This window comes from Corynebacterium sp. HMSC069E04 (assembly GCF_001813175.1).
Classification (GTDB): Bacteria; Actinomycetota; Actinomycetes; order Mycobacteriales; family Mycobacteriaceae; genus Corynebacterium; species Corynebacterium aurimucosum.
The window spans coordinates 23,426-80,521 of sequence record NZ_KV811671.1 but is presented as its reverse complement, the minus strand read 5'-3'; the positions used below and the strand labels follow the sequence as shown (position 1 = coordinate 80,521).

Sequence of the window (57,096 nt, the reverse complement as noted above, 5' to 3'; positions counted from 1 at the left end):
GGGACGTAGAGCTCGAAGAAAAAGAGGCCTCCGGCGTCGTCTCTTCCTGTGGAGACGAGCCGAAGACCTCTTCCTACTTTGCCGCGCGCCGCGTCTTGCGACGCGGCACGTAGGATAAGGACGCGGCGCATAAGATACGAACGCGGCGCTTAGAGTACGGGCGTGGCACTCTAAACCGCGCCGAGCCATGCGCAGGCGCGACGCGGCTAGCGGCGCATAATCTTGGCCGAGAGCCAGTTGCCGAAGAACTGAGCTGCCTGGACCAGCACAATGATGATGAGGGTGGCCACCACGGTGACCTCCCACTCGAAGGCGCGGTAGCCGTAGACAATGGCGAAGTCACCCAAGCCACCGCCGCCGACGTAGCCCGCCATCGCAGACATATCGACGATGCCGATGAACAGGAAGGTGTAGCCCAGCACCAGCGGGCCGAGTGCTTCCGGAATGATGACCGTGGTGATGATCTTCCACGGCGAAGCACCCATCGCGCGGGCTGCTTCAATCACGCCCGGATCCAGCGCCACGAGGTTCTGCTCGACGATGCGCGCCACCGCGAAGGTAGCCGCGATAACCATGACGAACGTGGCCGGTTCGCGGCCGATGGAGCTGCCCAGCACCGCCACCGTCAGCGGCTGCACAAAGGCCAGCAAGATAATGAACGGAATCGGGCGAATAAAGTTCACCAGGATATTGATGACGAAGTGGATAGGCTTGTTCTGCAGGATGCCGCCTGGGCGCGTGGTGTAGAGCAGGATGCCCAGCACGAGACCGATGATGCCGGCGACCACCAGGGTGGTGGCGACCATGATGAGGGTGTCCTTGATGGCGTCGACAAGCGTGCCGCCCAGTCGATCCCAATTGGCCTGCGCGAGGTAGGTGACGTTCATCGTTGGATCTCCTCAATATCGGTGGTGCGTTGCATGTGTGCGTAGAAATCTTCAATGGCCGCTTCCGGCCCGTTGAGGCGCACGGTGATCTTGCCAAAGGAGTGCTTCTGCAAGGTGGTGATGCCACCGTGGACCACGGCAATAGACACGTCCTTGTCCGCGAGCTTGCCGGCGGCGTCGAAGAAGCCCGACTTTTCCGTCAGGTTGATGGTGAACAGGCGGCCCTCGTGGGCCAGCAGGTCATCGGCCTCAACGACGTCCGGGGTATTGCGCAGCGAGGTGGCCACGAACTTCTCCGCCACCTTGGTCTGCGGATTGGAAAAGACCTCATAGACGCTGCCGGCCTCGATGACGTGGCCGTTTTCCATGACGGCTACCTTGTCGGCGATGGAGCGCACGACGTCCATCTCGTGGGTGATGACCACGATGGTGATGCCGAGGTCGCGGTTGACCTTGCGCAGCAGGTCGAGCACCTCGTGGGTGGTGGTGGGGTCGAGCGCCGAGGTGGCTTCATCCGCCAGCAGCAGGGAAGGGTTATTAGCCAGGGCACGGGCGATGCCGACGCGCTGCTTCTGGCCACCGGAGAGCTGCTCTGGGTAGTTATCGCCCTTGTCCGCCAGGCCGACGAATTCTAGCAGCTCCTGGACGCGCTGTTGACGCTCCTGCTTGTCGACGCCCTGCAGCTTCAGCGGGTACTCAATATTGCCCGCCGCGGTGCGCGAGGACATGAGGTTGAACTGCTGGAAGATCATGCCGATGTTGCGGCGAATGCCCCGCAACTTGGATTCGGGCAGGGGGACGACATCGGTGCCGTCGAGAAGCAGCTGCCCCGAGGTTGGCTTATCCAGACCGTTGATCATGCGCACCAGCGTGGACTTGCCGGCACCGGAGAAGCCGATGATGCCGATGATCTCACCGGGCTCGACGGTCAAAGAGACATCATCAAGCGCTTTCGTGGTGGTTTTCTTGTTCTTAAAGACTTTGGTGATGTTGCGGAATTCAATCCGGGTGCCCCGGTGGGCGCCTTGGTGTTCAGTCACGTGGTTTTCCTTTGTACGTGTCCGTGTAGTGAGCGAGGAGGGAGTAACGGGCAAAATCCCCCGGGTCACGCAACTAAGCGTGAGCGCGGGGGAGGGGGAGATTTGCTTAGCTAGAGGAGGCTTCTTCTTCCAGCCGCTCCAGAATCTCCTGAAGCTCTGCCTGCGGTTTATCCACAAAGATAGTGGTGCCACCCGTGGTGTCTTGCACTGCGGCCTTCACCTCGTCGGAGAGGTAGAGCTCGGCCAGCTTCTTGACCTTCTCGTTGTCCTTGTCCTTTTCCTGCACAGCCCACACGTTGACGTAGGGGTCGAACAGGATCTTCGGGTCGGCGTTGGGGTTTTCCGGGTCGTCGTAAAGCACGGCGTCGGCCGGGTTGATACCCGCACGCTTGAAGAAGGAGTTGGTGATGATGGCGGGCTTGCCTTCGCCGAAGGCGGACGGGGTCTGGGAAGCATCGACCGGGGTGACGCTCACCTTGGATGCGGCCTCGTCGATGTCGGCGGGGTCCGGGGTGAGCTTGCCCTCTTCCTTGAGCACCAGCAAACCGTTGGCGGCCAGCAGGTTGATGGCGCGGCCCTGGTTGGTAGCGTCATTGGGAATGGCGATGTCCTGGCCCTCGATGCCGTCGATGCTGTCGTGGCCCTTCCAGAACAGCGGCATGGGGTAGACCTGCGTGGAGGCCACCGGAACGAGGTTCGTGCCGTTGCCCACGTTGTACTCAGCGAGGAACTTTAAGTGCTGAAACTTGTTGGTATCCGTGCTGCCCTCTGCCAGGGACTGGTTGGGGGTGGCGTAGTCGGTGAAGCTCTTCATCTCGATTTCGATGCCTTCCTCGGCAGCGAGTTCCTTGAGCACGCCCCACTCCGGAAGTTCGGCGTCGGTGGTGCCGACGATGATGGGATCTTCGGCGGTGCCGGCGGCGAAATCGGAGCTTGCAGACGAGCAGGCGACCAAGCTGGTAGCAGCAAGCAGGCTAGCGGCGGCTGCTACGAGACGGCGGATGCGCATGATTCGTCCTTTACTAGTCGGTGGTGGGTTTGTTTAGACCTGCTCTTCGAGGCGGTCCAGGATCTCCTGGAGCTCCTCCTGGGAGCGGTCGACGGCCACGGCGGTGTCGCCGGAGGACTTCAGAACGGCGTCGGTGACCTTCTGGTCCTTCCACAGCTCAGCCAGTTCGTGGAGGGTTTCGTTATCGGCGTCGTCGGCGCGCACGGCCCAGACGTTGATGTAAGGCTCAGCCTCGGTGGAGTCCGGGTCATCCTGAGCGACGGCAGACTGCGGGTCAATGCCAGCGCGCTCGAGGAAGGAGTTGTTGATGACAGCCGGCTTGCCCTCGCCATACGCGGCCGGGGTCTGGGCGGCATCCACCGGGGTGACCTTGACCTTGGACTTCTTTTCATCGATGTCCAGCGGGGTGGGGGTCAGCGGGCTGTTCTCCTTGAGGGTGACCAGGCCTTCCTGAACCAGCAGGCCGATGGCGCGGCCCTGGTTGGTGGAGTCGTTCGGAATGGCGACTTCCTGGCCCTCGATGTCAGCGAGGTCCTTGTGGTCCTTCCAGTAGATGGCCAGCGGGTAGATCTCGGTGGCGGCCAGCGGGACCAGGTCGGTGCCGTTGCCCTTGTTGTACTCAGCCAGGAACTTCAGGTGCTGGAACTTGTTCGTCGTCAGCTTGCCCTGGTCCAGAGCCTGGTTCGGGGTGTTGTAGTCGGCGAAGTTCTCCAACTTGACGTCGAAACCGGCTTCTTTGGCCAGGTTTTGGAATACGGCCCACTCTTCCATGTTGGCGTCAGTGGTGCCGATGGTGATGGTGGAGTCCTTGGTAATGGCCTCGCCGGAATCCTTGGACTCAGCGGAGTCCGAGGAATCGGAGGAGCAAGCAACCAGGCCGGTTGCAGCGATGACGGCTGCCGAGGTGGCGGCAAGTACGCGACGGATGCTCATGGTGGGTTCTAGTGTCCCTTCTTGGTTTGTGCGGCAAGTCGTGTCACCGCAGGAGTTTGCACTGCAGGAAAAACTAGCAACGATTGAACCGCTTTGTCTATTCAGGGAATTGTTCAACGACAACCTTGACGGGAACCTGTGTTCGAATCTACTGTGTGAGGCTATGAGGTTTAATGGGGGTAAGACGCTGCCGTGGTCCCGGGTGGAGAGGATCCTCTCTGGTCGCCCGGGCCCCGTCCCGGTCTCGGTGGATCATCTGCCGCAGGCCACGGACGTGCCGAAAGTAGGGCATTCTTCCGTGCCTTTCGCGGAGCTGCACGCGGTAAGTTCCTATAGCTTTCTGCATGGCGCCTCCGAGCCGGAGGGGCTCGTGGCGCGCGCCGTCGAGCTGGGCTTGCGGGGGATTGCGCTGGTAGATCGGGATGGATTCTATGGCCTTATGAAGTTTGCGGAGGCTGCCGCCAAGGTGGGTCTGCCCGCGGTCTTTGGTGCGGAGCTTAGCCTCGACCCGGCCCCGCTGACTGTCCTGGCGCGCACACCGGAGGGGTATCGGCGTCTATCCCGGCTCATTGCCCGCGCCCGCATGGAGGCGGGGGAGAAGGGGGTCGTGTCCTATCCTTCACTGCCGGAGATTGGTGCGCTGCTGCAGGATGAGTGCCTCTTTCTGGTGGGCTGGGAGTGGTCGGAGCATTTCGATCATCTGGTCGATGGAATAAAAATAGACAGCATGGTTTTGGAGTACGCATGTACCCAGCTCCCAGAGGACGCGGACCACCACCTACTGCTGGATTCCTTGCCGGTTCCACGCGCCATCGCTACTGCCCACCCGGCTGCCGCCACGCGGGATCGCGCGCGCTTGGCCGGGGCCAAACAAGCCCTGTCTAGACGCCTCGCGCTTGCCGACGCCTCCCCCAACTCCCACCCCATGGGCTCGTCCTGGCTGCGCTCCGGGGAACAGATGGCGTGCCTGCTGCCTGAGCGCCCCGAGCTGATTGCGGAAACCGTTCGCGTCCTCGAAGAATGCAGTTTTACCTGGGAGGCGCTGGCCCCGAACCTGCCTGACTTCGACGTGCCGGAAGGGCATACCGAGATGTCCTGGCTGGAGCACCTCACCTTCGAGCGCGCGGCAGTTCGCTATGCCACGCGCCCTGAGGAGATTCGGCGCAGGGCGTGGGAGCAGATGCGCTATGAGCTGGGTGTGGTCAAGCAGCTGGGATTTCCCGGCTACTTCCTCATCGTGTGTGATCTGGTGGACTTTTGTAAACGGGAAAACATCCTGTGTCAGGGGCGCGGGTCGGCAGCGAATTCGGCGGTGTGTTTCGCGCTGGGGATTACGAATGCGGAGCCGATTTCCGCAGGCCTGCTCTTTGAGCGTTTCCTTTCCCCGGACCGCGATGGTCCGCCGGATATTGACATTGATATTGAATCCGGGCGGCGCGAGGAGGTTATCCAGTACGTCTATGCCAAGCACGGCCGCGAGAGGGCGGCGCAGGTGGCGAACGTGATTACCTATCGCCGCAAGGGCGCGTTGCGGGATGCCGCCCGGGCGTTGGGCTACCCGCAAGGCTCGGCCGATGCGTGGTCGAAGGGCGTGGCGCCCGCGCCTTCGGATGTTGAATCCCTGGCTGAGCAATTTCTGGGCCAGCCGCGCCACCTGGGGATTCACTCCGGCGGCATGGTGTTGTGCGACCGGCCGATTGCGGATGTCGTGCCCGTGGAATGGGCGCGCATGGAAAACCGCTCGGTGCTGCAATGGGATAAGGATGATTGCGCCGCAGCTGGGCTGGTGAAGTTCGACCTGCTGGGCCTGGGCATGCTCGAAGCTCTGCACCACATGATGGACTTGGTGGAGGAGAGTACTGGCCGGGTGGTCAACCTGTGGGAGTTGGATCTGGCTGACGTGGAAGTCTATGACATGCTCTGCCGCGCGGATGCGGTGGGCGTGTTCCAGGTGGAATCGCGAGCGCAGCTGAGCACGCTGCCGAGGCTCAAGCCGCGGGTCTTCTTCGACCTTGTAGTGGAGGTCGCGCTCATTCGGCCGGGCCCCATCCAGGGCGGGTCGGTGCACCCTTATCTGCGCCGCCGCGATGGTAAGGAGCCGGTCACCTATGACCACCCGGTGCTAGAGAAGTCCCTGGGCAAGACACTGGGAATTCCGCTCTTTCAGGAACAGCTCATGCAGATTGCAGTCGATGCCGCCGGGTTCAGCGGTGCGGAGGCGGATGACCTGCGGCGCGCGATGGGCTCGAAACGCTCGCCGGCCAAGATGGCAGCGCTCAAGCAGCGCTTCTATGAGGGCTTGGAGGAAACCAACGGGATTACCGGGGAAATCGCGGACAAGCTGTGGGCCAAGATCGTGGCCTTCGCCGCCTATGGCTTCCCGGAGTCTCACTCGCAGTCTTTTGCCTCCTTGGTGTACTTTTCGGCGTGGTTTAAGCGCTATTATCCGGCGCAGTTTTGTGTGGGCCTGTTGCGCGCGCAGCCAATGGGTTTCTACTCGCCGCAGTCCCTCATTCAGGATGCGCGCCGCCACGGCGTGGAGGTGCTGCCGGTCAGCGTCAACGAGTCGGGCCGGGAGGCGCGCGTGGTGGTGGGCGCGAACGGCCAGGCGCGCATTCGGCTGGGTCTGAACCTCATCAAAGGCTTGGGTAATAAAGCCGCTGAGCGTATTGAGGCGGCCGCGCCGTTTGCCGACGTCCCCGATCTCTCCCGCCGCGCCGATCTCACCGTCGATCACGTGGAGGCCCTCGCGGTGGCGGGGGCCTTGGATGTCTTTGGGGTGGATCGCCGCCAAGCGCTGTGGCAGGCCGGTGTTGCCGCGACGGAGCGGGCGGGGATGCTGCCGGGGCTGTCTGCTATCGAGGCGCCGTCTTTGCCGGGGATGAGTGCCTTTGAGCTCATGGCGGCGGACGTGGCAAGCACCGGCGTGACCCACAACCAGCAGCCGATGGAGCAGATCCGCGGGCAATTGCAGGCCCGTGGAATTCTGTCGGCGGCGGATCTATCGGCCGTGGAGGATGGCACCCGCGTGCGCATCGCCGGGGTGGTCACGCACCGCCAGCGCCCGCAGACTGCAGGCGGTGTGGTCTTCTTTGGTTTGGAGGATGAGACCGGGTTGATGAACGTCATGGTCTCGCCCGGCCTGTGGGCCCGGGATAAGGTGACGGCTCGGACGGCGCCCGCGCTCATCGTGCGCGGCATCGTGCAGAATGCCTCCGGGGCGGTCACCGTTGCCGCGGACCAGCTGGAGCCGCTGGCCTTCGGCGAGGCCCTTTCGCGCGGCTCGCGGGATTTCCGCTAAGAGGTTTATTCTTTTGAGATGAGCTCGTCGCGGTTCATCTTTCCCGCCAGGGAACGGGCCACCGAGAACGGCACCCACACCATGAGCAGCAGGATGATCTTGAGGTAGAGCTGGGACACGAACACGCCGTCCATGATGGGCATGGTTCGGGCACCCCAGGCGATAAGGCCAGTCACTGGCAGCAAGATGACGAGTGCTGCGAGGGAGAACTTGAGGCCGTCGTCGCGGGCTTCGACGTGCTGCTGCATTTGGTACTCATCGAGCTCCGTCGTGGGCAGGTCTGCGGCACCTATCGCTCCGCGCAGGCGGGCGGTCAGCAGCGCGGTGAGCAGCGTTCCGAGGCAGGCCACCATGAGTGAGGTAAAGGAGTCCCAGAACTGCAGGGGGAGGGACAGGATGATGAGGCAGGAGGAGAGATCGGCCAGGGTGATGTAGCGCTTGCGGGTCTTAACGGAATCGGGAATGGTGACGGCGGACATGAGCGAGTTAGTCCTTTCGGTAGATTTCGGAGGACATAGGAGTGAATTCGGTCCGGGAGAACACGGCTTCCACGGGTAAGTCGAAGACCTCGCAGATGTTGAAAGCAAGATCCAGGCTGGGGGAGTGGTCACCGCGCTCGAGGGCGCCAATGGTTTGGGGGTTGACCCCGATGGCGTCGGCAAGCTGTGCACGCGTCATGTCCCGTTCAACGCGCAGCACGCGTACCCGGTTAAACAGTGGGCGAGTGGGCTTTTTCTTTGGGGACATACACCGCAGTGTTGTATAAACCCAACGACTTGTCAAGGGTTCGTGTTAAAGTTGCGGCATGAATTCCGTATCCCCGTCACTCACTAAAGCCCGCTACATTTCGCGTTTGAGTTGGGACGTCATTCTTGCTGCCCTGGCGGCCGGGGCGGCGTATTTCTGGTGGGATTGGCTCTATTGGGTCGCCGGCGCGCTCATCGTGTGGGCGCTCTACGAACTCTGGCTCATCCCCGCGCAAGTCAGGAACTTAGGCTGGCAGGAAACCGCCGACGAACTCTTGGTTACGCGCGGCAAAATCTGGCACACCTTCACCGTCGTGCCCTATGGCCGCATCCAATTCGTCGACGTCACCGCCGGCCCTATCGAGCGCGCGATGGGGCTGAAGAAGGTGCAGTTGCACACGGCGTCGCCCAGCAGCGACGCCACCATTCCCGGCCTCCTTGCCGCAGACGCCGACGCCCTGCGCGAGCGCCTCGCCGTCAAGGCCCGCGAGAGGATGAGTGGGCTGTGAAGGACCGCGCGCTTATCGACGCCGACGGCTACACCCGCGTCCACCGCTTTACCCCGCTGTTGCGTTTTTGGTCGCTGATTCTGGCGCTGCTCGCCATTTTTGCGGTGAACATCAACGCCTCCATGATTTCTGATGTTCTGTCTTACCTGCAGAGCGGGCACTTGGGCGAGATCGGCCGCGGCACTCTGCTGGGTGCCGGCGGCTTCGTGCTCGTGTGCGCGGTGATTTGGCTGATGTCAGGAATCTGGTGGCGCAAGCTGGGCTACAAGCTCACCGAGGATGAAATCGCTCTGCGCCATGGGGTCATCTCTACGTCTTTCCGCTCTGCGCGCTACGAGCGCATTCAAGCGGTAGACGTTGTGGAATCCGTCATCGCGCGCCTGTTGGGGCTGGCAGCAGTGCGCGTGGAGACCGCGGGTGGCACCTCTTCCGTCATCAAAATTGAGTACTTGTCCAAGGCGAAGGCGGAAGAATTACGCGCGGAGTTGCTGCGGCGCACGAATAAAGGTCCTACCAGTGAGCCAGCACCAGAAGCGGAGGAAGCCACCGCCCTGATCCCGGAAATTCCCATTCTGCGCACGATTGCTGCCGAGGCGCTGCGTCTGCCCACGCTCCTCGCGGCCCTCGTTATTGGCGGTTTGCTCTTCATTCCGGGCATGTGGACCGCGCTGTTGCCCATCATCGTGGGTTACGTGGGAAGTGTGTGGGGTTTGGTGGATTCTTCCTGGAAATTCACCGCGCTTCACGACGCCCCCACCAACGCCCTCAACGTCTCCTACGGCCTTGCCGACCGCCGCCGCCAAACTATCCGCATCAGCCGCATCCACGGCGTGCGGGTGAGCCAGCCTTTCCTGTGGCGGCGTTTGGGCTGGTACGAAGTGAATGTGTCGGTGGCCGGCTACGGCGCGAAGGGCAGCGGCAAGCAATCTGGTTCTACGCGCATCCTGCCGGTGGGCACCCGCGAGCAGGCGCTGGAGCTTTTAGAGCTCATCTCCGATCTGGACCGCGCGCAGATTGAGGGTTACGCACGCCCCGAGGGCCACACCCAGCCCACCTATACCTCCCCCCGCCGGGCTACCTGGATTAGCCCCATCGACCGCAAACAGCAGTCGGTGACACTGGTGGATTCCCCGCTTCCCGTGACCATCGTGCACCGCGGCCGCATCAACCGCCGCGTCATGGTGATTGGAACTCCGCACATCCAGGAGCTCACTCTCAAGGTGGGGCCGCTGGGTCACCTTGCAGGCGTGCGCACCGTGCGCTTCGACCTTGTGGCGGGCCCAGTCAAGATGGCTGGCCAGGACCTCACGCCTGCCGACGCCTCCGAGCTCCTCGCCCGCCTGCGCTCCCGCCCCTTGCCATCCCTGGACGCCGTGCTGGAGCAGATCAATGAACCGAACGGCAAACTGCAGAGAGGGCTCCACCAAGACCTACGCAACAAACCGCGTAACAACTCTCGCGACGGTGCGAGCCGTGGGTCGCAGGAGCTTAAGGCCGGCGACGAAGCTTAAGCAGTACCGGACCGCGGGTGCTGCTAGGGCCGGCACACGCCGAGGCCGCCGAACAGGACCCGCATCCGCCTGCGGGACAGGAGTCGAGCGGCTCCATATCGAGGACCCCGCTGGCGGTGAGGTGATCCAGGATGACATCGACCGTCCCGGGCTCCAGCCCTGTCTTCGCCACGAGGCCCACGCGCGAGCGAACTCCGTCCTCGATCGCTTTCTGCACCGCCTGGATGGGGGAGGCAGGCATTAGATAAACACCTTCAACACCTGGAAGGCCGCCACGGCCAGCACCCACGCGGTGGCCAGCTGGACGCCGAAGCCGAAGAGCGTCCAGCGCCAGCCAATCTCGCGCCGCTGCGCGGCAATCGTGGCCACGCAGGGAGTATAGGCCAGCAGGAAGAGCATGTAGGCCCACACCGCGGCGAGCGGGTGACCGCCGGAAGCTTGCTCGAAGTCAGCCCGCACGTGATCGCTGAGCGCGCTGTGCGATTGCTCCTCGGCGGAGGCGTCGGTAACGTCCTCGACTGCGTAAGTCTGCGCCCAGGTGGAAATCAGCGCCTCCTTGGCTACGAAACCTGTCACCAGCGGGCCTGCCAGTGACCAAGAATCGAAGCCGGCCGGTGCAAAGGCCGGGGCGATAGCGTGCGCGACCGCGCCATAGGCTGAATCCTCCGGGGCTGGTGGTTCACCCCACGAAGAATCCTGCGCCGCAGCGCCAACCGGGATGGCCATGAGCAGCCACACCACAACCACGGTACTCACGATGATGCCGCCAGCCGTCTGCAAGAAGCCCTTCAGGCGCGTCCACATCACGCTGAGCGCCAAGCGCACCGTGGGTAGCTGATACGTCGGCAGGTCAATAACGAGTGCTTCTTCCGGAACCGCGCGCCACAGAGTCCTGCGCAGGGCTAGCCCCACCAGCACGAGCAGCGCGATGGAAATGACGTACATAATGAACACCACGCTGCCGGCATGCTCCGGGAAGAACGTAGCCGAGAGCATGACGAAGACCACCAAACGCGCCGAACACGAGGTAAACGGGATGAGCAGCGCGGTCATGATGCGATGCCGCGGGCTGCCCAGCACACGGGTGGCCGAAATCGCTGGCACGTTGCAGCCGAAGCCCACAACAATGGGGATGAACGCCTTGCCCGGCAGGCCGATGGCCCGCATAAGGCGATCCGTGACCACCGCCGCACGCGCCATATAGCCGGAATCCTCCAACACCGCCAAACACAAGAACATTAGCGCCATGAGTGGGGCGAAGGTGAGGACCATGCCGACGCCGCCGATGAGGCCGTCGACAAGCAGGCCCATCACGAGGGGGTGGCCTAAGCCGATGGTTTCTAGCCCCGCCCGCGCCCAGTCGCTCAACGGGCCGGAGACCAGCGCCTCCAAGCCATCCTGCAGGGGAGCGGCCACGGTGGTGGTGATCTGGAAGACCGCCCACATCACGGCCAAGAACAGCAACGGCCCGGCTACCGGGTGAAGGGCTACCGCATCGAGGCGGTGGGAGAGGGGCGTGGCGTGCTCGACCTCGCTCACCGAGGCCTTTGCGGCGGCGTCGAGCTCGGCGAAGCGGTCCTCCAAACCAGCATTCTCGCGCAGCTGCACGGGCTCAGTTGCCAAAGATTCCATTACAACCTCGCGCAGCTTCTCGACGCCCTCCCTCCTGCGCCCATCAACCTCCACCACCGGGATGGAGGTGGCCTCGGCCAAAGCAGAGGCGTCGACGACCTGTCCCTGGTTGAGCGCCACGTCGGTCTTCGTCAGCGCGATGATGAGGCGGTAGGGCTGCTCCGCCAACTGGAGGGCGACGTTGAGGCCGCGCGCGACGGCGCTGGCATCGACGACCACGACGACGGCGTCGGGGCGCTCATCTGCGGGGCAATCGATGAGCATGGCGCGGGTGAGCGCCTCATCGGGGCTGAGCGGGTCGAGCGAGTAGGTGCCGGGGAAGTCGATGAGATCGGCGGTGGATTCACCCAGCTTCCAGGCGCCGCGGCTGACCTCAACCGTAGTTCCCGGCCAATTGCCGGTCTGCGCCTTCGCACCGGTCAGGGCATTAAAGAGCGTGGACTTGCCGGAATTCGGGGAGCCGACGAGTGCGATGATGGGTGCTCCGGCAGGGGCGACCGCGCCGCCCGGATTGCCGTGACAGCTGGGTTTCGTGGTGGCCATGGTTTAGACCTCGATGGCTTGCAGTGTTGCCTTGTCGATGGCGTAGCGGCAGCTGCCCACCGACACCACCCGCGCGCCGCCGGCGACGCGCGGGCCCATGGTCAACGTGGCGCCGGGGCGGATTCCCAGCTCGCCGAGGCGCACCGCTAGCGCGGCGTCACAGGTGCAGGAAATGCACTCTTTCCCCAAGGTGATGGTGCATCCCATGGGGATAGCGTCGGCGGTTTGTCGTGGACATTCAGGCAACGTCACGGTGGGCTCTCTTTCTCGATCAGCACTACCGATATAGGTTACCCTTAGTAAAGATAGGTGTGTCTAGTTTTCGGCGACTTGTCTTAGGTGATCCTCACCACGCGGCGCATTAAGCGTTTGGAGTGGACCAGCTGCTCACCTGGCGTAGTCGCTGGCGATTCTTCAGTCGTGATTGGCCCAGCTTGCGGGACATGCGGTCCAGAATCTGGATGGCCTCCGTGATGTGCGGGCCCTTGTTGAGCATGACGCACTCCGCGCGCAGCGCATAGCCAGCGTCCGTGATTTCCGCGCGGGAGGGAAGCCCGGTCTTGGCCAGGGTCTCCAGAACTTGGGTGGCCATGATGACTGGGATGTGGGCCGCCTCCGCGACCTTCATGATGCGCCCCGGCACCTGGACCATCTGCTCAAATCCCAGCTCCACAGCCAAGTCGCCACGCGCAATCATGATGCCGAACTTGGCATGCCGCATGCCCTCCAGCAGCACGCTTCCCAGCTGCTCATAGGCGGGAACCGTCTCAATCTTGAGCACGATGCCCAGGTCACGCACACGCTGTGCCATCTCTTCCGAGTCCTGCTCAGCGGCAATCGCCTCGAGTGTGTCGTAGAGGAAGGACACATCAGAGGGCGTGCGGATGAAGGAGACCGCTGCGATATCGCAGTGCGTGGCCACAAAACGCAGCGCCTCGATGTCCTCCTCGGTGAGGCTGGGCAGCGGGACGTCAGTATCCGGCACATTGATTCCCTTATATGCCGCCAGGTTGGTGCCGGTAGGCCCGGCATGCTCCACGGTGATGACGGCCTCGCGCGCCGCACCATTCACCCGCACTTCGCGGACACGACCGGAGATGGCGCCGTCATCGAAAATCACCCGGTCGCCCACCTCGAGCGCACCGACCACCCCCGGCAGCGTACACCCAATAGTGGTCACCTCACCCTCCGCGATGCGCGCCGGCTCCTGCGAAGTGCTGAGCACCAACTCCTCGCCGCGGTGCAGGCGAATCTTTTGCTCGAGGGGCGGAACCCCATGCACCCGGGTGATCTCCCCGCCGTGGTTGAGCACCGTCCCTTCGGCGAGGTAGCAGTTGCGCTCCCCGTGCAGAACGGCCACGCCTGCCTCTACGCTCTCCACGGTGAACACACGCGAGCGCCCGCGCGCTTCGGTGAAGCGGACCTCGCTGCCGGGCTGAAGCCCTGCTAGCCACTTACCTTCTACCTCTAGCGCTACCGCTGGGCGTGCCGCGCTTGGCGACGCCTCCCCCGCCACCCCGTGGGCGCGGGCGGTGGAGGGGGCGTCGTGAAGCACGAGCGTTGCCGGACTCAGCAGTTCGCCTGCTGCGGTGCGCTCGCCGCGCACGCGGATGACCTGCGGGCCCGGCTCGATGGTGCCGGTGCGGACCTTGGGGCCAGCAATATCGCAGGAAATCAGAATCTCGCGCCCCACCTCTTGAGCGGCGCGGTGGACGTGCTCCACCATCTTCTCCCACGCCGCCTGGTCATCGTGGGCGCAGTTGATGCGGGCTAATTCCATACCCGCGCGGGCGAAACCGAGGACCAGCTCATAATCCTCCGCAGCCTCGGTGGGAAGAGTCACCATGATGCGCGCGTGCGTGTCCTCCTGGGTAGGACCGAGGAGGGCCTCGGTGTTGGCGTCGAGGATATCGTCGGCGTCTGCATACGCCGAGGCGATGGGCTGCACGGGGTAGGTCGGCGCCTGGCCGTCGAAGGCATCAATCACATTGCGAGCGGCGTGGAGGCGCTCTAGCACCGCGGGCTCCGGGTGGCTCAGGCTCGTAGCACCCAAGGCCGTGAGGCCTTCCTGCAGTTCGACGGCGTCCTGGGAACGCAATTCCATATAACGCACGAGGTTGACCGCGCCGGGGCGGTGGACGGGATCCACGCGCGCTATCTGCGCGGCGTGGGCGGCAGACGAAGCTTCGACGCGGGTAATGAGGGAATCAAGCAGTGGGCGCAGGCTAGGCACGGTGTCTCCTTCGATGTGAAAGTCCACCCATATTGTGCCGCGACTTGTTAGACCGCGCCACGGAAGCCGAGCTGGCGCCAAGCCTCATACACGGCAGTTGAGGCCGCGTTGGAGAGATTCATCGAACGTCGTGCCGGCATCATTGGGATCCGCACGCGCTCCGTTACCCGGGGGTGGAAGGCATGCTCCTCCGGCAGGCCGGTCGGCTCGGTGCCGAAGAGGAGGACATCGCCTTCTTGGTACTCCACGTCGGTAAACCACTTATCAGTGTGGGTGGTGAACGCGAAAACGCGCGCGCCGGGCAGGGCCTCCATGCAGGCATCGAAATCTTTGTGGATCTTGAGGTCTGCCAGGTCGTGGTAGTCCAAGCCTGCGCGCTTGAGGTGCTTGTCCTCGAAGTTGAAGCCGAGCGGCTCGATGAGGTGCAGGCTCGCGCCCGTGACGGCGGCGGTGCGGATAGCGTTGCCGGTGTTGGTGGGGATCACGGGGTTGTCGAAGACAATGTGCAAGCTGCTCATAGGCATCAGTCTAGGATGGTGTGCATGAGCGCTACCAAACTAGATGGCAACCTGTACCGCGACGAGATTTTCGAGGACCTAGCCCAGCGCGTGGCCGCCCTCAAGGAGAAGGGGATTACCCCGGGCCTAGCCACAGTCCTGGTGGGCGATGATCCGGGTTCGCATTCCTACGTGAAGATGAAGCACCGCGACTGCGAGAAGCTCGGGATCAACTCGATTCGCAAGGATCTGCCTGGCGACGTCTCCCAGGAGGAGCTGGAGCGCGTCATCTCAGAGCTCAACAATGATGACGCCTGCACCGGCTACATCGTGCAGCTGCCCTTGCCGAAGCACCTGGATGAAAACCGCGTGCTGGAGCTCATCGACCCAGCCAAGGATGCCGATGGTCTGCACCCGATCAACCTGGGCAAGCTGGTGCTCAACGAGGAAGCGCCGCTGCCGTGCACGCCGAATGGCTGCATCCACCTGCTGCGCCGCTTTGGGGTAGAGCTCGATGGCGCGAAGGTCGTGGTCATTGGCCGCGGTGTGACCGTGGGCCGCCCGATCGGCCTGATGCTCACCCGCCGCACCGAGAACTCCACGGTGACGCTGTGTCATACCGGCACCAAGGACCTCGCCGCAGAAACCCGTGAGGCCGATGTCATTATCGCGGCCGCAGGCAAGGCGCACATGCTCACCGCCGATATGGTCAAGGAAGGCGCTGCGGTTCTCGACGTCGGCGTATCCCGCGTCGACGGCAAACTCGCCGGCGATGTGGCTGAGGACGTCTGGGAGAAGGCTGGCTACGTCTCCCCGAACCCGGGTGGCGTGGGTCCGCTGACCCGTGCGTTCCTGGTCAGCAATATCGTCGAGCGCGCCGAAAAGCTCGCCGCTGAATAACGTTCACTATAAGAACGTGCACTGTAAACACACGTCTAACTTGAGCATGTGAGTAGCAAGAATGACGGATCAACCTGCACAGTCACAGGCGACCCCGCAGCGCCAAGCGCGACGAGTTCCCCGGCCCTCGGCTCAGGGGCGAGCCCATGCGCAGGCTGAAGGCCAAGCCCCCAGCCGCGTGCGCAACCGTGGAGCCAACCAGGCCCGCGGGAAAGCTGTGCCGCCGGTATCCCTGTCCAATCCCCACGACGCGCACCTGAAACCTTCGGCGCTGCCGCCGGCGGTGCAGTGGGTGGCCATTGGACTGTTCGTGGTGGCGGTCGCGGTCTCGGGTTTTTATGCCGTGTTTGAGCACTGGCGCCGCGCCACGCTGCTGTTGGGCGGGGCGCTGGTGTGGCTTACGGTGGTGCGCCTGACGTGTGATTCCTCGCGAGTCGGCGTGCTTGCGGTACGCTCCCGGCGCTTCGATGCCTGGTTTACCGGCATCTTGGGCGCGGCGATGGCGTTCTTGGCTTTTTCCATTGACGCGCTGGGATCGTGACGCGCTGGGATCGTGATGCGTGTGGCTCCTGAAAAGAGCCACACGGCTCTTTAGATATAGTATTCGTCGCCGACGTAGGCAGGGCCCACATCGAGGCCATTCGGCGCGGAGAGCAACAAGAAGTTGCGCAGGATGCGATTCATCTGCCGAGTCTCCGTTAAGAAGGCGTCGTGCCCTACGGGCGAGACAATCTTGGCCATCGCCAGCAGGTGGTTAACGTTGCGGGAGATGTGCTCCTGCTGGTGATAGGGGTAGAGGATATCGGTGTCCACGCCCACGACCATCGTCGGCACTTGCGATGCCGCCAGTGCTTTGATGAGCCCACCGCGTCCGCGGCCGACGTCGTGCCGGTTCAACGCCTCCGTGAGCACCACATAGGAACCTGCATCGAAGCGCTCGGTGAGTTTCGCCCCCTGGTAATCCAGGTAGGAGTTCACCGCGAAACGCTGGTTGAGCTCTCGGTGCGGGCCCAAAGGGTTTTCGCCCTGCTGTGGCTGGGCACCAAAGCGTTCATCGATCTCCTGCTCGCCGCGATACGTCAGGTGCGCAATGCGGCGCGCCGCCGCCAGACCATCCCGCGGCGACTTATCGGTGAGGTAGTAATTTCCGCCGTGCCAGAACGGGTCGCGCTCAATGGCGGAAATCTGCGCCGATTGGATACCAATCTGCCACCCCGAAGCCCGAGCCGATACCGCAATCACGCACACCGCCGACACGCTTTCTGGGTGCAACAAGCTCCACTCCAGCGTGCGCGCACCGCCCATCGAGCCGCCGAGTACCGCGTGCACACGCGAAATACCCAACTGCTTCAGGCAGTCGTGCTCAGCCTCCACCAAGTCCCGAATCGACAGCGCCGGGAAGCGCCCGCCCCACGGCTTGCCATCCGGGTGCAACGATTTCGGCCCCGTCGATCGGTTGCAGCCGCCGAGCGCATTGGTGGCGATAACGCACCAGCGCGTCGTATCTAGGGCCTTGCCGGGGCCGACCAGGTCGGACCACCAATCCACCACGTTGGAATCACCGGTCAGCGCGTGCTCAACCACCAAGACGTTGTTGACGCCGTCGGGGTCGCCGGCGAAAGCACCCCAGCGTTGGTAGGCCACGTGGGCGTCGGCAAGCACGGCGCCTGCTTCCGTGGTGAAGTCACCGATGGGGACGACGGCGAGCTCGCCTTCGGGCGCGAGTTCCGGAATCGGGCTAACCAATGGCCGAGAACCCACGCTCGAGGTCGGCGATGATGTCGTTGACATCCTCGATGCCCACCGACAGGCGCACCGTGGCCTGGGTAATGCCCGCGGCCTTGAGAGCGGTCTCGTCGGACTGGGAGTGCGTGGTGGTAGCCGGGTGCACCACCAGCGAGCGGGTATCGCCGATGTTGGCCAGGTTGGAGTGCAGCTTCAGCGCATCGATGAACGCCCAGGCCTCTTCGCGGCCGCCGTCGATGTCGAAGGAGAGCACGGAGCCGGTGTAGTCGTAGCCCAACTTCTCCTTGACTTGCTTGTATGGGGAGGAGTCCAGGCCGGCGTAGTTGACGGTGGTGACCTTGGCGTGGGACTCCAAGTACTCGGCCACGGCCTGAGCGTTGGCATTGTGCTTCTCGACGCGCAACTGCAACGTCTCAATACCATTCAGCGTCAGCCAGGCGTTGAAGGGGGAGATGGCGGCACCCGTATCGCGCAACAGGCCCGCGCGCGCCTTGACAGCGAAGGCTGGTGCGCCCAGGTCGGCGTACTTGAGGCCGTGGTAAGCCTCGTCTGGGGTAACGAAGTAGGGGAAGACCGGCTCGCCGTCGCGCTCGACGGTCCAATCGAAGGAGCCGCCATCGATGATGGCACCGCCGATGGCGGAGCCGTTGCCGCTGTAGAACTTGGTGGTGGAGACGACGACGATATCCGCGCCCAGCTCCAGCGGGCGGGCGAGTGCGCCGGTGGCGATGGTGTTGTCCACGATGAGCGGGACCTGGTTCTTGTGCGCAACCTCGGCGATGGCGGGGATGTCGAGGACATCGGCGACTGGGTTGCCGAAGGTCTCGCCGTAGAAGGCCTTGGTGTTCGGTTGGACGGCGTCCTGCCAGGAGGCTGGGTCATCCGGGTTCTCGACGAGGGTGACGTCGATGCCGAGGCGCTTCAAGGTGACGGTAAACAGCGTGGAGGTGCCGCCGTAGAGGCGCGGGGAAGTAACAATGTGGTCGCCGGCGGAGGCCAGGTTCAAAATGGCGGCGGTCTCGGCGGCCTGGCCGGAGGCGAAAGCTACGGCGGCGACGCCGCCCTCGAGGGAAGCGAGGCGCTCCTCGAGCGCATCCTGCGTGGGGTTGGTCAGGCGGGTATAAATCGGGCCGGCATCCGAGAGGTTAAAGCGGTTGGCGGCGTGCTCGGCGTCGTTGAAGACGTAGGACGTGGTCTGGTAAATCGGCACGTTGCGTGCGTTGGTGGAGCCGTCCAGGTTCTGGCCGGCGTGGAGGGCGCGGGTCGCGAACGACCACTCGTTGACTGCGGAATTATCGTATTTGGTGCTCATGTCACAAAAGGCTAGACCAAGCGGTTCAGTGCTGTTAGTGGCTTTCTAGAAACCGCAGGCAAGCCCGAGAATAAAAATAGACCGAGCGGTTGGTTTGGAGGCCTGTGTGTGCTGTAGATCTCCATGCAGTGCGAAGGCTCAAGGCCGCTGTTGGATGTCGATGCTTTCCCCAACGAGCAGGCGCTGGTAGCCGGTTACGCCGGCGCGTTGGAGCATGCCGTCGGTGATCTGCTTGCCGGCGTCGGACAGTACGGCGTCATGGATGGGTACTGTCACGCGCGCACCGATGCGCATGGCGTAATCCGCGGCATCCGCCCCGCGCACCCACGGCCCGGCGATGGGGAGCAGGAGGACGTCTACCGTGCGTCCTTCCGAGGTAACCCACTGGTCGCCGGGGTGCAGCACTCCATTGAAGAAATAGCCCAGGTTCTCCGGACGTGGGATGTTGGGGTGGATTTCCTCGTGGAGCCCGCCCACCGCGCGGATTTTCAGGCCCAGGACTTCGAACTCCTCGCCTGTGTGGACTGCGGTGCCGGAACCGATGGCGTCTACGGCTTCCTGCGTCCCCCACACCGGTAGGCCGCTCGCGCGCACGGTGTCGACGTCGAGGTGGTCGCCATGTGCGTGAGTGAGCAGCACCGCGCCGGCATTATCCAGGCAACTGAGGTCTGAAAGAGGACCGGGATCGATGATGATGCGGCCCTGGGGCGCTTCGACGGCCACGGCGGATTGTCCATGTAACGAAATCTTCATGCCGCCAATGCTAGCGTGGCGCAGAGTGGCTGCGCCACGGATTATTACGCTAGGGCCTGCTTAACCAGCTCCAGCGCGGCGGCGAGCTCAACATCGCTCAAATGCCCGAAGCCCAAGACCACGCCTTCCTCGGCGGCCACGCCGCCCCAGTAATCGCTGAGCGGGGTGAGCGTCAGCCCTAGGGAAGCCGCGCGGTCGACCACGGCGTTGTCGCATAGCAACACCGCATGGAGTCCGCCGTGGATGGGCAGAAGGGTAGCGGGAGCGTCTTCCAGCGCGGCTTGGACGAGGTCGCGGCGGCGCTTGTAGGCACGGCGCATCCGCCCGGTGTGCCGCCGCAGCGCACCGCTGGCCAGGTAATTTGCCAGTGCCGCCTGGGGAATTGCGCCGACGGGCTGGCCGAAGACCTCCCGCACGCGATCCACCGCCGAGCGTAAGCTCGGTGGCACGACCAGATAGCCGCAGGCAATCGACGGCGAAATCACCGAAGAAAACGTTCCCAGCAAGACGGTGTGCTCTGGGGCGAGCGCGGCCAGGGCAGGAAGAGGTTGGCCGACGTAGCGCAGCTCGGAATCGAAGTCATCCTCGATGATGAGCACGTCGTTGCTGCGTGCCCATTCGACGAGCTCCGCGCGCCGGGCCGCCGGCAGGGAACCGCCATAAGGGTGCTGGTGGGAGGGGGTGACGATGAGAACGTCGAGGTCAACGGTGGGGACGGTGACGCCGTGGGCGTCGGTGGGGACGTCGACAAGCGTGTGGCCCAAAGCCTGGGGGACGCGGCGCAGGCTGGGGTACCCGGGGGACTCCACGCCCACGCGCAACTGGCTGCCCAGCGCGCGCAGCAGCACCGACAGCCCGTCGCGGGCGCCGGCGGTGATGACGACGTAGGCCGGGTCGACGGTGAGCCCGCGCATGTGGCGCAGGTGCGCGGCCGCTTCGCGGGGGAGATCGCCGGAAGGATTCACCGCGGCCTTGCGCCACGCCGCCCTCCATTCGGGGGTGATGATTCCTTCGGTATCGGGCAAACCCGGCGTCAACTCTACGCGCGGTGGGGTAGGGGAGGGCCGCGGTGCCGGGGCGGGCTGTGGGGTGCGTCCGTGGGGTAGGTGAGGGTTGATGATGGTGCCCGAGCCCACCGACGCAGTGAGGTAGCCCTCGGCGGTGAGCTGTTCGTAGGCAGTAACCACGCTGCCTCGGGAAATGCCCAAATCGCGCGCCAGCGAACGGGTTGACGGAACCTGCTCTCCGGGCAGCAGAATGCCCGCCGCGACTTGGGTGCGGAGGGCTTCGGCAATCTGCACCGGCAGAGCGCGCGTATCAGATGGATCGAGGCGGAAAGACACGACCCCATCATAAGTGGTCTAATTCAACACTCTAAAAATGGCTCTTGTCTTGGACCAATTTCCTGGTCCACTATGTGAGCCATGACTGAACAGAAGATTGAACAGGGACGCGCCACGACGCGCGTCAAGCGTGGACTGGCTGACATGCTCAAGGGCGGCGTCATCATGGATGTCGTGACCCCGGAGCAGGCTCGAATTGCTGAAGATGCGGGTGCGTCCGCCGTCATGGCGCTCGAGCGCGTACCGGCCGATATCCGCGCTCAGGGCGGCGTGGCTCGCATGTCTGACCCGGACCTCATCGAGGGCATCGTCAACGCCGTGGATATCCCGGTGATGGCGAAGGCCCGCATCGGTCACTTCGTCGAGGCGCAGATTCTCGGTGAGCTGGGCGTCGATTTCATCGATGAGTCCGAGGTGCTCAGCCCGGCCGACTACGTTAACCACATCAACAAGTGGGATTTCGACGTTCCTTTCGTGTGTGGCGCGACGAACCTGGGCGAGGCCCTGCGCCGCATCACCGAAGGTGCGGCCATGATTCGCTCCAAGGGCGAGGCTGGCACTGGCGACGTCTCCGAGGCCGTCAAGCACCTGCGCACCATCAAGGGTGAAATCGCGCGCCTCCAGAACCTGGATCGCGACGAGCTCTACGTCGCAGCCAAGGAACTGCAGGCACCGTATGACCTTGTTGCTGAGGTTGCGGAGACCGGCAAGCTGCCGGTCGTGCTGTTTGTCGCTGGTGGTGTGGCCACGCCTGCCGACGCCGCGCTCGTCCGCCAGATGGGCGCCGAAGGCGTCTTCGTCGGCTCCGGCATCTTCAAGTCTGGTGAGCCTGCGAAGCGCGCGGAAGCCATCGTTAAGGCTGCCACCCTCTACGACCAGCCGGCCGAGCTGGCCAAGATCAGCCGCGGCCTGGGCGAAGCCATGGTGGGCATCAACGTCAACGACATCCCCGCCCCGCACCGCCTGGCCGAGCGCGGCTGGTAAACGCGGTGCGCGTAATGAACCGCGCAATGAACCGCGTAATGAACACAGAGCGTGCAAAGGGAATGACTGCGGCGGACACGGCGCGACCGCTCGTCGGCGTGCTTGCCCTGCAGGGTGGTGTGGAGGAACATCTCTCCGTGTTGGAGAGCCTCGGCGCTGAAACACGCCGGGTGCGCCTGCCGCAGGATCTCGACGGGCTGGGCGGAATCATTCTGCCCGGTGGAGAGTCGAGCACCATCGATAAGCTGGCGCGCTCCTTCGGCGTCGCGGAGCCGTTGCGCCGAGCCGTCGAGGGCGGGCTGCCGGTTCTTGCCACCTGCGCGGGGCTCATCTACAGCGCTCGCGACCTGGAGAACCCCGCGCCGGGCCAGCAGACGCTGGGGCTTATCGACGTCACCGTGCGCCGCAACGCCTTCGGGAACCAACGCTTCTCCGAGGAGCGCGTCGTTCCCGTCGCGATGCAAAGTCAGCGACCCGATGTAGAGGCCTCCGAGGCCGGGACGCGGCGCACCGAGTCCCGAGACGCCGCGGCGCATGACGACACCGAGGCTCATGACACAGGGGCCCGAAGCATCACGCTAGACATTGAGGCGAGCTTCATCCGCGCGCCCATCGTCACCCGTGTGGGCGAAGGTGTGGAGGCTATCGCTACCGTGCCTGCCCCTGCGCGTGGTACTGCGGCTGGTGGCGCGGCAAGGGCTAGTGGCGCGTCAAGTAGCAGTGAAGTTCTCAGTGCGGGTGTGAGCGCTAAATCTGGTGTGGCGTGCACAGATAGTGCCGGGCATGACGGGGAGCTAACTCGTCTTACTGCGGGGCACGAAGTGATCGTCGGTGTGCGGCAGGGACACGTCACAGCGCTGAGCTTCCATCCGGAAGAAAACGGCGACTCGCGCCTCCACGCCGCGTGGCTCGCGTCCTTTGCCCATTAACTCTTTCTGTCCGCACCCCTTTCTGCCCGCGAGCTCTTTCGGCAAATAACTATCACCCAATAGTGCTCTGGGCTACATTGAGATGTGCCAGCCGAACACATCACTCCCAGAAAGGCTCCTCGCCGTGAGCACACCTGCCCCAGAACAAGTCCGCGAAGACATCCGCTTCGAAGACATCCGCTTCCTCGGCCGGGTGCTCGGCCGAGTTATCGCGCAGCAGGAGGGCGAGGACGTCTTTGAGCTCGTCGAATCCACCCGCCGCATGGCCTTCGACATCGCGCACGGCGATGCCAAGCCGGAAGATCTCGTCGCTATTTTCCGCGACCTCGACATCACCAAAGTCAACCTCGTGGCGCGAGCGTTCAGCTATTTCGCGCTCATCGCGAACCTAGCGGAGGACTTGGATGACGAGTCCGTCGAGGCGCCGGTTTCCCTGCGCAAGACATTCGCCAAGCTCAAAGAAGAAGGTGTTGCGCCCGCCGACGCCGCCTCCGTCATCCGCGGTGCGCACGTTGCCCCCGTTCTCACCGCGCACCCCACCGAAACTCGCCGCCGTACCGTCTTCGATACCCAGACCCGCATCAAGAACCTCCTCAAGGAAGCACACCGCGGCGGCGACATGGCGGCGATTGAGAAGGAAATGTACCTGCGCATGACGCTACTGTGGCAGACCGCGCTGATTCGCATCGCCCGTCCCACCCTTGAGGACGAGATTGACGTCGGCCTGCGCTATTACAAGCTTTCGTTGCTCGACCAGGTCCCCGCCCTCAACCGCGCTATCCGTCACGCCATGCGTGAGACCTTTGGCCAGCAGCTTCCCGATTCCCCCGTCGTCCGCCCTGGCTCTTGGATTGGCGGCGACCATGACGGCAACCCCTTTGTCAATGAGCACACCCTGACCTATGCCACCCGCAAAGCCGCGGCGACGGTGCTCCAGTACTACGCCGACGAGCTCGGCGAGCTGGAGCGCGAACTCTCTCTATCAGACCGCTATTCCTCCAGCTCCAAGGAGCTGGGCGCGCTTGCCGACGCCGCCCACAACGACGAAAAATCTCGCGTCGACGAGCCCTATCGCCGGGCCATCTTCGGCATCCGGAAGAAGGTGCTGGCGAGGTTGGAAGGGGAGGCGTCGCCAAGCGCCTATGCGTCTCCGGAGGAGCTCAAGCGGGACCTGGATGTGATCGACCGCTCGCTGCGCCAGTTCAACGATGACATCATCGCCGATGACCGTCTGGCACGGCTGCGTTCGGCGGTGACGACGTTTGGATTCCATCTCTCAACGCTGGATATGCGCCAGAATTCGGAGTCCTTTGAGAACGTCCTCACCGAGGTTTTCGCTGCGGCCAACATCACCCCGGACTACCGCGGGCTGGGGGAGGAAGACAAGGTTGCGTTGCTCGTGCGGGAGTTGCAGACCAACCGCCCGCTGCTTTTCCCGGGATCGGAGGGGACGTTCAGCGAAGATACCGCGAAGGAACTGGGCATCTTCCGTGCGGCGGCCCGCGCTGTGCGGGACTTTGGACCGAAGTCGGTGTCGCACTGCATTATCTCTATGACGGGAACGGTCTCCGATATTTTGGAGCCGATGGTGCTGCTCAAGGAGGTGGGGCTGAACCAGGTAGATGTGGTGCCGCTGTTTGAGACCATCGAGGATTTGAAAGCGGGTGCTGGCATCCTGGAGAAGCTCTGGCAGGTGCCCGTGTACCGCGAGCATCTGCGCTCGCGCGGGGATGTGCAAGAGGTTATGTTGGGGTATTCGGATTCCAACAAGGACGGCGGGTATCTGCAGGCGAATTGGGCGCTGTACGACGCCGAATTGGCCCTAGTTGAGCTGTGTGAGCGCCACGGCGTGGAGCTGCGTTTGGCGCATGGCCGTGGTGGTGCGGTGGGCCGCGGCGGTGGCCCGACGTATGATGCGATTCTGGCGCAGCCGAAGGGCGCGGTCTCGGGTTCGGTGCGTATTACTGAGCAGGGCGAGGTGATTTCTGCGAAGTATGGAGCTCCGGAGACCGCGCGCCGTCATTTGGAGGCTTTCGTTTCCGGTGCGTTGGAGGCATCGTTGTTGGATACCGAGCCGATTGCGGATCCCGAGCGGGCCTACGACATCATGCGGGAGCTGGCGGACTTGAGCGGTACGGCGTACTGCCAGCTGGTTGATGACCCCGGGTTTATCGCCTACTTCACCCAGTCCACTCCGCTGCACGAAATCGGCGAGCTTAACCTGGGCTCGCGCCCGACCTCGCGTAAGCAGACCACCGCGATTACGGATTTGCGAGCGATTCCCTGGGTGCTGTCGTGGTCACAGTCCCGCACCAACATTCCGGGCTGGTTCGGCGTGGGCAGTGCGGTGACAGCGTGGGTACAGCAATCCTCCGGTGGTGAATGTGGAGTAGGACTGGCCAGCGTAGAAGAAGTAAATGCCACTGCGGATGGAGCAGAAACCGGAAAGGCCGGAGTAAAAAGCGGCGATGGAGAAGTGGAGAAGCGCTGGGAGGAGCTGCGTGAGCTGTACCGTACGTGGCCTTTCTTCCGCTCCGTGTTCGCCAACATGGCGCAGGTCATGGCCAAGGCGGAGATGCAGCTGGCACGCCTGTATGCCAACTTGGTTGATGACAAAGAAACTGCGGACCGTATCTTCAGCCTGATTTCCGAGGAGTTTGAGCGCACCCGCGAGGTCTACCTCAAGGTCACCGGCAACGCGGAGTTGGTCAGTGAGAACCAGCGCCAGGCGCGGTCGCTCAAGCGGCGCTACCCGTACCTGCTTCCGCTCAACGCCATCCAGTTGGAGCTGCTGCGTCGCTACCGCCGCGGCGACGATCAGTTCCTGGTGTCCAAGACCATCCAGGTCACGATGAATGGTCTCGCCACAGCGCTGCGCAACGCCGGCTAAGCCGGCACGCCCGCCAAACCGACCGCCCAGCCAACCGGTACGGCCAACCGGCACGGCCAACCGGCACGGCCAAAATTCCTGCGGGACAGGCTTGAGCGCATGATCAGTTCCATGAATTAAGCCGGCACGCCGAATGCCCCGCGAGGAGGCGGTTTCCTGCGGGGTACGACCAAACAGTGCTGGAAGAATGCCCTGGCGCTGGTAGCGGCGTTGCTTGCACTGCTACCTGCACTGGCGGGACGGGGCACACCGGTGCCTTAGCGGGCATTGGGGGTAGTTGAAGGGGGGCTAATTGAAGGCGCTGGTGAAGACCGGTGCGGCGTCGTATGGCGGGATCCATGCCACCCGCCCGCCGATACGGTCCATGTGGCCGCGTGAGGGCGGGGCATCGGGGTCATCGTCGTTGACTCCGTTGTGGTACGGACACAGTGGCACCAGGTTGAGGATGTTGGTGGGCCCGCCGCGGGCCCAGGCTTTGATGTGGTGGATTTGGCATTTCTCAAAAGGAACCTTGCAGCCCTCCCATGCACAGCACGGATTCTCCGCAGCCAAGGCGAGGCGCTGCTTCGTGGTGGCGAAGCGCTGGAAGCGGAAGACATCGAGCGGGCCGTGCTCGCGGCTGACAGCCACGATGATCCCCTTGTCCAGCAGAGCGCGCTCCACTAGCTGCGAACCGGTCATCGTCGCGCCACTTGTTGTGCGGACGATGAACTCTTCGCCATCCTTGTCGGTATTGCCCTTGAGCAGTTCTGCGTAGTCATCGAGCTGCAGGACCGCCATGGTGGCAACCTCAGTTTTGACGCCACCGCCCTCCAGATTCTCCAAGAAGCTCTCGCCGGGGCGTTCCTGGTCGATGCCTTCGAAGACGCCGGTCAGCTGCAGCGAGTCCGCGGTGACCGTGAGCGTGGCCAGGCCGTTGCCATGCTGGGTGAGCTTGGCGCGCTCGGCATACGTGCGGGGCTTGCGCATCATCCGCAACCGCTTGCGCGCTACCTTTTCCACCAACTCAGCGCTGGTCTGGCACAGCTCCACCCGCAAATCCCACGCTTTGTTGTGGTCCCGGACTTTGGCCACGAAGTGCTCGATAAGCTGCAAGGTCACCAGCCCGTGCCCGCGCCGGCGGGCGGCTGCAACCGCCGTGCGCTGCTTCTTCGTCGAGGAGGTATGCCCGAAGTAGGTGTGGTGAAGAGAGAGGAACACGGTGGCGTCGGCAGGCGTGGCGCCAAGGGACACCAAGTCAGATTCAGACAGGCCCGCGCACTCGGCCACCAGGTCAATGGCGCGGCCGAGTGCGGCGAAGTATGTCTGCAATCTCATACTCCGCAGCCTAAAAGCACCCCATCCTGCCGCCAAGCCCCGGACTAGCCATCCGACGAAATCTGTGGATAACTAGTCGGCACTAGGCGCCGGCAAGGCCGCGGCGCTTGAGCAGCGGGGCGACGTCCTTGTCGCGGCCGCGGAACTCGCGGTAAGCCTCCGTGAAGTCGCGGGATGCGCCCTTCGACAGGATGACATCGCGGAACTTTTGGCCGGCCTCGCGAAGGTCGGTTTGCTCCTTGAACCACTCGAAACCATCGGCATCGAGGGCCTCGGCCCAGAGATAGGAGTAGTAGCCCGCGGAGTAGCCACCGGCGAAGATGTGGTTGAAGTAGGTCGAGCGATAGCGCGGCGCAATGAGCTCGTTGTCTAGCCCGGCCGCGCGCAGGGCCTCGGCCTCGAACTCGGCGATGGCCTCCGGTGTAGCTTCCAACTCGGCGGCCTCCGACGCGCTCAGGGAATGCCACGCGAGGTCGATGATCGACGCCCCCAGATACTCCGAGGTGGCGAATCCCTGGCCGAACTCGGAGGCGGCGGAGATGGCGTCGAGAAGCTCGTCCGGAATAGGTTCGCCCGTCTCCACGTGGCGGGCGTACTCCTTGACCAAGTTCTTATCCAGTGCCCAGTTCTCGTTGATCTGCGAGGGGAATTCCACCCAGTCACGCGGTACGTTGGTGCCGGCGAAGGTGGGGTAGCGGACGTCGGAAAGCAGGCCGTGCAGGGCGTGACCGAATTCGTGGAAGACAGTGCGGACCTCATCCATGCTCAGCAGCGGTTGGGAGCCGTCGGCGGGCTTGGTGATGCCCATGACGTTGACGATGACCGGCTTGCGCTCCAGCAGTCGGGACTGCCCCACGAACTCGCTCATCCATGCGCCGCCGCGCTTGGTGGGGCGCCCGAAGTAGTCGGTGAGGAGGAGACCGATCCCGTGCGAGTCCTTTTCCCCGTGCGGGACGGAACCGTCCCGCACCTCCCACACGCGAACCCCCTCCGCGTAGCCCTCGAGGTCATCGCGCGGGATAACGGTGATGCCGTAGAGACGTTCGGCGGCGGCAAAGACGCCCTTCTCTAGGACCTGGTCCAGCGGGAAGTACTTGCGCAGCTCCTCCTCGTCGAGGGAGAAGTCGCGGGCGCGGACCTTGGATTCCCAGTAGGGCCAGTCGGCGGCGGTGAATCCCTGGCTGTTGAGCTCAGCCTCTTCAGCGAGGAGCTTCTGCTCGCCTTCGGCATTGGCCGCGGCGGCGGGGGCGAGGTCGAAGAGCATGGTGCGGGCGGCGTCGGCAGTCGCGGCGGTTTCCTCGGCGATCACGTAGTCGGCATGAGAGGCAAAGCCCAGCAGCTCGGCCCGTTCGGCGCGCAGTTGGACGGCCTCGATGAGCCCCGGGATGTTGTTTTCGGAGCCCCTGCTTGCCGACGCCCCATACAACCTCCCCCTCGCATTCTCCCGCGCCAGGCGGCTCAGCTCCGATTGCACGGTCGGCAGCTCCAGCGGGATGGCATAGCCCTCGCGGCCAAGCGCCTCAGCGTCGGCTTTGGCGGAGGCGATGCGCTCGGCGGGCAGACCTTCGAGTTCCTCCTCGGTGAAGGAGACCGCGCGCTCGCGGGTAGATGCCATGAGGTTGCGGCCAAATTCCTCCGACAGTGCAGAAAGGCGCTGGTTGATCTCAGACAGGCGGGCCTTGCCAGTCGCATCGAGATCGGCACCCTTGCGGGCAAAGGTGCGCAGGAGGTGGTCGTGGAGGCGCTGGCCTTCCGCGTCGTCGGCAGGCGGCGTCGCCTCCTTGATGCGCGCGTAGAGAACCTCGTTCTGGTACATCGCGTCGTAGTGCGCGGACAGGCGCGGGTAGATGTCGGCGGCGATCTCCTCCATCTCCTCGGTGACATCCGTACCGGAGAGGTTGCCGAAGACCGCCATGACGCGGTCGAGGTCCTGGCCGGATCGCTCGAGCGCCTCCACGGTGTTTTCCCACGTAGGCGCGGCGGGGTTGTCGGTGATGGAGGCGATCTCGGCGTCGTGAAGCGCGAGTGCTTCGTCGAAAGCGGGGCGGTAGTGCTCTACCTTGATCTCCGCAAACGGCGGGAGCTGATAGGGCAGCGTAGAGGGGGTCAGTAGTGGGTTAGTCATAAGAAACCACCGTACCTAATAAGCCCGTCCCTATGTGATGGCTTTCACTATGAGCCCATGAGGACTGGCGTGCGTTCCCTGCGTGGAGTGGTGGCACGGTACACCAGGACGATGTCGAGAACCAGGAACGCCGCCAAGGTGATTCCTAAGAGCGGCAGGAAGACGCCCACGGTGGCCGCGAAAAGCGCGCCCAGTCCTGTGGTGGCCCAGGAGAAGTGGGCAGTCGGGAGGAAGCGTGGGCGACGTTTCCACCACATGTAGTACCCCAGCACCACGAGAGCGGCGGTGGCGAGACCCAGCGTGAGTAGCGCAATCTGCAATGGCAGCCCGAACATGATGCCCATGTGCAGGTAGATGCCCCAGCTGCTGAGCTTGCTAAACAGCGGCAGGCTGGAGAAAGGCTGGCGGTCGATGACGTCGCCGGTGGCGCCATCTACCGAAATTGCATCGGAGGTGGTGCGCCATTCCACCCAGCGTTCGCTGACCTGCCAGGCGGAGTGGGCGTCCTCCGGTGGGTACATACGTAGCGGGCCGGTGAGTCCCTCGGCGCGGCCGGTGGCGAAGACGCGCTCGGCCTCGGCAGCTATGTTCGTGCTTGACGATGCCCCTCCAACCCCATGCCCTTCATGACCTTCATGCATGGTGTGCTCATGCGTTTCAGCGGTGGTGCCGGGGAGGGCAGTCTCGATGGGGGTGGCCTTCCACTGCATGCGCTCCACTAGGGAATCAACGTTGTCGCCGGCCAGTCCCGACCACGTGATACCGGTGGCAGAGAGACCAAGCAGACCAATGAAGATCCAGGCGCCGACGGTGGAATGCAGACGGGTGGCCTTCCAGCGGGCAGAGCGCTTCGGCTGCTGAGCGGCGTTCCCGGTTGCCTTGTTCTTCGGGCGGCGGCGAATCCACCACATATAAAGACCGCCGCAGGCCATGACCCATAGCCAGGAGGCGGCCAACTCTGAGTAGAGCTCACCGACCTTGCCCAAGTGGAAGCTTTCGTGCAGGGAGGAAATCCAGCGGCGCAGCGGCATCTCGCCCAGGCCGGAGTAGGTGGGGTAGTCCCCGATGACCTCGGCGTTGGCCGGATTGATGAAGACGGTGCGCTGGAGGCTTTCATCGATACTGTCATCAGACACCAACACGCGCGTGGAATCCGTGGGGTTGGTTGCCGGCCAGACTTGGGACACAGGCATGCCTGGGTGCTCGTGCTGTGCGGCCTGGATTTGTTCTTCCAAGCTCACGGGGTGCTCGACCGCCGGAACGGAGATGACATCGTGGTACACCACCTTCTCCAGGGTGGGTGCCATGGCATAGAGGCAGCCAGTCAATGCCGCAACGAGGATGAAGGGGCCGACGAACATACCGCCATAAAAGTGAATGCGCTGAATGAAAGATCGCAGAGCCGTCCGACTCATAGGTAGTGCTCTTTTCAGTGTCTTTGGTGAAGGCCCCTGCTGAACGTTCGCGGGGCGCTCAGCAAAGGGCGATGGACAGGCGCTGATATCAACTGCACTACTAGTCGGAGGTGATGGCTTCTCGGTTCCCAAGTAGTGAAAAACTTTTTAAATAACTGGGGGCCTCGGCGTGAAAAGGATGAAAACCCCGCGAGATAAGGCACGAGAAGCAAGAATCAGTCAAGAAAAAGCTCTCGCAGCTCAACGGGTAAAAATAGCGTCGCGGAGTGCTGTTTAGGCCTGTTTGTGGTTAATGAAGCAAGAAAAGACCGCCTCGAACTCCAGGGAGGAGACGAAGCGGTCTTTTGTTAAGTGCCTAGCGCCGAATTACTTCTTCAGGCCATCAATGATGTCGTTGAAGGCAGCGACTGGGCGCATGACCTCGGCTAGCTTCTCCTCGTTCGGGGCGTAGTAGCCGCCGAGGTCGACGGGGGAGCCTTGGACGTCGAGAAGCGCCTGCTCAATCTCGCCTGCCTTGGCCTCGAGGGACTCAGCAACTGGCTTGAAAGCCTCGGCCAGCTCGGCGTCGTCGGTCTGTGCAGCCAGCTCCTTGGCCCAGTTAAGGGTCAGGAAGAAGTGGGAGCCGCGGTTGTCGTTCTCGCCCACCTTGCGGGACGGGGACTTGCCAGCATCCAGCAGGGTCTCGGTGGCCTTGTCCAGAGCAGCGGCCAGCACGCCGGCCTTGGCGTTGCCGTTGGTGTTGTGCTCGTGGCGGAAGGACTCAGCCAGGGCCAGGAACTCACCGAGGGAGTCCCAGCGCAGGTGGTTTTCTTCCTGGACCTGCTGGACGTGCTTCGGGGCGGAGCCGCCGGCACCGGTCTCGAACAGGCCACCGCCAGCCATGAGCGGAACCACAGACAGCATCTTTGCGGAGGTGCCTAGCTCGAGGATGGGGAAGAGGTCGGTGTTGTAGTCACGCAGAACGTTGCCGGTGACCGAGATGGTGTCCTCGCCCTTGCGGATGCGCTCGACGGAGATCTTGGTCGCGGTGACCGGATCCTCGATGGAGATGTCGAGACCCTCGGTGTCGTGGTCCTGCAGGTACTTGTTGACCAGCTCGATGAGGTTGGCGTCGTGGCCGCGCTCCGGGTCGAGCCAGAAGATGGCCTTCATGCCGGACAGGCGAGCACGGTTGACGGCCAGCTTGACCCAGTCCTGGATCGGGGCGTCCTTGGTCTGGCAAGCGCGCCAGATGTCGCCCTCCTCCACGTCGTGGGAGATAAGGGCCTCACCCTTGGAGTTGCGGACCTCAACGGTGCCGGCAGCCGGCACCTTGAAGGTCTTGTTGTGGGAGCCGTACTCCTCAGCCTTCTGTGCCATGAGGCCGACGTTCGGGACGGTACCCATGGTGGTCGGATCGTAGGCGCCGTTAGCCTTGCAGTCCTCGATGACTGCCTGGTAAACGCCGGCGTAGGAGGAATCCGGGATGACGGCGAGGGTGTCCTGCTCCTCGTCGTTCTTGTTCCACATGTGGCCGGAGGTGCGGATCATAGCCGGCATGGAGGCATCGATGATGACGTCGGACGGAACGTGCAGGTTGGTAATACCCTTGTGGGAGTTGACCATGGCGAGGTCCGGACCGTCGACAAGCGCGTCGTCGAAGGCAGCCTTGATCTCAGCACCGTTCTCGAGCTTGTCCAGACCCTCGTAGATAGCGCCCAGGCCGTTCTCGCCGTTGAGGCCAGCAGCCTCGAGCTCCTCGCCGTACTTCTCAAAGACATCAGCGAAGAAAGCGCGGACGACATGGCCGAAGATGATGGGGTCAGACACCTTCATCATGGTGGCCTTGAGGTGAGCGGAGAAGAGCACGCCCTCTTCCTTGGCACGGGCAACCTGAGCCTTGAGGAACTCGTCGAGTGCCTTGGCGGACATGAAGGTGCCGTCGATGACCTCGCCCTTGAGGACCGGCAGCTTCTCCAGCAGGGGCTGCTCGCCCTCGGCGGTCTTCAGAACGATGGAGAGGGTGTCCTCCTCCGGCATGATGACGGACTTCTCGTTGTGGCGGAAGTCGTTAGCGTCCATGGTGGCCACGTTGGTCTTGGAATCAGCGGACCACGCGCCCATCTTGTGCGGGTTCTTCTTAGCAAAGTTCTTGACTGCAATCGGGGCGCGGCGGTCGGAGTTGCCCTCACGCAGAACCGGGTTCACAGCGGAGCCCTTGACGGCGTCGTACTTCTCCTGAGCCTCTTCGTACTCCGGGAGATCAAAACCGGCTGCCTGCAGCTCAGCGATGGCCTTCTTCAGCTGCACCAGGGAAGCGGAGATGTTCGGCAGCTTAATGATGTTGGCTTCCGGCGTCTTGGCCAGCTCGCCGAGCTCAGCCAGGGCATCGGAGACCTTCTTGTCACCAAGGCGCTCCGGGAACTGGGCCAGGATGCGGCCGGCTAGGGAAATGTCGCGGGTTTCCACCTCGATGCCTGCGGTGGACGCGAAGGCCTCCACGACGGGCTTGAAGGAGTAGGTCGCCAGCAACGGCGCCTCGTCGGTACGGGTCCAGATAATCTTTGCCATGGTTCTCCTAAAGAAGTTGAAAACTGTTCAACCTCACAGGATACCTGTCTTATTTTCTCGCGGTGCCGGTCCCCCTGTGACTCGCGCCACCCGCGGGAGGGGTCTGTGTACTTGGCACAGCCTTTCCGGCTGGACTTACGAGCTCGGGAGGGGAAGTACTAAGGTCTGCCCCCGTGAAACCGATGAATACCAGTATCCAACGCCGTCCCGTCCCGCGCCAGACGGAAATCTCCGCGACGCGCCGCACCATCGTGATGATCGCCATGGCGCTGGGTGCCTTCGCCATCGGCACCACCGAGTTCACCTCGATGGGCCTGCTGCCACTCATCGCGGATGATTTCGGTATTATGGAAGACACGGCGTCGGTGGTTATCTCCGTCTATGCGCTTGGTGTCGTCGTGGGCGCGCCAGTGATTGCGGCGCTCACGGGCAAACTTCCACGCCGCCGACTGATTATCCTGCTCATAGGCTTTCTACTCGTGGGTAACCTGCTGACGGCCCTGGCCCCGAACTACGGTGTTCTGCTGGTGGCGCGCTTCATTGCGGGTCTGCCGCATGGCGCATACTTTTCCGTAGCTAATCTGGCGGCGGCCTCGATGGCCCCACCGGGCAAGCAAGGGTTTGCCATGTCGATGGTGGGCATGGGGCTTTCCGTTGCCACCGTGATCGGTGTCCCGGCAGCCCAAGCGTTGGGCCAGGGACTGGGCTGGCATTCGGCGTACTACTTAGTCGTGGTCCTTGCAGCCTTAACGATGGTGCTGCTCTTTTTTCTCTTCCCGCACATGACGCGTATGCCGGAAACGGATATGTTCACCGAGCTCGGCGCGCTGAAGAACAGCCAGGTTCTGCTCACCGTATTCCTCGGCACCGTCGGCTTTGGCGGCATGTTCGCCGTCTACACCTACATCACGTGGACCATGACGGAGGTCGCCGGTATGGACCCGAACCACACCTGGATTGTGCTCATGGCCTATGGCATCGGTATGACTGTCGGCAACGTTGCTGGCGGTGCGCTGGCGGACCGAAACCTGGAATTTGGCATCATCTTTGCTCTCATCTGCATGGTCGGTGTGTCCGTGGCCTTCTACTTCCTGGCGCACAACGCGTGGGCGGGCACGATTGCCTTTGGTGTCTTGGCCTTCTTCGGCTCCATCCTCGTTCCTTCCCTGCAGTTGCGCTTGGTGAACGTGGCGGGGGATGCGCAGACCCTCGCGGCGGCGTTGAACCAGTCGGCCCTCAATATCGCCAATGCGGCGGGTGCTGCTATCGGCGGTGCGGTCGTGGGCGCAGGTTATTCCTATAACTCCACCGCCCTCGCTGGTGCGGGGTTGGCGGTGGCCGGCTGCATCACCTGGGTTATCACCATGTGGGACAAGCGCCGCCGCGGCCCTTCCGTGAAGATTATTGAACAGAGTTAGACTGGCCGGCATGAGTTTCACCATCGCCTCCGTCAACGTTAACGGCATCCGCGCGGCCTGCAAACAGCGCAATGAGAACAACCCGGGTATGAACGCGTGGTTGGAGACCACGCCGGCCGACGTCGTCCTCATGCAGGAGGTGCGCGCCAACCCCGAGCAGACCCAGAAGGCCCTGGCCCCAGCCCTGGAGGCCGGATGGAACCTGGTGCAGGCCGAATCCGCCGCCAAGGGCCGCGCGGGTGTGGGAATCCTATCGAAGCACGCGCTTGGCGACGTCGCCGTGGGCTTCGGCTCCTTCGCCGAATCCGGCCGCTTCATCGCCGCCACCGTGGAAGGCGTGCGCGTGGCCTCTTTGTATCTGCCCTCCGGCGATACTGATTCCCCGAAGCAGGATGAGAAGTACCTTTTCTTGGATGAATTCTCTGAAGTTTTGGATGAGATGGCCGCGACGTATCCGGAGTCTGTTATCGGCGGTGATTGGAACATCTGCCACCGCGCCCAGGACTTGAAGAACAACAAGCCCAACGAGAAGAAGTCCGGACACTTGCCGGAGGAGCGAGCCTTCATGGACCGCGTTTTTGGCTCTTTCCCGGATGATGAGCCCCAGGAGAAGAAGGGGCTTGGGGACTGGCTCGGCGTGGTGGACTACGAGACCAAGACCGCCTGGGAGGCGGCCAAGGATCCGCAATGGTTTGACGTCGCCAGGCGCCTGCACCCGGAGGCCGAGGGGCCCTATACCTGGTGGACCTACCGCGGCCAGGCTTTCAACAACGACGCCGGGTGGCGCATTGACTATCAGGCTGCCACGAAGGCCATGCTGGAGCGCGCGCAGCGCACGTGGGTGGAGAAGGCGCCGACGGTGGAGGAGCGCTGGTCCGATCACTCTCCGCTTCTGGTGGAGTACAAGTAGCCCACGCCAAGTAGTGGTACGATAATCCCGTCTTAACGTCCTTTCTATTTCGCAGGAGATGCTCATGACCCGCGCAATCATCTACTTTGTCCTCGGCGCTATTCTGCTTGCCCTGGGTATCTGGTGGTGGACCATCGTCGGACCGTCCTTTGCCTTCCTTGGCCCGATCGTCCTCCAGGGCGTTGGCGGCGCGTTCATGGTGGCCGGTTTTGCCGTCATGATGGACGTCATTAGCCCGACCTCCCGCAAGATTTAATCGACGCAGCGCCTCCCCGGCGGAGGCGGCAGAGTAGAGTGATCAACCATGACTGACTCCACTTCTGCATCGACCTCCGCTTCTCGAGTCCTCTCTGGCATTCAGCCCACGGCGGACTCCTATCACCTGGGTAACTACCTTGGAGCGCTCAAGCAGTGGATTGACCTGCAAGACTCCCACGAGGCTTTTTACTTCATCCCGGACCTGCACGCCATCACGGTGGAGCAGAATCCGGAGGAGCTGCGCCACCGCACCGTGGCGGGCGCCGCGCAGCTCATCGCATTGGGTATTGACCCGGCGAAATCCACCCTCTTTGTACAATCCCACGTCCCCGCACACGCGGAGCTGACGTGGGTTTTGCAGTGCCTGACCGGCTTCGGTGAGGCCTCCCGCATGACCCAGTTCAAGGACAAGTCCCTCAAGCAGGGCCAGGACCGCACGTCCGTGGGCCTTTTTACCTATCCCGTCCTGATGGCCGCGGATATCCTCCTGTATTCCCCGCACTATGTGCCGGTGGGGGAGGACCAGCGCCAGCACCTTGAGCTCACCCGCAACCTGGCGGAGCGCTTCAACAACAAGTACGGCGAGGTCTTCCGCGTGCCGGAGGCCTTCATTCCGGAGGGCTCGGCCAAGATTTATGACCTGCAGGAGCCAACGGCCAAGATGTCGAAGTCGGGCGCAAACCCGAAGGGCATCGTAAACCTGCTCGATGCTCCCAAGACCTCCGCCAAGCGCATCAAGTCCGCGGTGACCGATGACCTTGGCGTGGTGGCCTTTGACCGCGAGAAGCAGCCCGGTGTGTCCAACCTGCTGGCCATTCAGTCCGCGCTGACTGGCGAGAGCATCCCGGACCTCGTGGACAAGTACGAGGGCCAGGGCTATGGCCACCTGAAGGTGGACACGGCGGAAGCACTTGAGGCTTTCACCACTCCGCTGAAGGCTCGCTACGACGAGCTCATGGAAGACCGCGGCGAGTTGGAGCGTATTTTGGCCAAGGGCGCCGAGCACGCCACGGAGATTGCCACCCCGCTCGTGGACAAGGTCTACGAGGCGGTGGGCTTTCTCCCCGCGCGTCGCGGCTGAGTTGGCTAGCATGATGAAGACTGTGTAGAGGATTCTGTAACTTATTTCTGTAATTCATAAAAAGGGGAAAGCCTGTGGCGCCAACGACTCAACCCGATGAGAAGAAGACCGATGATTACGGCATCGAGCGTGCTTATGCCGATGAGCCGGGAGCGGTAGATAAGGTCCGCGAGAAGTCCGGTTTTATCGACCACATCATGAAGATGCTGGATCGCTACGGTAGCCAAGGCGGCAACCAGTTCGCGGCCGGAATTACGTATTTCTCGGTTCTTGCTATCTTCCCCATCTTCATGCTCACGGTGGCAGCCATCGCCACCGTGTTGGCCAATCGCCCCGATCTCATGCAACAACTGGAAGAGCAGATCGCGAACGCCGTGTCGGGCGATCTGGGGGATTCGATTACGGAGCTTCTCCATACCGCGATTGAACAGCGCGGTGCGATGTACGGCATCGGTGGCCTCACCACCCTGTGGTCTGGGCTCGGCTGGATGAATAACCTGCGCATCGGCATTTCGGCGATGTGGATGCAGGATCCGACTGACGCCCCGGGCAACTTTGTGACCAAGAAGCTCAGCGACCTGCTGGGGCTCATCGGCCTGCTCGTGGCCATGGTTATCGCCTTCGGCGTGACGGCGGCGGGCTCCTCCGGACTGACCCAAAAGATCTTCGAGTGGGTTGGTATCGAGTCCTTCCCAGGAATGGGAACGGTGCTGGTTATCGCCGGCATCGTGATCGGTCTCATCGCTAACTTCCTCGTCTTCTGGTGGATGGTGGCTTTCCTGCCGCGCACGAAGGTGCCCACCAAGTCTGGTCTGAAGGGCGCGGCTATCGGCGCTGTGATCTTTGAGGCCATCAAACAGCTGTCCACCGTCATCATGTCCTCCGCGGCAGGCAACCCAGCCGGTGCCGTGTTTGGCCCGGTGATCGTCCTCATGGTGGTCATGTACTTGGTCTGGCGCGTCGTGCTCTATGTTTCCGCATGGACGGCTACTACTGAAGAATCTCTCGAACTGCTGGTTCCGCCGGTTCCGGATCAGGCAGTCATCCGCGTCCGCAACGAGATCCGCCAGGGCCCGAACACGGGCGTGACCTTGGGCGCCGGTGCTGCCCTTGGTGCGGCCGCCGCGGGTGCGTGGGCCCTGCTGCGGCGAAAGTAGGGCGGGATGCTACCAGCGTCTTTTGCCCCGAACCTTTATGCGCACTTCACCCTGGATTCGCGCGCGACCTCACGCGAGCTCAGCGTGCAGCTAGCGGCTGCTGACGCCCACCTCGAAGGCCTCGGCTACCTCCCCGAGGACTCCGAACGCGAGGAACTCGCCGTTGCCGCCCGCATTCTCTGCGAGCCCTCGTCCCGAGCCAGCTATGACCAAATGATGGAATCAGGTGCTCGGCTCACGTGGGCGCAGCTCGATGACTACGCCACTACCGGCCGCTGGGGCGAGAGCCATCATGCTGCCACACCCGCCGCGCCTGTTCAGGACGCCCCGCGCGCTACTCCCGGTACCCGAGTGCTTTTGGCCGTCATCGACTACGTCATTGCGGCGATTGGTGTCTCCCTCTTGCTAAGCGTCGGGGTGTACAACTCCACTCTCAATGAGGTCTGGCTCACCAGTTTCTCGGGGATCATCACGGTGGCCTATTACATCTGCTTCGAAGTCCTAGTTGGGGCAACGCCGGCGAAGCTGATAGCTGGATACACGGTGCGCGATGTCACCACCCACAACAAGCTCACCTGGCAGCAGAGCATCAAGCGCAACTGGTGGCGCGTGGCCTCCCTCGTGCCGCTCATCGGCCCGCTCATTGCCTTCTTTGGTGCCCTGTACGTGGTGACCACGATTGGTCCGAAGAATGCGCTGCGCGGCCAGCACGACATTATGGCTAACGCCGAAGTAGTGAAAAAGTAGCAACCACTACGACCAGGAGAGCGACGAGCCCTGCCACGAGCCACCCAATCCAGCCCTGCGAGTCCCCAAAGGATGAAGACCCCGCAGTCGCCTCCGGGGTGGCGGGCGTGGACGGCGTGGTAGGAGCCGGGGTGGTTGGTGCAGATTCCGAGGGCTCCTCTTGTCCAGCCGCGAAATCATCCACAAGCCCTACGCCATCGCCGGGGCGGACGTCGGAGGCTTCGTCGAGAAGCATCTGCGCCTGCTCCCAAGCGCGGAAACCATGCTCGACGGTTGTATCGAGGAGGACCGCCTGCAGGCGGCGCCCGCCGCGATTAATCGCGCCGACGAAGGTATGGTGCGCGTCCTCGGTATAGCCCGTCTTGCCGCCGATACCGTCCGGGTCGTTGAGGAAGAGCCCATTGTCGTTCCACAGCTCATAACCGGGCATGTCACCCCAGCCGGGAAACTCCACGTGCTCGGTATCGACGATGCGCGCGAAGGTGTCGTTGGCAAAAGCCGCGCGGTAGATCAACGAGATATCCGCCGCGGACGTCGACATGCCTGCCGCGTCCAAACCGGAGTAGCTCGCCGCCACCGTCGAGCGCGTGCCAATCTCCTGTGCCTTCGCGTTGACTTTCTCCAGCGCCTTCTCATCCCCGCCAACAGCCTGCGCGAGGGCGTGCGCGGCGTCGTTGCCGGAAGCCATGAGTAGACCCTGTAAAAGCTGCTCCACGGTATAGACACCATCGGGGCCGAGGCCGACGGCGGAGCCTTCGACGGAGGCGTCGTCAAGCGTGGCGGTGATGCGCTGGTCCAGGGGCAGCTCTTCGATGACCACGAGCGCCAGCAGCGCCTTGATGATGGAGGCTGGGCGGTAGCGCCCGTTGGGATCCTTCATGGCGATGATTTCGCCAGTATCCAGGTCGCTAACCATCCACGCCGAAGCCACAACGTCCTTATTGACCCGAAAACCGCGCGGGGCTGTCACACCGCACGCAGCGCCCTCAACCGCGGGAAGGGGAGTGGGCGCTTCCTGGCCAGGTGCCAACCTCTCAGAGGTGGTCGTCGGTTCCTCGGGAACAAGGGAATGCGGGCAGGAGTCGGTATCCGGCGCGGTGGTGCGCGTGGGCGATGAGGACTCTTCCTCTTCTGCAAACGCGGGCGGCGTCGCGGCCAAGGCGAGGGCAGTGAGGATCGCGGGGACATGTTTCATAGCGTGCTTAATCCTAGACCGCGTCCTAGGATGATCCTCATGCATGACGCACCTCTGATTAGCCCCGAAAATAAAGACTCCGGCGCTGAGATTTTCGCCGGCCTGCCCAAGGTGACGCTCTTGGCGCCGTTGCCCACGGATGCTTCCACCCCAGAGGAGCTCCGCGCGGCCACGCACGCTGTTGTGCAGGCGCTTGCCAGCGACCACGTGGTCTACGCCGAGCTCCGCCTGCGCCCCAGTGCTTTCTCCTTCGGTGCCGCCGAGGCGCTCGCTGCAGCGCGGGAAGGACTCGACGTTCCCGGAATTGATGCTCGCCTCATCGTTGAGGGCGATGCCAATAGCTGGGATGTAGGCGAAGGCGTTGCCGGTGCTGCGCTGACAAAGTTGTCTGCGGCTGAGAAGCTCCGCGCAGATTTCATCCCGTGGGAGCGGGACGTTGCCTCCTATGAGGATGCCGTGGTGGCTGTGCAGGCGGGTGCGACACGCCTTGTGCACGCCACTGATCTTGTCGATGACTTCAGCGCTGATCTCGACGGCGTTCGCCCTGGCAAGGCATCCGCGTGGGTGCGGGATCGCCGCATCGCGTTGACCTTCGCGCCGCTGGAGGAGCTGCCCGCAGAGGAGCTGGCTGACCATCCTCTGCCGCTGCTGCAGCAGCTTGGCTTTACCTGCACCGTGGCAGGCGAGAAGCTCAGTGACGTTTTCCTGGCCCTGAGCGAGACCTTCGGCTATGGGCTGGAGGAGTTCTTCGATCTCACTATCAAGGCGATTGAGAACTCTTTTGCCAGTGAAGAAGACCGCCAGCGCCTCATCGAGCAGGAAATCCTACCCGCCTACGAGGAGCTAGCGGATCCGGAATTCGCGGAAGACGCTTCTGATGTGAACGCTTCCGAAGCGGAAGAAGACAGCGAGTCTTCCGAGTAAAAACTAGAAGCGGGAGAAGCGCTTCGTCAGCATTTCCTCCAGGCCCTTCCAGGACTCCGCGTGCTCGGTGTAGGGCTTGGAGGGCACGTAGCCTGCGTGCTCGGTGGAACCCAGCATGTAGCCCAGGTAGTCCTGGAAGCGCGGGTTCTGCAGCATGTAGGAGTTGATGGAGTCATCCCCGGCCCAGTCGGCGGCATCTGCGCAGACCTCGTAGCAACGGCTCATCTGGTCCGTATCAACGGATTCGGGGCCCTTTTCAATATCGCGGACAATGCCGTAGAAGCTGTACTGGTTATCCGGGTGAACGGTGACCTCGAGCTCACCAGCGTTCGCTGCGGCAACGACTTCCTCCCAGGTGGATACCTTTGCTAGGTCGTGGTCATCGTTTTCCATGATCCAGCGCACCAGCACCTTGGAGCTGGGGAAGGTGAAGATTTCGCCCCACTTGCCCAAGAAAACCGGCTTGCCGTCGAGGTAGGTGCGCAGGGTGTAGACCGTCCTCTGATCGGCGGTGATCTTCACCGGGTCGATGCCCGCGGCTGCCCAGGGGGAGCTGTCATAAGGATCGGCGGATTCTGCGGCGGCCTTGCGCTCTTCCTCGGCCTTCTTGCGGGCTTCCTCTGCTGCTTCGCTGGCGGCGGAGATGCGGGTGGCGGCGTTGGTGGTTGCATCCTGGGTGAAGTCAGAGGAAGGAACGACCTTGACCACCTTGTCGAGGTCTTCGATGACCGAGCGCCAGTTGCTGTGGATAACGCGGCCCACGCCGGACCACTCACTCATGCCCTGTTCACCGGCGTAGTGATCGGCTCCGCGGGCAGGGTTGCGCAGGATGGAGTGCGATGCGAAGAAGATGACGGTGTGTTCCGCGGCGCAGACCTCCGCTAGTGCCTGTGCAATCTCCAGGCAGCGTGCGACGGTGGACACGTTCTCGTGGCTGGGGCGGCCGGCCAGGTGCTTCGGCATGCCGATGAGGTCGTAGACGCGTTTCTTTTCTGGCACGACACGGTCCGCCGCTTGGGAATTAAAGGCTTCCCACTTCGGGTGGTCGAGCAAGTCGTGCTTCGTGCCGGATTCGAGGAAGCAGAGCATCTCGGCTTCGGTGTTAAAGAGCAGGACGGATTCGTCGTCACCGAGAAAGGCCTGCCACTCGGAACCGTTCTGGCGCCACTTTGGCGCCCATAGGGTATAAAAATCGCCCTCAGAAAGGGAGAGCTTGATGGGGACAATAGCGCGGGTGTTCATGGGCAAATAGTCTACCCTGTGGGCCTCCAGAAGCCTTTGAAAGCCATCCCCATGTTGTTGGTGCGCAGTGGATTGGTTTGCACGGGGCTGCCGGCCTCCACCATCTGCCCGTCACCGGAGTACATGGCCACATGCCCATCCCACACAACGAGGTCGCCGGGCTGCAGCTCATCCGCGCTCACCTGGCGGCCCACGGTCTGGCTTTCAGCGGTGCGCGGCAGTTCCACCCCAGCCTGGCGCCAAGCCCATTGGGTTAGCCCCGAGCAATCGAAGCTGCCGTTGCCGGTGCCGCCCCATCCATAGGGTGTGCCCAGCTGGGAGAGTGCGGCTTGCACCGCGGCCTGGCCTTGCGCGCTTCCTTTGCTATCAGAGGACGAGGACGTGGTCAGCGCGTGGCGTGCTCCGCCTTCCTCCTGCGGACCGCGCACTGAAGGGCGCACCGCGCGTTGTGCAATGGGCACGAGGGGCGCGGCCGCCTGAAGGAGCTCCCCGGCCAGCTGCTTTACGCGCAGCATCGCCTTGCCGACGTACTCCATTGCCAAGGCCTGCAAAGCCGAGCGGGCTGCGGCCTGTGTGGCTGGGTTGGGGATGAGCAAGCCCAAGGCTAAAGGCAGTCCGCGCTGGAGCAGCTCGAATCCCAGCCCGATGAGGTCCCTGACGGCCGCCGAGATGAGCCCGCGCGCGGAATCTAGCGCAGAGCGCGCCGTGGAAAGGTCCTCGGTGGCCTGGCGTGCGGTGGCGAAAAGCGCCCGCGGATCTCCGTGCGCTATCTCCGCTAAGGGCCCGGCAGCAGTGAGATCGGGCACAGTGGGCAGGGAGACATCGGGAAGCTGTGCCGGCTGCATCCGGGCGATGTGAGCGAGTGCTGACTCCAACATCACAGACCTCCACAGGCGCTAGCAAGAGCACCGTCAGCGTCCTCGGCCTCGCGGGCCATGCGGAAGCTGGAGTCCGCCACAGCTCCGGCATCCGCCCTGACCTGGGCAAGGCGGGCAGCGAGGTTTTCCATGGCGGAGTTAAATGCGCCGGTGAAGCCACCCAGAACGGAATCTATAGGTAACGCAGGAGGGGGAGTGGCGGAGGCTTGGGAGACGGTGGCCAGTTCGTGTGCCAGCCGGCGGGTGTATTCGGTGTCAATAGTGAATGTGTCAAAGCTAGTCATGCCTTTTTAGACTGCGCCGCCCGCTGATCGGTTCCCGGCGGATTCTTATACAGTGAAGGGCATGGATATCCACGTAGTAGACCACCCCCTCGCCGCCTCCCGGCTCACGCTGATGCGTGATGCCCGCAGCGATAACACCGCTTTCCGTGCCGCCCTGCGAGACCTGGGCACCATGCTGGTGTATGAAGCAGCCCGTGATTTGCCCGTCGAGCATTTTGATTGCGTCACTCCCGTCGCCACGGCGGAGGGCACCCGCCTGCAAAACCCGCCGATTATCGTGCCCATCATCCGTGCTGGTCTGGGCATGATTGACCCGGCCCTGTCCATGATTCCGGATGCCCAGGTCGGCTTCATCGGTATGGCGCGAGATGAGGAAACCCACGAGCCGGTGCCTTATCTGGAGGCCCTACCGGAGGATCTCAGCGGCCGCAGCGTCTTCGTGGTTGACCCGATGCTCGCCACGGGTGGTTCCCTCCTGCACTCCCTGAAGCTCCTTGCGGACCGTGGCGCTACCGACATCACGGCGATTTGCATGGTCTCCGCCCAGCCGGGCGTTGATGCGCTGGCTAACTCGGGCTTGCCAGTTCGCTTGGTCACCGCAGCGATTGATCCGGCCCTCAACGAGGACGCTTATATCGTGCCGGGGCTGGGTGACGCCGGCGATCGCCTCTACGGCCCCCGTAATATCGACCTGTAGCGAAACCGTCGGTCAGGGCAGACCGCTCAGTATATCTAGCGTGTGACCTGCCCGGCTAACTGAACCGCATGGTCTAGTTGTAGACTCTTCCCAAGAGGAAACCACGGAGGAGGAAGCAGTGATCTCGGACTACGTCAGTGAGTGGTTCAGCAACCACCGCGCGGAGGTCATCGCGTGGCGCCGCCATATTCACCGCCACCCGGAGACTTCCAATAACGAGGTGGAAACCACCCGCTTCCTGTCCCGCACCCTGCGCGAGTACGGCTTGGAGCCGCATCTTTTCCCCGAGACCGGCCTCATGGTGGACATCGGCCCCGATACGGAACTCGGACGCCTTGCCTTCCGTGCCGATATTGATGCGCTCCCCGTCACCGAGGTTACCGGCCTCGAGTACACCTCCGAGGTCCCCGGCGTCATGCACGCGTGTGGGCATGACATACACACCACCATTGCGCTGGCCACGGCCTGCGCCCTGGCGGACCTTAATCGCGAGCATCCGCTAGATTTCGGTGTTCGTGTCATCTTCCAGCCCGCCGAAGAAGTCTGGGTAGGCGGCGCCACCGATGTCATCGAGTGGGGTGCACTCGAAGGCGTGAACTCCATCTTTGCCGTGCACGTCGAACCAAAGCTGCGCGTCGGGCGTATCGGCGTTCGCGCTGGGGCGATCACCTCCGCGACCGATGTTGTGGAAATCAACGTCTCCGGCCCCGGCGGGCATACCTCGCGCCCGCACTTGTCGGCGGACGTCGTCTATGCGCTGGGCAAGCTGCTGACGGACCTGCCAGGTTTGCTCTCACGCCGCGTCGATCCGCGCACCGGCACCGTCTTGGTCTTCGGCCAGGTGAATTCCGGCTATGCCCCGAACGCGATCCCTGAGACCGGCTCTGTGTCTGGCACTATGCGCACGGCAGACATCGGAATCTGGCGGGATATGCAAACGCTCTTCTCCGAGTTGGTGGAACAGGTGCTAGCGCCCCTGGGTGTGGAGCATGAGCTGGTCTACCACCGTGGGGTTCCGCCCGTGCTTAATGACGACGTCTCTACCGCCCTCCTTGCCAGCGCTGCCCAGGCCATTGACCCGCAGGCTGTGGTTCAGGCGCCGCAGTCTTCCGGCGGCGAGGATTTCTCGTGGTACCTAGAAAAGGTGCCCGGCTCCATGGCTCGCCTTGGCTGCTGGTCCGGTGAAGGCGAGCAGCATGATCTGCATATGGGTGATTTGGCCCCCGATGAGCGAGCCATCGGCGTGGGCGTCAAACTCTTCGGCTCCGTGGCGGAGCAGTTTGCCAACGTGGAGGATTAAGCGCCTAAGCACTACACTGTGACAAGGATTTCCCAGAGTTCTTATAGGCAGAATTTTAAAAAAGGAGCGACAGTGTCACAGGAAGCCCCCCGCATCGTAATCATCGGCGGTGGCCCCGCAGGCTACGAGGCTGCGACCGCCGGCGCCAAGTACGGCGCGCACATTACGTTGATTGAGGAACAGGGCCCCGGTGGCTCCTCCGTTCTCTTGGACTGCGTGCCCTCAAAGTCCTTCATCGCTGGCGCCAACATTCGCACCGACTTCCGCCGCGCCGATGACATGGGCCTGAACCACCAGCTCAGCTCCTTGCAGCTGAGCCTGGAGGCCCTCAACGGCCGTGTTCAGGCGCTGGCTGCTAACCAGTCCCGTGACGTCCGTGCGGGCCTAGAGAAGATCGGCGTCAAGGTCATTGATGGGCGCGCTGCCTTTTCTGAGGATCAGCATGGCGTGAAGGGGGCAGCGCACAAGGTTGATGTCACCCATAAGGATGGCACCACTGAGACCCTCGACGCGGACCTCGTCCTCGTTGCTACCGGTGCCACCCCGCGCATTCTGCCGGGCGCGCAGCCGGACGGCGAGCGCATCCTCACCTGGCAGCAGGTCTATGACCTCAAGGAGGAGCCGGAGCACCTCATCGTCGTCGGCTCCGGCGTGACCGGTGCTGAGTTCGTTTCCGCCTTCGCCGAGATGGGCGTGCGCGTGACCATGGTGGCTTCCCGCGACCGCATTCTGCCGCACGACGACGCCGACGCTGCCGACGTCCTCGAGACCGTCCTGGCTGAGCGCGGCGTGGAGCTGGAGAAGAACTGCCGCGTGGAGACGGTCTCCCGTACAGAAGACGGCAACGTCGTGGTCAAGACCCAGGATGGCCGTGAGATTCACGGCTCCCACGTCATCATGTCCATCGGTTCCATCCCGAATACCAAGAACCTCGGCTTGGAGCACGTTGGTGTGGCTACCACGAAGTCCGGTCACATCGAGGTTGACCGCGTTTCCCGCACCAATGTCGCTGGCATCTATGCCGCCGGCGACTGCTCCGACCTGTTCCCGCTGGCTTCCGTTGCCGCGATGCAGGGCCGTATCGCTATGTACCACTCCCTGGGTGAGGGCGTGTCCCCGCTGCGCCTGAAGACCGTAGCAACCGCCGTGTTTACCCGCCCAGAAATTGCTGCTGTGGGCTTTACCCAGGCGGAGATTGAGGCCGGTGAGGTTGCCGCCCGCACCATCACGATGCCGTTGAATACCAACCCGCGCGCCAAGATGCGCTCGCTGCAGCACGGCTTTGTCAAGCTCTTCTGCCGTGCGACCTCCGGCCGCGTCATCGGTGGCGTGATTGTTGCTCCGACCGCCTCCGAGCTCATTCTGCCCATCGCGGTCGCCGTGACCAACCAGCTCACCGTGAACCAGCTAGCGGATTCCCTGGCGGTCTACCCGTCCCTGTCCGGCACCATCACGGAGGCGGCCCGCCGCCTCGTTGCTCACGATGACCTTGAGTAAAGACCTCGCGTAAATCAGACCCGGGTCTGATTTATCTACGGCCCGCTCTTATAAGCCCAGTGTGCTCACCGCATGCTGGGCTTCTTCCATGGTGAACTGCTCGCCGTATTCGCTGGTGAGCTGCATAAGGGGTGGACATGAGAGAGAACCTCCTGCGTAGGTGAGGGAAGAGAGCTCGGCGGGGTGCCGAACAGCTCCTATCTTGGCAAGCCCACCGGACATCGCAGTAGGAAATTCGAAAGCCTAGGCGAAAATGAAAGAACTATGAGGTGGCATAAGCCGAAACCGGCGTGGCATTGAGGTCGAGGCTGACGGGCCGCCCCACCTGTGGGAAGGCACGCTGCGGGCACGCTGGACGTGGGCAGGCGGCGCAGCCGGGGCCGATGGGAGTCGCCTCAGAAGGGGAGAGGTTGAGCGCATCCGCGTAGACCACGCGATCCGCCTGTGCGATATCGCAGCCTAAGCCCACGACGAATTCTTTGCGCGGCGTGCCCCAGGCCTGGGCCTGGCCTTGGACGAAGCGCGCAATCCACAAGTAGGTGTGGTCATCGGGCATCGAGGCCACCTGCCTCGTGATGCGGTTGGGCGTTTCAAAAGCGCGGTGCACGACCCACAACGGGCAGGAGCCGCCGCTGCGGGCGAAGTGGAAAGCGGTGGAGGACTGGCGCTTGGAAATATTTCCTGCGCGGTCGGTGCGGATGAAGGAGAAGGGAACGCCTTGGTGGCCGGGTCGCTGTAACGTCGACAAGCGCTGCGCGGTGGTCTCGAAACCAGTGCCAAAGGCCGTCGCGATGACGTCGATGTCATAGCGCGTTTCCTCCGCAGTGGCGAGGAACTGGGTATAAGGCATGGTCACGGCGGCGGCAAAATACTGCGCGAGGCCCAGCGTGCCAATAGTCTGTGCTTCCTCGCCCGGCAATTCGGCGACGAGTTCCGCGCAATGCTCCGGGTAGGCCAGCAGGCAGTACTGGAGCGCCATTTCGAAGACGAGTTGGGATTCCGTAAGGCCCGCGCGCAGGTGCAACTCGCGGTCGTGGAAGGTGCGGCGGCGCGGGGACGAGGAGGAGAATCGCGTCGTGACACCGAATTCATCCTGCAAGACGGAAGCTAAGCGCCCGCGGCGCAGGACTCGGTCTCCGAGCGAATCGGAGAGCTCCTCGGCGGCTATGTCGAGGCTATGGACGTAGTTGTGGGCGTCGTAGAAGAAGTCACGGACCGCTTCGAAAGGGCCGGGTTCGGCGGGGGTGTGTGCGGCGGCGTCGACAAGCCGGGGTAAAAGTTCGGGGAAGCGCCCGCTTAAGTCAGTAAGGGTGGCTTCGGTGGCTTCGGGGAAGAGCTGGCGCAGCTCGGCGAGAGCGCGCAGATCGCGGTCCCCTGCAAAGTACGTGGCGTCAACGCCGAAGCGTTGGGTCAGCTGCAGGAGGACGGTGACGGTGAGGGGGCGCTGGTCATTTTCCAGCTGGTTGAGGTAGCTGGTGGATAGCCCCAGCTGCTTCGCCATGGCGGCTTGTGTGAGTTTGCGTTCCTTGCGTAGTGCGTGGATTCTCGCCCCCGCGTAGTGCTTGGTCACCGTCTGCTTCCTCCTAAAAGATTGCGCTAGCTGGGGATTCCACAAGTTTTGCAATTAACGCAAATCCCTGCAACAGATAGTCACAGTTTACACATGTGGCAGGTCACACGGGGTGGGGTTAGTGTGATGCCTATCGCAATCGTTGTTCTGGTCTAGGAGGGAATCCCGTTGATTAACCACGAAGTACGTACCCACAAGTCCGCCGAGGACTTTCCTATTGAAGAGCACTTGGCCTACAAGGTTGCCAAGGTAGCTGCCGATCCCGTCGAGGTTCCGGCCGAGACCACCGAGATGATCATCAACCGCATCATCGATAACGCCTCCGTGGCCGTCGCTTCCGCAACGCGCCGCCCGGTTGCCTCCGCCCGCGTCATTGCACAGGCCCACCCGGTGCAGGAAGGCGGCGCCACCATCTTCGGCGTGGACGGTAACTACTCCGCCGAATGGGCTGCGCTGGCCAACGGCACCGCCGTGCGCGAGCTGGACTACCACGACACCTTCCTTGCTGCCGACTACTCCCACCCAGGCGATAACATCCCGCCGATTCTGGCCGTGGCACAGCACAAGGGGCTGACCGGCAAGGACCTCATCCGCGGCCTGGCCACCGGCTACGAAATCCAGGTCAACCTGGTCAAGGGCATCTGCCTCCACGAGTGGAAGATTGACCACGTGGCACACCTTGGCCCGTCCGTCGCCGCGGGCATCGGCACCATGTTGAACCTCGACGTGGACACCATTTACCAGGCCATCGGCCAGGCACTGCACACCACTACCGCCACCCGCCAGTCCCGCAAGGGCCTGATTTCCTCCTGGAAGGCCTACGCCCCAGCCTTCGCGGGCAAGATGGGCATCGAGGCAGTGGATCGCTCCATGCGCGGCGAGGGCGCGCCGGCCCCCATCTGGGAAGGTGAGGACGGCTTCATCGCCTGGATGCTCCACTCCCCGGAGCGCACCTACACCGTCCCCCTTCCGGCGGAGGGTGAAGAAAAGCGCGCCATCCTGGACACCTACACCAAGGAGCACTCCGCGGAGTACCAGGCACAGGCCCCGATCGACATGGCCTTTGCCCTCAAGAAGACCCTCGCGGAGAAGGGCCTGAAGACGGAGGACATCGAGTCCATCGTCCTGCACACCTCGCACCACACCCACTACGTCATCGGCACCGGCGCTAACGACCCGCAGAAGATGGATCCGAACGCCTCCCGCGAGACCCTGGATCACTCCATCATGTACATCTTCGCCGTGGCCCTGCAGGACGGCGAGTGGGACTACGAGACCTCCTACTCCGACGAGCGCAAGCACCGTCAGGACACCATCGACCTGTGGCACAAGATTTCCACCGTTGAGGATCCAGAGTGGACCCGCCGCTACCACTCCAACGACCTGGATGAGAAGGCTTTCGGCGGCAAGGCCGTCATCACCTTCAAGGACGGCACTGTCATTGAGGATGAGCGCGCGGTAGCCGACGCCCACCCGCTCGGCGCCCGCCCCTTCGGCCGCGAGGAGTACATCAACAAGTTCAAGAAGCTGGCCGCTGGCAAGGTCTCGGAGGAGGAGCAGGAGCGTTTCCTCGCTGCCGCGCAGAACCTGGAGAACCTCACCGACCTGAACGAACTCAATGTTCGCCTCACCGACGAGGCCATCGCCACCGCACCCGAGACCCCGAAGGGACTGTTCTAAATGGCTGGCCTATTTGGCTCCACTATCAGCAACGCAGACAAGCGCAAGAGCTTTCGCGAGGCGCTGAATGCACCGGAAATCACCACGCTGCCGGGCGCCTTCAACCCGCTCACCGCGCGCCTTATCCAGGATCTCGGTGGCTTCGGCGGCGTCTACGTCTCCGGCGCGGTGCTGGCCAATGACCTGGGCCTGCCGGACATCGGCCTGACCACGCTCACCGAGGTAGCGCAGCGCGCCGGGCACATTGCCCGTGCCACGGACTTGCCTGTGCTTGTCGACGCCGACACCGGCTTCGGCGAACCCATGTCCGCCGCCCGCACGGTTGCCGCGCTGGAGGACGCTGGCCTGGCCGGCTGCCACCTGGAGGACCAGGTCAACCCGAAGCGCTGCGGTCACCTCGATGGTAAGGAAGTCGTGCCGACGGATCTCATGGTTCGCCGCATTACCGCCGCCGTCAATGAGCGCCGCGATGAGAACTTCATCATCTGTGCCCGCACCGATGCCGCCGGCATCCACGGCATCGATGAGGCCATCGAGCGCGCCAAGGCCTACGCCGATGCCGGCGCGGACCTCATTTTCACCGAGGCCCTCTACTCGCCGGAGGACTTCGAAAAGTTCCGCGCCGCCGTGGACACCCCGCTGCTGGCCAACATGACGGAGTTCGGCAAGACCGAGCTGCTGTCGGCTAAGCGCATTGAGGACTTGGGCTACAACGCCGTCATCTGGCCGGTGTCCACCCTGCGCGTGGCCATGGGTGCTACCGAAGAATTCCTCCGCGACATGCAGGAGACCGGACTGCAATCCGAGGAGTGGCTCGAGCGCATGCAGCACCGCTCCCGCCTCTACGAGCTGGTGCGCTACGACGAGTACAACGCCTTCGACCAGAGCGTGTTCACGTACTCCAAGGACAGCTACAAGCCCACCTTTGACTAATCCCCCCGGCCTAGCCCACACGCTAGGCCCCCCACTTAAGGAGAAACACCATGTCTGAAACCCCAGAGATCCGCAAGGGCCTGTACGGCGTTGTCGTCGACGAGACCGCCGTGTCCAAGGTTGTCCCGGAGACCAACTCCCTGACCTACCGTGGCTACCCGGTGCAGGAGCTGGCCCGCTACTGCTCCTTCGAGGAGGTTGCCTACCTGCTGTGGAATGGCGAGCTGCCGACCCAGGATGAGCTGGTCCGCTTCTCCGCCCGTGAGAAGGCACTGCGTCACCTGGACCGCCACCTCATCGACCTGATCACCTCCATGCCGAAGTCCTGCCACCCGATGGACGTGCTGCGTACCGCAGTCTCCTTCATCGGCTCCCAAGACCCGGAGGAGTACACCAAGGACTCCGAGCACATCCGCCGCACTGCGCTGGAGCTCATGGCGAAGCTGCCGACCATCGTCGCACTCGACATCCGTCGCCGCCGTGGCGAGGGATACCTCGAGCCTTCCCGTAAGAAGGGCTTTGCGGAGAACTTCCTGTGGATGGTCTTCGGTGAGGAGGAAGGCTCCCCAGCCCTCTCGCGCTCCGATATCGAGGCCTTTGATAAGTCCCTCATCCTCTACGCGGAGCACTCCTTCAACGCTTCCACCTTCGCTGCCCGCGTGGTGACCTCCACGATGTCCGATACCTACTCCGCTGTTACCGCCGCCATCGGCGCCCTCAAGGGCCCGCTACACGGTGGTGCTAACGAGGCCGTGATGAAGAACTTCCTGGAGGTCGGTGACCCGGCCAAGGCAGAGGAGTGGACGCTCAACAAGCTCAAGAACAAGGAGCTCGTCATGGGCTTCGGTCACCGCGTGTACAAGAACGGTGACTCCCGTGTTCCGACCATGGAGGCTGCCTTCCGCGAGCTGGCCAAGGATCACGGCCAGGAGCAGTGGGTGGAGATGTACGAGAAGATGGCTAAGACCATGTACGAGAACACCTCCATCAAGATCCAGCCGAACCTGGACTTCCCGGCTGGCCCCGCGTACCACATCTTGGGCTTCGACATCGAGTTCTTCACCCCGATCTTCGTGATGGCCCGCATCACTGGCTGGACCGCACACATCGTGGAGCAGAACGAGAACAACTCCCTCATTCGCCCGCTGTCTGCTTACAACGGCAAGGAGCAGCGCTCCGTTCCTCCGAAGCAGATCTAAGAGAAGCGGACCTAGTCAGCGTAAAACCAGCGCACGAAACTTTCTTCTCGTGGGCTGGTTTTCTTCTTTGTCCGACTATGTGCAGCGTGTGGATTCCTGTTGACATATGAGCCGATTCTCGCCCGCGTTGTCGCCTCGGACACTATCCTTGTCTTCGTATTGTTCCTATCTGAAAGGATCACTCCTAGTGTCTGATACCGCCCACAAGTCCTTCTCCAAGATCTTGGTGGCCAACCGCGGTGAGATTGCCGTGCGTGCCTTCCGCGCCGCCTTTGAGGTCGGTTCCAAGACCGTTGCAATTTATCCCAAAGAAGACCGCAACTCCTTCCACCGCGCCTTCGCGGATGAAGCCGTGCGTATCGGTACCGAGGGTCAGCCGGTCAAGGCTTATCTCGATATCGATGAGGTTATTCGCGCCGCCAAGAAGTCCGGTGCGGATGCCATTTACCCGGGGTATGGCTTCCTTTCAGAGCGTGCAGATTTGGCTCGCGCCTGCCGTGACAACGGCATCAAGTTCATCGGCCCCACGGCTGAGACCCTCGACCTGACCGGCGATAAGGCCGCCGCTGTGGCTGCAGCTGAGGAAGCAGGGCTGCCTACGTTGAAGGACTCGAAGCCCTCGACGGACGTCGACAAGCTGGCGGAATACGCCAAGGACTTTGAGTTCCCTGTCTTCGTGAAGGCAGTGGCCGGCGGCGGTGGCCGCGGCATGCGTTTCATTGAGAACGAGGCGGAGCTGAAGACCAAGTGCGCTGAGGCCTCCCGCGAGGCGGAGGCCGCCTTCGGCGATGGCAATGTGTACCTCGAGACCGCGGTCATTCGCCCGCAGCACATTGAGGTGCAGATTCTGGCTGACTCCCAGGGCAACGTCATGCACCTGTACGAGCGCGACTGCTCCGTGCAGCGCCGTCACCAGAAGGTCGTGGAGATCGCCCCGGCGCCGACGCTGGACCCGGAACTGCGAGATCGCATCTGTGCGGACGCCGTGAAGTTCTGCGAGCACATCAATTACGAGGGCGCTGGTACCGTCGAGTTCCTTGTTGATGAGAAGGGCAACCACGTCTTCATCGAGATGAACCCGCGCGTGCAGGTCGAGCACACCGTGACCGAGGAGGTCACGGGCGTGGACATCGTGAAGTCCCAGATGCAGATTGCCGCGGGCCTCTCCCTGGAGGAGCTGGGCCTCAAGCAGGAGGATATCCACATCACCGGCGCGGCCCTGCAATGCCGTATCACCACCGAGGACCCCTCCAACGGCTTCCGCCCGGATACCGGCACGCTGACCCAGTACCGCTCGCCGGGCGGCGCGGGCGTGCGTCTCGACGGTGCAACGGCCGTCGGTGCGGAGATCTCCCCGAACTTCGACTCGCTGCTGGTGAAGATGACCTGCCGCGGTGTCACTTTCGAGCAAGCCGTGGCCCGTGCGCAGCGCGCGCTCAATGAGTTCACCGTGGCCGGCGTGGCCACCAACATCGGCTTCCTGCGTGCTCTGCTGCGCGAGCCGGACTTCGTTAACACTCGCGTGGACACCAGCTTCATTCCGGAGCACCCGGACCTGCTGAAGGCCCCGCCGGCTGTGGACGAATCTGGCCGCATCATCGACTACATCGCTGACGTGACCGTCAACAAGCCGAACGGTGAGCGCCCGACCACCCTGCGCCCCTTCGATAAGCTGCCGGATCTGGACTTTAACTCCGAGCTGCCGCGCGGTTCCCGTGACGACTTGCTGGAGCTGGGCCCGAAGAAGTGGGCTGAAAAGATCCGTAAGCAGGACGCCCTGGCGGTCACCGATACCACCTTCCGCGATGCTCACCAGTCCCTACTGGCCACCCGCGTGCGCGGTACCGCTCTGGTCACGGCTGCTGAAGCCGTTGCCCGCATGACCCCGGAGCTGTACTCCGTAGAGGCGTGGGGCGGTGCCACCTACGACGTGGCTATGCGCTTCCTCAAGGAGGACCCGTGGGTGCGCCTGGATCTGCTGCGTGAGGCCATGCCGAACCAAAACATCCAGATGCTGCTGCGCGGCCGCAACACCGTGGGTTACTCGCCGTACTCCAACGACGTGTGCACCGGCTTCGTGCAGGAGGCTGCTAAGTCCGGCGTGGATGTCTTCCGCATCTTTGACGCGCTAAACGACGTCACCCAGATGCGCCCGGCTATCGATGCCGTCCTAGAGACCAACACCACCGTGGCCGAGGTTGCCATGGCCTACTCCGGCGACATGTGCTCCCCGGATGAGAAGCTCTACACGCTGGATTACTACCTCAAGCTGGCCGAGGAAATCGTCAACACTGGCGCCCACGTCTTGGCCATTAAGGACATGGCGGGTCTGCTGCGTCCGGAGTCCGCATCCAAGCTGGTCATGGCTCTGCGCAAGGAGTTTGATCTGCCGGTTCACGTGCACACGCACGATACCGCTGGTGGCCAGCTGGCTACCTACTACGCGGCGGCCCTCTCTGGCGCGGACATCGTCGACGGTGCCTCCGCACCGCTGGCGGGAACCACCTCCCAGCCATCGCTGTCAGCCATCATCGCGGCGTTCTCCAACTCTTCGCGTGACACCGGTATCTCCCTCAAAGCAGTCTCCGACCTGGAGCCCTACTGGGAGGCAGTGCGCCAGCTCTACCAGCCGTTCGAGAAGGGCATTCCTGGCCCGACCGGCCGTGTGTACCGCCACGAGATTCCGGGCGGCCAGCTGTCCAACCTGCGCGCGCAGGCTACCGCGCTGGGCTTGGAGGACCGCTTCGAGGTTATCGAGGACACCTACGCTGCGGTGAACGAGATGCTCGGCCGCCCGACCAAGGTGACTCCGTCCTCCAAGGTGGTCGGTGACCTCGCTCTGCACCTCGTGGGTGCTGGTGTGGACCCGGCTGACTTCGAGGCCAACCCCACCAAGTACGACATCCCGGATTCCGTCATCGCCTTCCTACGCGGTGAGCTTGGTACGCCTCCGGGTGGCTGGCCGCCGCTGCGCGACAAGGTCCTGGAAGGCCGCGCGCCTGGCGACGTCGCCGTCAAGCCCGTCCCCGAAGAGGAGAAGAAGCACCTGAGTTCGGATGATTCCACCGAGCGCCGTGCCTCCCTCAACCGCTTGCTCTTCCCGAAGCAGTTCGAGGAGTTCAACGAGTTCCGCCGCACCTACGGCAATACCGAGGCGCTGACGGATACCGTCTTCTTCTACGGACTGGAAGAAGGTAAGGACTACATTGTCCACCACTTCCCGGAGGGCTCCAACGACCGCGCAGACCTCAAGCCCATCACCTTGCGTCTTGATGCTATGGGTGAGCCGGACGAGAAGGGCATCCGCAACGTCGTACTCAACGTCAACGGCCAGATCCGCCCGCTCAAGGTTCGCGACAACAATGTGGAGTCCACTGTCGCCACCGTGGAGAAGGCTGACCCGTCCAACGAGGGCCACGTGGCCGCACCGTTTGCCGGCGTGGTGAACCCGACCGCCAAGCCGGGTGACGAGGTCAAGGCCGGCGACCAGATCGCCGTCATCGAGGCCATGAAGATGGAAGCCTCCATCTCCGCCACCAAGGATGGCACCATCGAGCGCGTCGCCATTGGCGCCGCCACCAAGGTTGAGGGCGGCGACCTCATCGCGGTCATCAACTAAAGGCCGACTTAGGTCATGGATGGGTGAGCAGCGTCATTCTTGGCGCTGCTCCCTGGTGGTTTTGGCGGTGGGATGGGATTCTTCCTCACTACATTGACCTAAGTCAGGAGGGCGCCTCGCAAAAGGCATCTGGCAGAAGTCATCTTTGGGTCCAAAAACGCCATCTGCACTGAGTAAAAGGCGTTTTCAGGCGTGAAAACGCCTTTTGACTGATGCCTTTTATCAGACGCCTTTTGCCAGATGCCTCCCGCATGTCGATGGAGGCACGTAGACGTTGCGCGTTGCGAGGGGAGCGAAGAAGCTAGTCGCGTTTTCGCGAAGATACGTGCAGTGTTATACGGAAACCGTCGTTGTGGCCCGACTTGGATCCGCGGTGGGTGAGCAACGTCGCTCTTCGCGCTGCCGTAGGCGCGCCGCGAAAGGTGTCGAGTATAGTCGACACTTCTAGGGGAAATCGAGAAAGCGTCGAGTATAGTCGACACCCTTTTGCGGACTTGTGCTGCTAGAAGCGCTTGAGCATCACGTGGGCATCCGGGCGGCCCGGGACGTCGATGTCGACGAAGCCCTCGGATTCATACAGCTTGCGGGCGCCGGTGTTCTCCGGCTCAATCCACAGCGATACCGCGGGCGCCTCCTGTGCCTCGGCGAGGTCGCAGGTGTTGCGCAGGAGGCGTCGCCCAGCGCCCAAGCCCCTGTAGCGGGACTCCACCGCAAGGAAGAGCTCGGGAATCTCCTCCGGATCCAGGTCGGTGGCCCACTGGGACTCATCAAAAGGATCGGCCTCTGGATTGCCGGTGTAAGCAGCACCCTTCGCTTCAGTGGTGTAGTAGCGCAGCCACGCGCCACCAACGGGCACGCGGTGGCTGGAGACGGCGATGACGCCGCCGTCGACATGGGGCGACCATTCATCGACGTACAGCCCCACGTCAGGCGTGTGGAAGTCCCCGATATGGGCGTCCTCGTCACCGAGGACATCGGCGAGGAAAAGAAGGCGGGAGAGGTAGGTACGGTCGTGCTCCTTGGCCAACCGTACACCGAACTCAGAATCGTTAACGCTCATGCCTTCCGAGGCTACTTGATCTCCAGAATCGGCTCGCCCTTATTGATCTGCGTGCCGGTGGATACCTTGAGGTCGGTCACGGTGCCGGATTTGTGGGCCTTGACAGGGTTCTCCATCTTCATGGCTTCGAGGATCACGACGACCTCGCCCTCTTCCACTTCCTGGCCCTCCTCGACGGCGACCTTGATGACGCTGCCCTGCATCGGCGCGGTCACGGTGTCACCGGACACGTTTGCCGACGCCCCCTTGCCACGACGCTTCTTCGACTTCTTGCGCTTGTTGCCACCGCCCAAGAGGAGGTTGCCCGGCAGGGCCACCTCGATACGGCGGCCGCCCACCTCG

General features: G+C 63.1%; 49 protein-coding genes and 2 pseudogenes (1 of these 51 running past the window's edge). 24 read left to right on the top strand and 27 right to left on the bottom strand.

Annotated elements, in window-relative coordinates; all coding sequences use genetic code 11:
* Nucleotides 1-113, top strand: the 3' end of a protein-coding gene (locus HMPREF2896_RS06145) for a sucrase ferredoxin (protein WP_070644408.1). Its footprint begins 757 nt before the window's first position; only the last 113 of its 870 coding nucleotides appear in the window; its start codon lies beyond the left edge, outside the window; the stop codon is at nucleotides 111-113.
* 93 nt (nucleotides 114-206) lie between these two features.
* Here HMPREF2896_RS06145 and HMPREF2896_RS06140 read toward each other — a convergent pair whose 3' ends face one another.
* The 4 genes from HMPREF2896_RS06140 to HMPREF2896_RS06125 form a co-directional block, all read right to left on the bottom strand.
* A complete protein-coding gene (locus HMPREF2896_RS06140) occupies nucleotides 207-887 on the bottom strand; it encodes a methionine ABC transporter permease (RefSeq protein ID WP_070446463.1) in 681 nt (226 codons plus the stop codon).
* Nucleotides 884-1,927: a methionine ABC transporter ATP-binding protein gene (locus HMPREF2896_RS06135; RefSeq protein WP_070718482.1), complete on the bottom strand. Its 1,044-nt coding sequence runs from the start codon at nucleotides 1,925-1,927 to the stop codon at nucleotides 884-886. Before HMPREF2896_RS06135 ends, HMPREF2896_RS06140 begins: the two co-directional genes overlap by 4 nt.
* 106 nt (nucleotides 1,928-2,033) lie before the next feature.
* On the bottom strand, nucleotides 2,034-2,936 hold the full coding sequence (locus HMPREF2896_RS06130) for a MetQ/NlpA family ABC transporter substrate-binding protein (RefSeq protein ID WP_070644406.1): 903 nt from the start codon (nucleotides 2,934-2,936) through the stop codon (nucleotides 2,034-2,036).
* 33 nt (nucleotides 2,937-2,969) lie between these two features.
* On the bottom strand, nucleotides 2,970-3,869 hold the full coding sequence (locus tag HMPREF2896_RS06125; RefSeq protein WP_070718479.1) for a MetQ/NlpA family ABC transporter substrate-binding protein: 900 nt from the start codon (nucleotides 3,867-3,869) through the stop codon (nucleotides 2,970-2,972).
* A gap of 163 nt (nucleotides 3,870-4,032) precedes the next feature.
* Here HMPREF2896_RS06125 and HMPREF2896_RS06120 point away from each other — a divergent pair, with 163 nt between their 5' ends.
* Nucleotides 4,033-7,170: an error-prone DNA polymerase gene (locus tag HMPREF2896_RS06120; protein WP_070718477.1), complete on the top strand. Its 3,138-nt coding sequence runs from the start codon at nucleotides 4,033-4,035 to the stop codon at nucleotides 7,168-7,170.
* A 5-nt stretch (nucleotides 7,171-7,175) separates the two neighbouring features.
* Here the strand turns inward: HMPREF2896_RS06120 and HMPREF2896_RS06115 are convergent, their stop codons facing one another.
* Nucleotides 7,176-7,649, bottom strand: a complete 474-nt coding sequence (locus tag HMPREF2896_RS06115) for a hypothetical protein (RefSeq protein ID WP_070521473.1) — start codon at nucleotides 7,647-7,649, stop codon at nucleotides 7,176-7,178.
* A 7-nt stretch (nucleotides 7,650-7,656) separates the two neighbouring features.
* A complete protein-coding gene (locus HMPREF2896_RS06110; protein ID WP_070708296.1) occupies nucleotides 7,657-7,917 on the bottom strand; it encodes a helix-turn-helix transcriptional regulator in 261 nt (86 codons plus the stop codon).
* 58 nt (nucleotides 7,918-7,975) lie between these two features.
* On the opposite strand from HMPREF2896_RS06110, the gene HMPREF2896_RS06105 reads away from it, so the two are divergent.
* Both HMPREF2896_RS06105 and HMPREF2896_RS06100 read left to right on the top strand, forming a co-directional pair.
* Entirely contained in the window at nucleotides 7,976-8,425 is a 450-nt protein-coding gene (locus tag HMPREF2896_RS06105; protein ID WP_070446450.1) for a PH domain-containing protein, read from the top strand.
* A complete protein-coding gene (locus HMPREF2896_RS06100) occupies nucleotides 8,422-9,936 on the top strand; it encodes a PH domain-containing protein (protein ID WP_246824002.1) in 1,515 nt (504 codons plus the stop codon). Before HMPREF2896_RS06105 ends, HMPREF2896_RS06100 begins: the two co-directional genes overlap by 4 nt.
* On the opposite strand, the gene HMPREF2896_RS06095 is transcribed toward HMPREF2896_RS06100, so the two are convergent.
* From HMPREF2896_RS06095 to HMPREF2896_RS06075, 5 genes are all read right to left on the bottom strand, one after another.
* Complete coding sequence (locus HMPREF2896_RS06095) at nucleotides 9,914-10,177, bottom strand: hypothetical protein (RefSeq protein ID WP_070446448.1); 264 nt, start codon at nucleotides 10,175-10,177, stop codon at nucleotides 9,914-9,916. The two genes, HMPREF2896_RS06100 and HMPREF2896_RS06095, sit on opposite strands and share 23 nt — an antisense overlap.
* Nucleotides 10,177-12,111, bottom strand: coding sequence for a ferrous iron transport protein B (gene feoB, locus HMPREF2896_RS06090; protein WP_070718475.1), 1,935 nt, complete (start codon nucleotides 12,109-12,111; stop codon nucleotides 10,177-10,179). The genes HMPREF2896_RS06095 and feoB overlap by 1 nt, the downstream gene beginning before the upstream one ends.
* Before the next feature lie 3 nt (nucleotides 12,112-12,114).
* Entirely contained in the window at nucleotides 12,115-12,363 is a 249-nt protein-coding gene (locus HMPREF2896_RS06085) for a FeoA family protein (protein WP_070644399.1), read from the bottom strand.
* Nucleotides 12,364-12,472: 109 nt separating this feature from the next.
* Entirely contained in the window at nucleotides 12,473-14,344 is a 1,872-nt protein-coding gene (locus tag HMPREF2896_RS06080) for a pyruvate kinase (protein WP_070446443.1), read from the bottom strand.
* 47 nt (nucleotides 14,345-14,391) lie between these two features.
* Entirely contained in the window at nucleotides 14,392-14,862 is a 471-nt protein-coding gene (locus HMPREF2896_RS06075) for a tRNA (cytidine(34)-2'-O)-methyltransferase (RefSeq protein ID WP_070644396.1), read from the bottom strand.
* A 24-nt stretch (nucleotides 14,863-14,886) separates the two neighbouring features.
* Here HMPREF2896_RS06075 and HMPREF2896_RS06070 point away from each other — a divergent pair, with 24 nt between their 5' ends.
* A complete protein-coding gene (locus HMPREF2896_RS06070; protein ID WP_070446440.1) occupies nucleotides 14,887-15,741 on the top strand; it encodes a bifunctional methylenetetrahydrofolate dehydrogenase/methenyltetrahydrofolate cyclohydrolase in 855 nt (284 codons plus the stop codon).
* Between the two features lie 217 nt (nucleotides 15,742-15,958).
* Nucleotides 15,959-16,282: a DUF3017 domain-containing protein gene (locus HMPREF2896_RS06065; RefSeq protein ID WP_070710932.1), complete on the top strand. Its 324-nt coding sequence runs from the start codon at nucleotides 15,959-15,961 to the stop codon at nucleotides 16,280-16,282.
* 50 nt (nucleotides 16,283-16,332) lie between these two features.
* On the opposite strand, the gene HMPREF2896_RS06060 is transcribed toward HMPREF2896_RS06065, so the two are convergent.
* The 4 genes from HMPREF2896_RS06060 to HMPREF2896_RS06045 form a co-directional block, all read right to left on the bottom strand.
* Entirely contained in the window at nucleotides 16,333-17,532 is a 1,200-nt protein-coding gene (locus tag HMPREF2896_RS06060) for a homoserine O-acetyltransferase MetX (RefSeq protein WP_246821762.1), read from the bottom strand.
* Nucleotides 17,480-18,799 carry an O-acetylhomoserine/O-acetylserine sulfhydrylase gene (locus HMPREF2896_RS06055; protein WP_070718472.1) on the bottom strand — a complete coding sequence of 440 codons (1,320 nt, stop codon included), beginning with the start codon at nucleotides 18,797-18,799 and terminating at the stop codon, nucleotides 17,480-17,482. Before HMPREF2896_RS06055 ends, HMPREF2896_RS06060 begins: the two co-directional genes overlap by 53 nt.
* A 138-nt stretch (nucleotides 18,800-18,937) precedes the next feature.
* The gene (locus HMPREF2896_RS06050) at nucleotides 18,938-19,552 is read right to left on the bottom strand and encodes an MBL fold metallo-hydrolase (RefSeq protein ID WP_070718469.1); all 615 of its coding nucleotides are present in this window, start codon (nucleotides 19,550-19,552) and stop codon (nucleotides 18,938-18,940) included.
* A gap of 44 nt (nucleotides 19,553-19,596) precedes the next feature.
* Nucleotides 19,597-20,895 carry a MocR-like pyridoxine biosynthesis transcription factor PdxR gene (locus tag HMPREF2896_RS06045; protein WP_070718466.1) on the bottom strand — a complete coding sequence of 433 codons (1,299 nt, stop codon included), beginning with the start codon at nucleotides 20,893-20,895 and terminating at the stop codon, nucleotides 19,597-19,599.
* Between the two features lie 81 nt (nucleotides 20,896-20,976).
* Here HMPREF2896_RS06045 and pdxS point away from each other — a divergent pair, with 81 nt between their 5' ends.
* The 4 genes and pseudogenes from pdxS (at nucleotide 20,977) to ppc (ending at nucleotide 25,698) form a co-directional block, all read left to right on the top strand.
* A complete protein-coding gene (pdxS, locus tag HMPREF2896_RS06040; RefSeq protein WP_049157099.1) occupies nucleotides 20,977-21,879 on the top strand; it encodes a pyridoxal 5'-phosphate synthase lyase subunit PdxS in 903 nt (300 codons plus the stop codon).
* 62 nt (nucleotides 21,880-21,941) lie between these two features.
* A pseudogene (gene pdxT / locus HMPREF2896_RS13065) lies at nucleotides 21,942-22,490 on the top strand (pyridoxal 5'-phosphate synthase glutaminase subunit PdxT); the annotation flags it as partial.
* 213 nt (nucleotides 22,491-22,703) lie between these two features.
* Nucleotides 22,704-22,808: pseudogene (locus tag HMPREF2896_RS13060) on the top strand (pyridoxal 5'-phosphate synthase glutaminase subunit PdxT); the annotation flags it as partial.
* 124 nt (nucleotides 22,809-22,932) lie between these two features.
* Nucleotides 22,933-25,698 carry a phosphoenolpyruvate carboxylase gene (ppc, locus tag HMPREF2896_RS06030; protein WP_070718462.1) on the top strand — a complete coding sequence of 922 codons (2,766 nt, stop codon included), beginning with the start codon at nucleotides 22,933-22,935 and terminating at the stop codon, nucleotides 25,696-25,698.
* Between the two features lie 288 nt (nucleotides 25,699-25,986).
* Here the strand turns inward: ppc and HMPREF2896_RS06025 are convergent, their stop codons facing one another.
* The 4 genes from HMPREF2896_RS06025 to HMPREF2896_RS06010 form a co-directional block, all read right to left on the bottom strand.
* The gene (locus HMPREF2896_RS06025) at nucleotides 25,987-27,015 is read right to left on the bottom strand and encodes an HNH endonuclease signature motif containing protein (RefSeq protein WP_070644388.1); all 1,029 of its coding nucleotides are present in this window, start codon (nucleotides 27,013-27,015) and stop codon (nucleotides 25,987-25,989) included.
* A gap of 82 nt (nucleotides 27,016-27,097) precedes the next feature.
* Nucleotides 27,098-29,140 (bottom strand): M3 family metallopeptidase, encoded by a 2,043-nt coding sequence (locus HMPREF2896_RS06020; RefSeq protein WP_070718459.1) that lies wholly within the window; start codon nucleotides 29,138-29,140, stop codon nucleotides 27,098-27,100.
* 47 nt (nucleotides 29,141-29,187) lie between these two features.
* Entirely contained in the window at nucleotides 29,188-30,555 is a 1,368-nt protein-coding gene (locus tag HMPREF2896_RS06015) for a PepSY-associated TM helix domain-containing protein (RefSeq protein WP_070718457.1), read from the bottom strand.
* Between the two features lie 366 nt (nucleotides 30,556-30,921).
* Nucleotides 30,922-33,105: an NADP-dependent isocitrate dehydrogenase gene (locus HMPREF2896_RS06010; protein ID WP_070718455.1), complete on the bottom strand. Its 2,184-nt coding sequence runs from the start codon at nucleotides 33,103-33,105 to the stop codon at nucleotides 30,922-30,924.
* Between the two features lie 182 nt (nucleotides 33,106-33,287).
* On the opposite strand from HMPREF2896_RS06010, the gene HMPREF2896_RS06005 reads away from it, so the two are divergent.
* The 6 genes from HMPREF2896_RS06005 to HMPREF2896_RS05980 all read left to right on the top strand — a co-directional run bounded on the left by HMPREF2896_RS06005 (nucleotide 33,288) and on the right by HMPREF2896_RS05980 (nucleotide 38,676).
* Nucleotides 33,288-34,523: an MFS transporter gene (locus HMPREF2896_RS06005; RefSeq protein WP_210388747.1), complete on the top strand. Its 1,236-nt coding sequence runs from the start codon at nucleotides 33,288-33,290 to the stop codon at nucleotides 34,521-34,523.
* A gap of 10 nt (nucleotides 34,524-34,533) precedes the next feature.
* The gene (locus tag HMPREF2896_RS06000) at nucleotides 34,534-35,433 is read left to right on the top strand and encodes an exodeoxyribonuclease III (RefSeq protein WP_070521404.1); all 900 of its coding nucleotides are present in this window, start codon (nucleotides 34,534-34,536) and stop codon (nucleotides 35,431-35,433) included.
* 64 nt (nucleotides 35,434-35,497) lie between these two features.
* Nucleotides 35,498-35,689: a hypothetical protein gene (locus HMPREF2896_RS05995; protein ID WP_049157254.1), complete on the top strand. Its 192-nt coding sequence runs from the start codon at nucleotides 35,498-35,500 to the stop codon at nucleotides 35,687-35,689.
* 48 nt (nucleotides 35,690-35,737) lie between these two features.
* Entirely contained in the window at nucleotides 35,738-36,772 is a 1,035-nt protein-coding gene (gene trpS, locus HMPREF2896_RS05990) for a tryptophan--tRNA ligase (RefSeq protein WP_070446415.1), read from the top strand.
* A 74-nt stretch (nucleotides 36,773-36,846) separates the two neighbouring features.
* Nucleotides 36,847-37,929, top strand: a complete 1,083-nt coding sequence (locus tag HMPREF2896_RS05985) for a YhjD/YihY/BrkB family envelope integrity protein (RefSeq protein WP_070521401.1) — start codon at nucleotides 36,847-36,849, stop codon at nucleotides 37,927-37,929.
* A gap of 6 nt (nucleotides 37,930-37,935) precedes the next feature.
* Nucleotides 37,936-38,676 carry an RDD family protein gene (locus tag HMPREF2896_RS05980; protein ID WP_070718446.1) on the top strand — a complete coding sequence of 247 codons (741 nt, stop codon included), beginning with the start codon at nucleotides 37,936-37,938 and terminating at the stop codon, nucleotides 38,674-38,676.
* On the opposite strand, the gene HMPREF2896_RS05975 is transcribed toward HMPREF2896_RS05980, so the two are convergent.
* Nucleotides 38,651-39,871, bottom strand: coding sequence for a D-alanyl-D-alanine carboxypeptidase family protein (locus HMPREF2896_RS05975; protein WP_070446409.1), 1,221 nt, complete (start codon nucleotides 39,869-39,871; stop codon nucleotides 38,651-38,653). The two genes, HMPREF2896_RS05980 and HMPREF2896_RS05975, sit on opposite strands and share 26 nt — an antisense overlap.
* 39 nt (nucleotides 39,872-39,910) lie before the next feature.
* On the opposite strand from HMPREF2896_RS05975, the gene HMPREF2896_RS05970 reads away from it, so the two are divergent.
* Complete coding sequence (locus tag HMPREF2896_RS05970) at nucleotides 39,911-40,795, top strand: amidohydrolase family protein (RefSeq protein ID WP_198530952.1); 885 nt, start codon at nucleotides 39,911-39,913, stop codon at nucleotides 40,793-40,795.
* 3 nt (nucleotides 40,796-40,798) lie between these two features.
* Here the strand turns inward: HMPREF2896_RS05970 and HMPREF2896_RS05965 are convergent, their stop codons facing one another.
* From HMPREF2896_RS05965 to HMPREF2896_RS05955, 3 genes are read right to left on the bottom strand one after another with little or no spacing between them, the layout of a single operon-like run.
* Entirely contained in the window at nucleotides 40,799-42,037 is a 1,239-nt protein-coding gene (locus HMPREF2896_RS05965; protein WP_070446405.1) for a hypothetical protein, read from the bottom strand.
* Between the two features lie 11 nt (nucleotides 42,038-42,048).
* On the bottom strand, nucleotides 42,049-42,915 hold the full coding sequence (locus HMPREF2896_RS05960; protein ID WP_070446404.1) for a C40 family peptidase: 867 nt from the start codon (nucleotides 42,913-42,915) through the stop codon (nucleotides 42,049-42,051).
* Nucleotides 42,915-43,199, bottom strand: a complete 285-nt coding sequence (locus tag HMPREF2896_RS05955; protein WP_070521391.1) for a hypothetical protein — start codon at nucleotides 43,197-43,199, stop codon at nucleotides 42,915-42,917. The genes HMPREF2896_RS05960 and HMPREF2896_RS05955 overlap by 1 nt, the downstream gene beginning before the upstream one ends.
* Nucleotides 43,200-43,260: 61 nt before the next feature.
* On the opposite strand from HMPREF2896_RS05955, the gene upp reads away from it, so the two are divergent.
* The 3 genes from upp to HMPREF2896_RS05940 all read left to right on the top strand — a co-directional run bounded on the left by upp (nucleotide 43,261) and on the right by HMPREF2896_RS05940 (nucleotide 46,693).
* The gene (gene upp, locus HMPREF2896_RS05950; RefSeq protein WP_010189385.1) at nucleotides 43,261-43,896 is read left to right on the top strand and encodes a uracil phosphoribosyltransferase; all 636 of its coding nucleotides are present in this window, start codon (nucleotides 43,261-43,263) and stop codon (nucleotides 43,894-43,896) included.
* Nucleotides 43,897-44,014: 118 nt separating this feature from the next.
* Nucleotides 44,015-45,196, top strand: coding sequence for a M20 family metallopeptidase (locus tag HMPREF2896_RS05945; protein ID WP_070446401.1), 1,182 nt, complete (start codon nucleotides 44,015-44,017; stop codon nucleotides 45,194-45,196).
* Nucleotides 45,197-45,268: 72 nt separating this feature from the next.
* Nucleotides 45,269-46,693, top strand: coding sequence for an NAD(P)H-quinone dehydrogenase (locus HMPREF2896_RS05940; RefSeq protein ID WP_070446399.1), 1,425 nt, complete (start codon nucleotides 45,269-45,271; stop codon nucleotides 46,691-46,693).
* Nucleotides 46,694-46,741: 48 nt separating this feature from the next.
* Here the strand turns inward: HMPREF2896_RS05940 and HMPREF2896_RS12645 are convergent, their stop codons facing one another.
* The gene (locus tag HMPREF2896_RS12645) at nucleotides 46,742-46,819 is read right to left on the bottom strand and encodes an Ltp family lipoprotein (RefSeq protein WP_236659433.1); all 78 of its coding nucleotides are present in this window, start codon (nucleotides 46,817-46,819) and stop codon (nucleotides 46,742-46,744) included.
* Nucleotides 46,820-46,955: 136 nt separating this feature from the next.
* Entirely contained in the window at nucleotides 46,956-48,263 is a 1,308-nt protein-coding gene (locus HMPREF2896_RS05935) for a short-chain fatty acyl-CoA regulator family protein (protein WP_070521386.1), read from the bottom strand.
* A gap of 168 nt (nucleotides 48,264-48,431) precedes the next feature.
* Here HMPREF2896_RS05935 and prpD point away from each other — a divergent pair, with 168 nt between their 5' ends.
* From prpD to HMPREF2896_RS05915, 4 genes are all read left to right on the top strand, one after another.
* On the top strand, nucleotides 48,432-49,943 hold the full coding sequence (gene prpD / locus HMPREF2896_RS05930; RefSeq protein ID WP_070718443.1) for a 2-methylcitrate dehydratase PrpD: 1,512 nt from the start codon (nucleotides 48,432-48,434) through the stop codon (nucleotides 49,941-49,943).
* Entirely contained in the window at nucleotides 49,944-50,876 is a 933-nt protein-coding gene (gene prpB / locus HMPREF2896_RS05925; protein WP_070521380.1) for a methylisocitrate lyase, read from the top strand.
* A 50-nt stretch (nucleotides 50,877-50,926) separates the two neighbouring features.
* Nucleotides 50,927-52,075 carry a bifunctional 2-methylcitrate synthase/citrate synthase gene (locus tag HMPREF2896_RS05920; RefSeq protein ID WP_070446391.1) on the top strand — a complete coding sequence of 383 codons (1,149 nt, stop codon included), beginning with the start codon at nucleotides 50,927-50,929 and terminating at the stop codon, nucleotides 52,073-52,075.
* 187 nt (nucleotides 52,076-52,262) lie between these two features.
* A complete protein-coding gene (locus HMPREF2896_RS05915; RefSeq protein ID WP_070718440.1) occupies nucleotides 52,263-55,694 on the top strand; it encodes a pyruvate carboxylase in 3,432 nt (1,143 codons plus the stop codon).
* A gap of 502 nt (nucleotides 55,695-56,196) precedes the next feature.
* On the opposite strand, the gene HMPREF2896_RS05910 is transcribed toward HMPREF2896_RS05915, so the two are convergent.
* The gene (locus tag HMPREF2896_RS05910; RefSeq protein ID WP_070644368.1) at nucleotides 56,197-56,754 is read right to left on the bottom strand and encodes a GNAT family N-acetyltransferase; all 558 of its coding nucleotides are present in this window, start codon (nucleotides 56,752-56,754) and stop codon (nucleotides 56,197-56,199) included.
* A gap of 11 nt (nucleotides 56,755-56,765) precedes the next feature.
* A partial coding sequence (locus HMPREF2896_RS05905; RefSeq protein ID WP_141754765.1) for a biotin/lipoyl-containing protein occupies nucleotides 56,766-57,096 on the bottom strand: 331 nt, incomplete at its 5' end.

Coding starts and splice junctions, on each gene's coding strand:
- HMPREF2896_RS06115 (WP_070521473.1), bottom strand. CDS start 7,649: ATGTCCGCCGTCACCATTCCCGATTCCGTTAAGACCCGCAAGCGCTAC.
- HMPREF2896_RS06005 (WP_210388747.1), top strand. CDS start 33,288: ATGAATACCAGTATCCAACGCCGTCCCGTCCCGCGCCAGACGGAAATC.
- HMPREF2896_RS06110 (WP_070708296.1), bottom strand. CDS start 7,917: ATGTCCCCAAAGAAAAAGCCCACTCGCCCACTGTTTAACCGGGTACGC.
- feoB (WP_070718475.1), bottom strand. CDS start 12,111: ATGGCCACCACGAAACCCAGCTGTCACGGCAATCCGGGCGGCGCGGTC.
- prpB (WP_070521380.1), top strand. CDS start 49,944: ATGGCTGGCCTATTTGGCTCCACTATCAGCAACGCAGACAAGCGCAAG.
- HMPREF2896_RS06095 (WP_070446448.1), bottom strand. CDS start 10,177: ATGCCTGCCTCCCCCATCCAGGCGGTGCAGAAAGCGATCGAGGACGGA.
- HMPREF2896_RS06060 (WP_246821762.1), bottom strand. CDS start 17,532: ATGTCAACGACATCATCGCCGACCTCGAGCGTGGGTTCTCGGCCATTG.
- HMPREF2896_RS06120 (WP_070718477.1), top strand. CDS start 4,033: ATGAGGTTTAATGGGGGTAAGACGCTGCCGTGGTCCCGGGTGGAGAGG.
- pdxS (WP_049157099.1), top strand. CDS start 20,977: ATGACTGAACAGAAGATTGAACAGGGACGCGCCACGACGCGCGTCAAG.
- HMPREF2896_RS05960 (WP_070446404.1), bottom strand. CDS start 42,915: ATGTTGGAGTCAGCACTCGCTCACATCGCCCGGATGCAGCCGGCACAG.
- HMPREF2896_RS05910 (WP_070644368.1), bottom strand. CDS start 56,754: ATGAGCGTTAACGATTCTGAGTTCGGTGTACGGTTGGCCAAGGAGCAC.
- HMPREF2896_RS05995 (WP_049157254.1), top strand. CDS start 35,498: ATGACCCGCGCAATCATCTACTTTGTCCTCGGCGCTATTCTGCTTGCC.
- HMPREF2896_RS06130 (WP_070644406.1), bottom strand. CDS start 2,936: ATGCGCATCCGCCGTCTCGTAGCAGCCGCCGCTAGCCTGCTTGCTGCT.
- HMPREF2896_RS06140 (WP_070446463.1), bottom strand. CDS start 887: ATGAACGTCACCTACCTCGCGCAGGCCAATTGGGATCGACTGGGCGGC.
- HMPREF2896_RS06050 (WP_070718469.1), bottom strand. CDS start 19,552: ATGAAGATTTCGTTACATGGACAATCCGCCGTGGCCGTCGAAGCGCCC.
- HMPREF2896_RS05955 (WP_070521391.1), bottom strand. CDS start 43,199: ATGACTAGCTTTGACACATTCACTATTGACACCGAATACACCCGCCGG.
- HMPREF2896_RS05965 (WP_070446405.1), bottom strand. CDS start 42,037: ATGAACACCCGCGCTATTGTCCCCATCAAGCTCTCCCTTTCTGAGGGC.
- HMPREF2896_RS06010 (WP_070718455.1), bottom strand. CDS start 33,105: ATGGCAAAGATTATCTGGACCCGTACCGACGAGGCGCCGTTGCTGGCG.
- HMPREF2896_RS12645 (WP_236659433.1), bottom strand. CDS start 46,819: ATGCAGCTCACCAGCGAATACGGCGAGCAGTTCACCATGGAAGAAGCC.
- HMPREF2896_RS06020 (WP_070718459.1), bottom strand. CDS start 29,140: ATGACTAACCCACTACTGACCCCCTCTACGCTGCCCTATCAGCTCCCG.
- HMPREF2896_RS06125 (WP_070718479.1), bottom strand. CDS start 3,869: ATGAGCATCCGTCGCGTACTTGCCGCCACCTCGGCAGCCGTCATCGCT.
- HMPREF2896_RS05920 (WP_070446391.1), top strand. CDS start 50,927: ATGTCTGAAACCCCAGAGATCCGCAAGGGCCTGTACGGCGTTGTCGTC.
- trpS (WP_070446415.1), top strand. CDS start 35,738: ATGACTGACTCCACTTCTGCATCGACCTCCGCTTCTCGAGTCCTCTCT.
- HMPREF2896_RS06055 (WP_070718472.1), bottom strand. CDS start 18,799: ATGAGCACCAAATACGATAATTCCGCAGTCAACGAGTGGTCGTTCGCG.
- HMPREF2896_RS06075 (WP_070644396.1), bottom strand. CDS start 14,862: ATGAGCAGCTTGCACATTGTCTTCGACAACCCCGTGATCCCCACCAAC.
- HMPREF2896_RS05980 (WP_070718446.1), top strand. CDS start 37,936: ATGCTACCAGCGTCTTTTGCCCCGAACCTTTATGCGCACTTCACCCTG.
- upp (WP_010189385.1), top strand. CDS start 43,261: ATGGATATCCACGTAGTAGACCACCCCCTCGCCGCCTCCCGGCTCACG.
- HMPREF2896_RS05970 (WP_198530952.1), top strand. CDS start 39,911: ATGCATGACGCACCTCTGATTAGCCCCGAAAATAAAGACTCCGGCGCT.
- HMPREF2896_RS06105 (WP_070446450.1), top strand. CDS start 7,976: ATGAATTCCGTATCCCCGTCACTCACTAAAGCCCGCTACATTTCGCGT.
- HMPREF2896_RS06025 (WP_070644388.1), bottom strand. CDS start 27,015: ATGAGATTGCAGACATACTTCGCCGCACTCGGCCGCGCCATTGACCTG.
- HMPREF2896_RS06015 (WP_070718457.1), bottom strand. CDS start 30,555: ATGAGTCGGACGGCTCTGCGATCTTTCATTCAGCGCATTCACTTTTAT.
- HMPREF2896_RS05975 (WP_070446409.1), bottom strand. CDS start 39,871: ATGAAACATGTCCCCGCGATCCTCACTGCCCTCGCCTTGGCCGCGACG.
- HMPREF2896_RS06070 (WP_070446440.1), top strand. CDS start 14,887: ATGAGCGCTACCAAACTAGATGGCAACCTGTACCGCGACGAGATTTTC.
- HMPREF2896_RS06000 (WP_070521404.1), top strand. CDS start 34,534: ATGAGTTTCACCATCGCCTCCGTCAACGTTAACGGCATCCGCGCGGCC.